The sequence below is a fragment of the Chromobacterium sp. FG22 genome, from assembly GCF_057809415.1.
On the sequence record NZ_JBMDJX010000006.1, the window covers coordinates 112,387 to 167,128 of the forward strand.

Here is a 54,742-nt window from a genome sequence, read left to right on the forward strand (position 1 = left end):
CAGGCTTCCTATCCCTGGCTGGACGGCCGCGGCGGCGGGCTGGACATTCAGCTGATCAAGCATGTGCAGAGCGCCTTGAAGCTGGAGCTGTATTTGCATCCGATGCCGTGGCGGCGCTGCATCAATATGCTGCGCCAAGGCAAGATGGACGGCGCTTTCGCCGCCAGCTTCGTGCCGGAGCGTTCGCAATGGGGGCTGTACCCCATGCTGCCGGACGGCGGACCGGACGCCGGCCAACGGCTGCACAGCGCCAGTTATTCCTTGTATCGGCTCAAGGGCACCACGGTGGATTGGGACGGCGCGCGCCTGTCCAGCGGCATGGCGCCGATAGGCATGCAGACCGATTTCTCCATCGGCCTCTTTTTGCGCAAGCAGCAGGTGGAGATAGACGACAGCAACCGCGATCCGCTGGCCATTCTGCAAAAGCTGCGCCTGCGGCGTTTGAGCGGAGCGGCCTTGCAGACGCCGCGCGCGGAGCAGATCCTGCGCGAGCATCCCGAGCTGACGGAGACGATAGAGCGCTGCCGGCTGCCCTTGGAAGAAAAGCCCTATTTCCTGATGTTGTCGCGCCAATTGGCGCACCGCGAACCCAGCCTGCCGGGCAGGATCTGGGCGGAGCTGGAGCGGCAACGCGAGTCGCCGGCCTTTCTCGCCCAGCTGCGGGCGCTGGGCGCGCACCGCGACGCCGGCGGCGCGGCGCACAAATGATGATGGATTGTTCAGCGACTGCTTGCTATCAAAGTTAAAGCTTTTGCTTTATTATTTTCCGCTCCTTGATTTCCTTAGGAATCCCCATGCATAAGAAAACGCTTTTGGCCGCCGGCTGTCTATGGCTGGCCGCCGGTCCGGCCTTGGCGGAGGCCTGGTCCTATCCCGGTTGGCAGGACGGCCGAGACACCCGCGTCAAGGCGCTGGCCCTGCTGCAGACCTTGAACGCCACCTTGCTGAGCAATAGCAGCGCCACCCGCACCTTGCAGCAATGGTGCGCGGATCACCGGATGGCGTCGCCGGCGCAGATTCGCGCCTTGCGCAATCCGGCGGATCACAAGGAAGCCAGCCCGGAAGTGCGCGCCCAGTTGCAGGCGCGGCCGGACGAGCGCATCGCCTACCGCCGGGTGCGGCTGGCTTGCGGCGAGCATGTGTTGTCCGAGGCCGACAACTGGTATTTGCCGTCCAAGCTGAGCGCGGAGATGAACCGCCAACTGGACGGCAGCGACGTGCCGTTTGGCCGCGCGGTGGCGGCGCTGAACTTCCGCCGGCAAACCGAGGAAGTCAAATTGCTGTGGTCGCCGTTGCCGGCGGGCTGGGAAATGAAGCCCGCCGCCCAGGGCGTCGCCGCCGGCGGCCTGGATATCGCGCCGGAAGTGTTGCAACACCGCGCCGTGCTCTACCGCGGCAGCGACAACGCGCCGTTCAGCGTGGTGGTGGAGACGTATCAGCGAGACGTCTTCGCCTTCCCGCTGGCCTATTGAGGCCGCGTCGAACGAGTCTTGCGAGCAGGGCGCTGGCAGCGTCCGCTGCGCAAACAACAGAAGAAGAAAGCAAGCATGATGAAGAAAACACAGAAACTGGGCGGCCTGCTCTTGGCCGGCCTGATCGCCGGCCAGCCGGCGCTGGCGGACCGCCTGGACGATATCCTGCAACGCGGCAGCGTGCGGGTGGGCACCACCGGCGATTACCGTCCGTTCAGCGAGCGGGACGCGGCCAGCGGCGCCTATCGCGGCCTGGACATCGAGATGGCCGAGAGCCTGGCGCGGGCGCTGGGCGTCAAGCTGGAGCTGGTGGCCACCAGCTGGCCGACCTTGATGCGCGACCACGAGGCCGGCAAGTTCGACATCGCGATGAGCGGGGTGTCGATCAATCTGGAGCGGCAGAAGCGGGCGCTGTATTCGCAGCCCTATCTGAACGACGGCAAGACGCCGATCACCCGCTGCGAAAACGTCCAGCGTTTTCAAACCATCGCCCAGATCAACCAGCCCCGGGTCAAGCTGATCGTCAATCCGGGCGGCACCAATGAAAAGTTCGCGCGCGCCCGCTTGCCGGCGGCCGCGCTGACCGTGCATCCGGACAACGTCACCATTTTCCGGCAGATCATAGACGGCAAGGCCGATCTGATGGTGACCGACGCGGTGGAAACCCGTTATCAGCAGAAGCTGCATCCGGAGCTGTGCGCGGTGCACCCGGAGCAGCCGTTCGACTTTTCGCAAAAAGCCTATCTGCTGCCCAACGACTGGCGCTGGAAAGCCTGGGTGGATCAATGGCTGAGCCAGAGCCTGCAAAACGGCGAATTCGCCGGCCTGTCGGCCAAGTGGCTGGGGAAGTGAGTCTGACCTAGGCTTCGCTGCCTCGCAGTTGCTCGATATAGCAATTGAACAGCTCGGCGTGGCTGGCCACGCCGAGCTTCAGATACAGATTGCGGCGGTGAACCTTGACCGTTTCCGGCGAAATGGCCAGCTGTTGGGCGATGGCCTTGCTGGACAGGCCGCACAGCGTCAGCCGCGCCACCTCGGCCTCGCGCTCGGACAGCCTGCCGTGGCCAAAATGACTCAGCGTCTGCGTCAGTTGATCAGCCAGGCGCTGCGATGGCGGCGTGGGCGCGGAGCTCAGCTGCCAGTGACGCCGCATCGCGGACAGCAGCCAGGGCTGCATCACGCGCAGCTTGCCGATGTCGGCCGGCTCGAATGCGCTGGCCTTGCCCAGCGACAAGGTCAACACCTGGTCCGGAGCCAGGCGCAGCAGCAGCTGGACCTCGTCCACGCCCACCTCGCCGCTCATATAACGCTGAAAATACTCGCTTTGGCGAAAGTGGTCTGGCGCGATGTCGGGCAAGTGGTGGAGGCCGTCGGGAAAAGGCCGCTGCGCGTATTGATAGAAGGGGTCCAGCAGATACAGGCCCTGGCAGTAAAGCGCCATCGGCGACGGCGCGGCCAAGTGCTGAAAATCGCATTCTTCCAGAATCTGCGGCGGCGCGTTCGCGTGGAAACAGGCGGCCAGCGCATTGTCCAGCGGCACGCTGCCGCGCAACAGCAAGACCAGCTGACGCCAAAACCCGGGCAGACCGATGTGCGCCATCAGCTGCGCCAGATGATGGTGCAGCGGCAGTTCCTTCAACAAAGCTTCCATCCGGCAATCCCCGCTCGGGGTAACCCATCACGGTGATTGGGCGCCCTCCCGCGTCAAAATACACTGTCTCCCGCAAGTCTGACTACAAGACCATAGCGATAAGAGGAGAACACTATGAGCCAAGCCGCAAGCCGCCCCGGATTGCGCCGTTCATTGAGCGTGACGGACGTCGTGTTGATAACCGTGTCCGGTGTGACGCCGGCCAGTTCCATTTTCGTGATCGCGCCGTTTGCGCTGCAAGGCGCCGGCAGCGGGGCTTTTCTGGCCTTCGCGCTGGCGGCGGCGCTGGCCGTCGCGTTCGCGCTGTGCTACGCCGAGCTGGGCGCGGCCCACCCCAACGCCGGCGGCGAGTACGTGATCATCGAGCGGGTGTTCGGCCGCGCGCTCAGCCTGCAAATGTATCTGCTGATTCTATGCCTGCTGCTGTTCATCCCGGCGGTGCTGGCCACCGGGGCCGCGCCCTATCTGAACTCCGCTCTGGGCACCCGGCTGGACGGCGCCGAAGTGGCGCTGACCATGATCGTGCTGTGTTTCGGCATCGCGGTGCTGGACATCAAGTTGAACGCCTGGCTGACCGGCTCCTTCCTGCTGCTGGAGCTGGCCGCGCTGGCCTTGATCGCCTGGCTGGGCTTCAGCGAAGCGCAGCAGCCGGCGACGGTGCTGTGGCAGCCGGTGAAGGCGGCGGCGGACGGCGGCCTCGCCGCGGTGCCCGCCGCGGCGATCATCGCCATGGTGGGGACGGCGGTGTTCGCCTACAACGGCTTCGGCGGGGCGGTGTACTTTGCCGAGGACATGCGCGAAAGCGGCCGGCCAGTGGCGAAGGCGGTGCTGGCGGCACTGTCCATCGTGGTGCTGGTGGAACTGATACCGGTGACCGCGCTGATCCTGGGCACGCCCTCGCTGGCGGAAATGAGCCGGCAGGCCGATCCGATCAACTACGTGCTCAGTCATTTGAGCAGCCCGGGGCTGGCGCGGGTGATCAGCGGCGGCATCTTTCTATCGGTGTTCAACGCCATCATCGCCATCGTGGTGCAAAGCGGCCGCTTCTTGTACTCCAGCGGCCGGGACGGCTTGTGGCCGGCGCCGGCGAGCCGGGCGCTGCAACGCATCCATCCGCGCTTCGGCACGCCCTGGGTGGCCACGCTGGCGCTGGCCGTCCCGTCCGCCTTGCTGACCTTTCATTCCAGCCTGGGCGATCTGGCGTCCTTCACCGTGATCATCCTGATGCTGAACTATCTATTGCTGGCGCTGGCGGCCCTGCGCAGCCGCCTGGGCCGGTATCCGCACCCTTACCGCATGCCCGGCTGGCCGTGGCCGCCCTTGTTGGCGGCGGCGGGCAGCCTCTCCCTATTATGGGCGGTGCTGCGAGACGCGCCCGCGCGGGACTGGTGGATTATCGGCGGCATCGCGCTGACCGGGCTTTTGCTGGCGGGCCGTAAGCAGCCCGCCGCCGTATTGATCGTTGAAGAACAGAAAGAGAGGTGAGTATGTTGAAACGAGCCAGAGCATTGGGCATTCGCATCGGCCAGGGCGAGCCCGGCCCCCTGAATGCGATTACGGACGTGCCCGGCGTGAGGGTGGGGCACGCCGCCGCCTGGGCGGATTTCGACGACGGCCGCCGCGCGCGCACCGGGGTCACGGTGATCGAACCGCGGCCGGGTCTGGCGCGGCGCATGCCGTGCTTTGCCGGCGTGCATGTGTTGAACGGCAACGGCGACGCCAGCGGCCTGGAGTGGCTGCGCGAGGCCGGCGTGCTGAGCACGCCGATCGCGCTGACCAATACCCATAGCGTGGGCGTGGTGCGGGACGCCTTGATCGCCGGCGAGCGCGAGGCGGTGGCCGGCGAGCCGCAGCTGTATTGGACCATGCCGGTGGTGCTGGAAACCTTCGACGGCCTGCTCAACGACATCAACGGCTTCCACGTGAAGGCGGAACACGCGCGCGCCGCGCAAGCGGCGGCCAGCGGCGGCCTGCCGGTCGAGGGCAGCGTGGGCGGCGGCAGCGGCATGATCTGCCATGAGTTCAAGGGCGGCATCGGCACCGCTTCGCGACGGCTGCCGGCGGAGGCGGGCGGCTGGACGGTGGGGGCGCTGGTGCAGGCCAATCACGGCAAGCGCGGCTCCTTGCTGGTGGAGGGCTACCCGGTGGGCCGCCATCTGAGCTGCGCGGAGATTCCCTCGCCGTTTGACGCCGGACGGCTGCCGCAGCCGGGCATGGGCTCCATCGTGGCGGTGCTGGCCACCGACGCGCCCTTGCTGCCGGATCAATGCCGGCGGCTGGCGCAGCGCGCCGGCATCGGCATCGCCCGCACCGGCGGCGGCACCGAGGACTCCAGCGGCGACATCTTCGTGGCCTTCGCCACCGGCAACCAAGGCCTGCCGATGACCGATTACGCCGGCAAGGGCGCTTTGACCTGCGCGGTGGAAATGGTGAACGCGGACCATCTCTCGCCCTTGTTCGAGGCGGCGGCGGAAGCGGTGGAAGAAGCCATCGTCAACGCCTTGCTGGCGGCGGGCGATCTGAGCGGCCACCACGGCCACGCGGCGCATGGCCTCAAGGCCGAGCGCTTGCTGGCCGCTTTGCGGGAAAGCGGCTGGCGTCCACGCTGACCGGCGCGTCGGCGCGCGGCCCCGGTGTTTTGTTTGCGTCATGAAATGCTATTATCATGGCATGGGGCCGCATCGGCGGCGGACACACAGCAGGAGGCGGAGATGAAGACACCGGACAGCCCGGCCGACGAACCGCAGCGTTTGGCGACCCTGCGCGCGCTGGGCGTGCTGGACACGGCGGCGGAGGAACGTTTCGACCGCCTGACCCGCATGGCCAAGCGTTTGTTTCGGGTGCCCATCGCCCTGGTCAGCCTGGTGGACGAGAACCGTCAGTGGTTCAAGTCCTGCGTCGGGCTGTCGGCGGCGGAAACCGGACGCGATATTTCTTTTTGCGGCCACGCCATACTGGGCGACGACATCTTCTACATCCCGGACGCGCTGGCGGACGAGCGCTTCGCCGACAACCCGCTGGTGACGGACGCGCCGTATATTCGCTTCTACGCCGGCTGCCCGCTGCACGCGGCCAACGGCGCCAAGGTGGGCACCCTGTGCGTGATCGATGTCCAGCCGCGCGAGTTCGATCACGACGACGCGCAGGCGCTGCACGATCTGGCGCGCATGGTGGAGGCTGAGCTGATCGCCTTCCAGGCCGCCACCACCGATGAGCTGACCGGTCTCTCCAACCGGCGCGGCTTCCGGCTGCTGGCGCAGTACAGCCTCAATTTCTGCGCGCGGCAAAACCTGCCGGTCAGCCTGGCCTTCATGGACCTGGACAAGTTCAAGGCGATCAACGACAGCTTCGGCCACGCCGCCGGGGACCATGCGCTGGCGGCTTTCGCCGAACAGATGCGCGCCTCCTTCCGCTCCGCGGACCTGCTGGCGCGGCTGGGCGGGGACGAGTTCGTGGTCTTGCTGTCCGATGTCGAGCATGAGCGGGCGCAGGCGGCGATGGCCAAATTCGCGCGTCACCTGGAGGCTTACAACGCCGGCGCCGGCCAGCCTTATCGGCTGGCGTTTTCCGACGGCATCGTGGAGCTGGACGCGGAGCGCCACTTCTCCATCGAGGCGCTGCTGGCGGAGGGCGACGAGCTGATGTATTCGATCAAGGCCGCCAAACGCTAGCCGCGGGCGGCTTCCCGGAGCGGCGCGCCCGCTTGTCCACGTGATTTTTACAGCGGAACTTTCACTTTTCATGCCCCTCTAGTCTGAAAACAAACTGCGCAGCATCCTGTGCGCCTAAATAAAAAATCCACACTAGGGAGGCGGCCGCCATGGTCCATGATGTGTCCTTGATTTCCACCATTGCGGCGGGCCTCGGCCTGTCTCTGATTCTGGGCCTGCTCTGCGAGCGGATGCGCATCCCGGCCCTGGTCGGCTATCTGCTGGCCGGCATCGTCATCGGCCCGGCCACGCCGGGCTTCGTCGCCGATATGAAGATCGCCGCGCAGCTGTCCGAAATCGGCGTGATGCTGCTGATGTTCGGCGTCGGCTTGCACTTTTCGATGAAGGACCTGCTGTCGGTCCGGCGCATCGCCGTGCCGGGCGCCATCGTGCAAATGAGCGCCGCCACCGGGCTGGCGCTGTTCATCGCCTGGTGCTGGGGCTGGAGCTGGTCCAGCGGCCTGATCTTCGGCCTGTCGCTGTCCTGCGCCAGCACCGTGGTGCTGCTCAAGGCGCTGGAAGTGCGCGGCATCCTGGACACCATCAACGGCCGCATCGCCGTGGGCTGGCTGGTGGTGGAGGACCTGGCCTGCGTGTTGGTGCTGGTGCTGATGCCGCCGATGGCGGCGTTGTTGAGCGGCGCGCCCGCCGCCGCCAACGCCGCGCCGCTGTGGCAGACCATCATGCTGACCTTGCTGCAAGTGGCCGCCTTCATCGCCCTGATGCTGATCGCCGGCCGGCGCGCCTTGCCGTGGCTGCTGTGGCGGGTGGCCAAGACCGGATCGCGCGAGCTGTTCACGCTGGCCGTGACGGCGGCGGCCATCGGCATCGCCTTCGGCGCCGCCCATCTGTTTAACGTCTCCTTCGCGCTGGGCGCTTTCTTCGCCGGCATGATGATGCGGGAGTCCGAATTCAGCCACCGCGCCGCCCGCGAATCGCTGCCGCTGCGCGACGCCTTCTCCGTATTGTTCTTCGTGTCGGTGGGCATGCTGTTCGATCCGGCGATTCTGCTGGAACAGCCGCTGATGGTGCTGAGCGCGGTGGCCGTCATCATGCTGGGCAAAACCCTGGCGGCGCTGGCCCTGGTCATTCTGTACCGCTATCCCTTGAGCACGGCGCTGACCATTGCCGCCAGCCTGGCGCAGATCGGGGAATTCTCCTTCATCCTGGCCGGGCTGGGCGTGTCCCTGGGCCTGCTGTCGGCGCAGGGCATGAGCCTGGTGCTGGCCAGCGCCTTGATCTCCATTGGCCTCAACCCGCTGTTGTTCGCCTTGCTGGAGCCCTTGCGCGGCTGGCTGCTGGCGCGCTCGGAATGGGCGCGCAGCCTGGAGCGCCGAGCGGACCCCTACGCCGAGCTGCCGATGAGCACCGAACGCAAATATCTGGAAGGCCAGGTGGTGCTGGTGGGCTACGGCCGCATCGGCCGCGGCGTGGCGGCGGAGCTGGAGCGCAACCGGGTGCCCTTTGTGGTGGTGGACCATAATCGCGAGCTGGTGGAAACGCTGCGCAATCAGGGCCGGGCGGCGGTGACCGGCGACGCCGCCGAGGCGGCCGTGTTGATCCAGGCGCATATCGTCAACGCCTCGGTGTTGGCGGTGACCACGGCGGACGCGCTCAATCTGCGACAGATGGTGGAGGTGGCGCGCACCTTGAACCCGGAGTTGCGCATCGCGCTGCGCGCGCGCAACGGGGAGGAAGCCGAACTATTGCGCGGAGAAGGGCTGGGCGCGGTGTTCCTGGCCGATGAGGAGCTGGCCGGCAGCATCGGCCGCCATGTGCTGCACTGCTTCACCGCGGAGTCGCCGCGGGCGGCGCACTGAGCCCTGCGGATTCATCCCGCTCCAGCCAGGCTTTGGCCGCGGCCAGGTCGCGCGCCACCCAGTCGGCGTCGGCCTCGAATTGCGCGTCGTCGACGCCTGCTTGGCGAAACAGGGTCAACAGCAGCTCGCAACCCTCGTCCCGCGCCAGCAGGCGCAAGGGGACGTAGACCTCCGCCTGCCCGGGCGGCGACACCCAGTGATCCAGCACGCCGTAGTCGTTGGCCGGCGAAAAGCGCAAGGGCATCACGCCCTGCGGCGTGTCCGCCAGCCAGCCGTCGCCGTCGCGGCGCAAGGCCCCGGCCAGGCCGGACGCCCAGCGCGGAAAGTTTTCCGGCGGCGCCAGCAAGGCGTAGGCGCGGGCGAAAGGGCAGGCAATACTGACGCTGAGATGGCGCGGCGGCGTGGACATGGGATTCTCCAATACGGCGATGCTACTTGAGTGTAGGCGATGGCGGACCATGTGCCGTTGACATGCTTCGCGCCAACGGGCTATGGTCATTCCCGGTGCTCAAAACACCATACAAACAGCGGCTACCGCACCCGTAAGATTCGCGGTTTTTTTGCGTCCATGGTTTTGGCAAACTCCCACTTGTGGGACAATGCGCGTCCATGGCCGGGTGTGCGGCTAATACAATACCCGCAAGGGGAATACGCCCGCCGTCTGTTTGCGGTTTTGAGCACCCGGCCGCCCTCTCAAAAGGGGCGAAACCCTCAAAAGGTCCAAACAGGAGGCCGCCATGGCCAAGATCGACACCCTCCGCGAGGCGCGTCGCGCCCTCAGGCATATTCGTGCCGCCCAATCCCATTTCAAACAATTGCCCGAGGCGCTGCGCCGGGAGATGTCCCGTCAACCGCCGCGTCAAACGCCGTTCATCGTAGAACTGTCCCCGGAGGTTTTGTGGAGCCTGCTGGAGGCGCGGTATGGCGTGGAGTGCGCGTATGAGCGACTACGCCTGCTGCTGGCGGCGGCGCAGACAGAAACCGTCAAATAGATTGCCGCCGGTGAGAGGGCGGGAATGAGAAAAGCCCGGACGATGCGTCCGGGCTTTTGAGCTGCGCACGAGGCGGAGGCTGCTTATGTCTTGCCATATGGATTTACGTAAACGAGATTCAATCTATATCACTTGTGAACTTTTCTTTTACTTCGCTGCGCCTAACGGTGTTGTCGTGTTTAAATTCACTATCCGTTGGCAGGTTAGGGTTTCTTAAGAAATGTTCAGGGTAATTGTTTTTGCTGGTGTATATTCCTTTTCCATGGTACCCCGTTACTGTTGCATGGTTGAATCCGTTTTCGTGAAGGGCGTACGCTAAATGTTGCGCAGGCGCCATCGTGTTTTTTTCAGACAGTGTAAAGCCAAGCAACGTAACCTTTTCATTGTAACTTGATGAATATTTGTTTAAGTCACTCTCTTTTAAGTTGTTTACTGATTTTGCATCGGCAGAGTCACAACTTGTCAGACGTATATCCCGAATGTCTTTGCTTACTCCAATCTTGTGAAGATTTTGAGCCACTTCATTCATGCTGAACATCTTGCCATCAATCTGCAATTGGTCTGATCCGCTAGTCCCATGTCCAGTAATATATATTTTTTGATTGGACTTGAAGTCAAAATCATCGGCACAGTAAACTGGGACGTGGTGCAACGCATAGACAAAAGCTCTGCCAACATTCTCGTCATTACTACCTCTGGGGGGTGGGGTGTCTGAAATATTGGGTATTTGCTCTCTGATTTTGCAAAACTGATCAAATCCTTCTCTGCTGCTAAAAACTAAAGGATATTGGGCGAGGTCTTTTTCGCCAATGCGGTGAAGATATCCTCCAAAAGCAGATAGGAGGTCTGTCTCGACTATCTTATCTTTTGCCGGTATGCCCAGATATAATGTTACGCGCTCATGCTGGTTGGATGTGGGTTGACTATTGTTTGATCCATTTATCCCCATTATTATTTTTAATGGAGTGGTTGACTCACTTTTGTTGTTGTATGAAAAGAGAGGTTGATTGGCTTGTATGGATGTGTTTTGCATGTGTTGCTCCGTATTGCTTAATTGATGGATGACATTATTTTTTTCAGCTTTTTGATGAAATCAAGAATGATTGACATCAAATCATCACTTGAAGTGATATTTTTTTCTAAGATGGAGGCCTTTAGCTCAAGCCCAATGTCTGTGCGTAGCAGAAAAGTTCCAGATCCATCTGCTCCTTTAAGTTCATCTGTTAATGTGTTGATAATCGCGATGGCTGCTGAACTATCAATTTTACTAATTTCGAATGGCAACGGGCTCCATATCCATAGCCTGTCATCGTCATGTGATAGTAAAACGTCAGGCATATCTTTCAAATGCATTGATATGGATGGGTAGGAGTCTGTACTGTCGATAATTGCTTGTGGGAATCCATATGAAACTAATGCTTCTTTAACTATTTTCCTTCCAGCGGACATTGGTGGCCTCATTCATTTTTTGTGATTGCAATGCATTGTGCATTGTTTGGTTTTGGACGGTAAATAAGACTTTTTGCAGTGGGTTGTAAATTGTTTTTTATTTATGCTTCCGTGGCGTGCAGGCAGTGTTGTTATGAGTATGGATTCTATTGGTGGTCTGTTTTTAATGGAGAAGATGATGTTAATGTAAAGCAATTCATATTCATTGATTTTCAGAGTGGTGGGTAATGGCGCGGCTCAAGAGCTATTAACAAATCCCTAGTCGACGTTGCCCCTCCTCCTTATGCTACTTGTGAAGTTGGGATGCGCGTGTAGATACCAATGTTGGCCACACAGCAAGGCTTGTCTCACTTATTTGGCTTCTCGTATTCTTTGTGCGACATGAGGTTGGGCTAGTTGTGGTGGATGAAGGATCATTGCATCAGCTACCGGACGAGACTTTCAAATTTCGACCCGCGGAGGAATATCTATGGCAGCGTAAGATCCCAGGCCTATCCTTCATGGCAGTGCAGCTGATGATGCCCAAGGCAGGCTCCCGGGCGGTGCGGTTTTTCAGAGGATGGGGGGGCGGCGCAGCTGTAAGATAATTTTGCAGTAGGAACTGGGCAACGGAATTGATGAGGATGCCTGCAGGTTGAATAACTCATGGCGGTCAATGTGTCCCCGGCAGGCCGTAGAGGATTTCCTGCGGGGTGATGTCGGCTTGCTATAAGGGGATGATAGGTAAGGGAGTGGTGATAACGCCTAGATAAATTAAAATGTAAAAGGTTGCCTTGTGATTAAGGCGGTTTCTAATTTTGATGATCTAAACCAATGTTGTAGATTCATGTGCCATGAAAAAATTTACTCGCAATGCAAGCGGTCTCATGTAAATGAGGCAATATAAAGTGGATTGCCTAAATATTGCATAACACAGCATGGTCACTAATCATATTAAGGACTATTGAAACTGCAGGTGAATTTCTGGTGGTAGTTAAGTGAAGTCCAACATTCTCTGGTGCTGGAGTAGGGGGGGTGACGCTTGATCATTGGACAAAAATATTGCAGGACAGTGGCGTGTGGCATTGGAATCAAAACCAGACGCTGCATACGTTCGCGTCGCGGCTGCTGATGGATGGAGAGCCTGAACTGTTGGCGGCCACTTTGCTGGGGCACACGACGGCGGAGATGGTCAGGAGGGCACTATGGGAAGTACATCAAGCAGCCGAACGGCATCGTGCTGCGCGGTGACTATTCCGGATTTGCCACCAGTTGATGAGGGACAGCTTGATCTGCCAAAAATTTGGGGCAGACTTGGGACACGCTAAGCCGTGTAAATCAGCCCTATCCAGCAAGACAACAAAAAATGAAACCGCCTTACATCCGCTCCGCGTCTAAGTTTAACGTTGATTTGTGCGGATCAAGGCGGTTTGAATTTGGCGGAAGCGGTGAGAAATTAAAGGCCCGTTTCCAATCTATTGTAAGTGCTTAATTTTTTTGAAGATTCTCGCCTACTTGAAAGAAGTTGTGAACCCCAAAGTGGATCACCTGAGGAAGGTTGGCCTGCATATACTCTAGCACAAATGGTACCTCGTAGGACAGACCAATTCCAGACCTTCAAAAGAGCCTGCACGGTAATTGAGTGATGCAGAGGAAGTGATCAGCTCTTGAGGTGTTGACTACTGTCCCCATATTGGTACTATCCACCACCACAGGAGACAGCATGGCTACCTTTAGAGTTGAAACCGAGCGTGACCCCATGTTAATCCGTAAAACAAAAAACATCCTAGGGTGTTTTTTTATTATCGATGCCATATTTAAATTCAAGGGTTTGGTAAAAAAATGATTGAAGAAGCAAGAGAAAAACTCAAAATCGAATTAGATAAATCGCTTTCCACTGGTAAGTGCAGCGATTTGTTTTTCGAGGATATATTCAACCTTTGGCAGCGGGATTTCATTTCACCTGAAGTTGTTCTTAGGGAGCTTCGTGTATTGGAAGGTTTGAAAAAACCAATAATGGAAATTGAGGGTGACGAACCGATTCCAATTTGGTTAGGTTCGAGCAATTCTGTCAAGCCAGATACGTACTTGAATAGAAGCCCTTCGGCAACTAAGAATCCAACTCAATTTTCCTCAAAGAATTCCCCTCTTTGTGGGTTGTGCCATAAGCATTACTATGTTCATCAAGCTGACTTCTTGACACCGAACGTTGAGAACGAAAGAAAAAAACATAAGGCTGTTAATTTTAATCCTATGGAGGCAATGATGGTGAGAATTGCAGAAGGGAAAGTTACAGGGGAGTGGGTAATCTACGAAAGAGCAAACGATATAAACACATATCTCTGTTTAGCAAAACATAATGACGGAGATCAAGTCATTGCTGATAGGTTGAAGGCCGCAGGGCGCACAAAATAAAAAGCTCCAATTTGCATTGGGGCTTTATTCTTTTAATTCCCAAAATTTGACAAACCCGAAAATACTTACTTTAGGAATAAGACACTCCACAGTGTATGCGCTAATATAATCGCCAAAACGAAAATATCAAGCCGCACACTGGAAAGTGTGGGGCAATTTTTTATCTGTCGATTAGGTTTCACAGGAGTACCGCTACACATCATTCAAGAGCTCGGTGGCTGGCAGTCTTTTGAAATAGTAAAGCGCTATACGCACCTTGCTCCTAAGCATCTAAGAGATGCACATAGAGAAGGTGGATGGGCTTTTGGATAGCGGTACAAATACGACACACCTACAACGGTGTGAAGTGCACGAAGAAGAAAAGAAAAAGGCACTGCGGTGTGAAGTGCCTTGATTTCTAAGCTATTTTGGCGGAAGCGGTGAGATTCGAACTCACGGTGGGCTCGCACCCACGACGGTTTTCAAGACCGTTGCATTAAACCACTCTGCCACGCTTCCCGATTCGGTAAGAGGGCGCAATTTTAGCGGGTCTTGCCGGGTTTGCCTAGGGTCTGATGACGCTTATTTTGCGGCTGCGTTCGTTCTCAGCCGAATGCTAGGCGCGAAGGTCGCCTCGCCGCAGTGCCTTCACTGCCAGAGGCGGCCGACAAAGCGAAGCGTCGGCTGGGAGCGAACCCGGAGGGTTGACCGGGGAAAGCCCTTTGCTGCGCTGCCAGGAGGGCAGTGTGGGCTGTTCTCGGCCAGCGCAGCTGCAAAACAAGCGTTAACAGACCCTATAGGGCCGGCGCATTTGACGCCAGCATTTCCGCCGCGTGCTCGCGCGTGGTCTGGGTCAGCTCCACGCCGCCCAGCATGCGGGCGATTTCCAGCACCCGTTGTTCGCTGTTCAGCGGCTCGATGCGGCTCTTGACCCGGCCCTTGTGCTCGCTCTTGCTGACTTGCCAGTGATGGCTGCCGCAGGAGGCCACTTGGGGCAGGTGGGTGATGCACAGCACCTGGTAGCGCTGGCCCAGCTGGCGCAGCATGTGGCCGATGACTTCGGCGACGCGGCCGCCGATGCCGACGTCCACTTCGTCGAAGATCAGCGTGGGCACGCTGGCCACCTGGCTGATCACCACTTGCATGGCCAGGCTGATGCGGGACAGTTCGCCGCCGGAGGCCACTTTGGCCAGCGGGCGCAGGCTGGTGCCGGCGTTGGCGGCCACCAGGTATTCGATGGACTCCAGGCCGTGGGCGCCGGGTTCGGACAGGGCGGCCAGTTCGATGGCGAAGCGTGCGCCGCTCATCGCCAGGTGCTGCATTTCCGCGCCGATGCGGGCGGACAGCTCGCTGGCGGCCTGGCGGCGCTTGCCGGACAGGGCCTCGGCCTGCGCGCGGTAGCGCGCCAGCGTGGAGGCTTCGGCCAGCGCCAGCGCTTCGATGTCGGCGGAGGCTTCCAGCGCTTGCAGCTGTTGCTGCCAGTCGTCCAGTTTTTCCTGCAGGTCTTGCGGCTGCACCCGGTATTTGCGCGCGGTGCTCATCAGCGCTTCCAGCCGGCCTTCCACTTCGGCCAGCTGGCCGGGGTTTTCGTCGATGTCGCTGGCGTAGTCGCGCAGGCTGTAGACCACTTCGCGCAACTCAGCGTCCACGGAGTCGAGCAGCGACAGGGTGTCCGCCAGCCGCGGGTCCAGATTGGCCAGCTTGCTGAGCCGGGTTTGCACCTGGGACAGCATGGTCAGGCAGCTATTGTCCATCTCGGACAGGGTGTCCACCGCCAGCTGGGCGCTTTGCGCCAGTTCGGCGGCGTTGGCCAGCCGGGAGTGGCTCTGGTTCAGCGCGCTCCATTCGTCCGGCTGCAGCTTGAGCTCGCTCAGTTCGTTGATCTGCCAGTTCAGCCGTTCGCGCTCGACTTCGGATTCGCGCGACAGCCGTTCGGCGTCGGCGCGGGCGCGGCGGGCGGTCTGCCAGTCTTGCCAGGCCTTGTTCACGTCGCGGGCCAGCGCGACGGAGCCGGCGTAGGCGTCCAGCAGCTGGCGCTGGGCGTCCGCCTTCATCAGCGATTGGTGGGCGTGCTGGCCGTGGATGTCGACCAGGAATTCGCCCAGCTGCTTGAGCTGGCTGAGGGTGGCGGCCTGGCCGTTGACGAAGCTGCGCGAGCGGCCGGATTTGTCCAGCAGCCGGCGCAGCAGGAGCACGTCGTCGTCGCCGTTGAGGCCGTTTTCGTCCAGCCAGGCGTCGATTTCAGGACGGCCGCGGGTGTCGAATTCGGCGGTGATCTCGGCGCGCTCCGCGCCTTCGCGCACTTGCGCGCCTTCGGCGCGGTCGCCCAGCAGCAGGCTCAGGGCGTCCAGCAGAATGGATTTGCCGGCGCCGGTTTCGCCGGTGAGCACGGTGAAGCCGGCTTGGAAGTCCAGCGAGATGCTGTCGACGATGACGAAGTCTTTAACGGTCAGCGATAGGAGCATGGGGTGTTCGCGTCAGGTGTCAGAGCAGGCGCTCGCCCCAGTGGAGCTTGTGGCGCAGCATGTCGTAGTAGTTGTAACCCACCGGGTGCAGGATGCGCAGCGGGTTGCGGTAGCGGCGGATCAGCACGCGGTCCATTTCCATCAGGTCACAATGAGATTGGCCGTCGAAGTGCACGCGCGCGTCCAGGCCGCGGGTGAGCATGAATTCCACTTCGCAGGAGTCGTTGACCGCGATCGGGCGGTTGCTCAGCGATTGCGGGCAGATGGGCACCAGGGCGATGGCCTGCAGCGTGGGGTGCAGGATGGGGCCGCCGGAGGCCAGCGAGTAGGCGGTGGAGCCGGTGGGGGTGGAGACGATCAGGCCGTCCGAACGCTGGCTGTAGACGAACTGGTTATCGATGAAGACTTCGAACTCTATCATCGAGCCCATGGCGCCGCGGCTGAACACCACGTCGTTGAAGGCCAGCGCGTTGGCCACTTCGGCGTCTTCGCGTATCACCGCGGCCTGCAGCAGGATGCGGTCTTCCGGCACGAAGTCGCCGCGCAGGATGGCGTCCACGGAGTCCAGCATCTCGTGCAGCGGGATGTCGGTCATGAAGCCCAGCCGGCCCTGGTTGATGCCGATCAGCGGCACGCGGTAGGGGGCCAGCAGCCGGGCGATGGACAGCATGGTGCCGTCGCCGCCCAGCACGATGACGATGTCGGCCAGCTTGCCCATGTCGTTGCGGTCTATCAGCGCGTGCGGGCCGGCTTCCTGCTGGGTGGCGCTGTCCTTGTCGATCAGCACGGTGGCGCCGGAGGCGGACAGGTGGTCGGCCAGCTGGCGCAGGGATTCAACGATGGCGGGCTTGCTGTGCCGCGCCACCAGGCAGACGTGTTTGAACAGTCGTTCCATGGCGTTGTTTCAGTAAGGGGTGGGCGTATCGTTCAAAAAACTGTCGTCGTTGGGTTTCTTGCCGGTGGCTTCCAGCGCTTTCAGGTAGAAGCGCACCAGGTCCGCCAGAGAGTCTACACCGAGTTTGTTGAACAGGTTGGCCCTATGTACTTCTATGGTGCGCGGGGACAGGTCCAGCACCCGGGCGATTTCCTTGCTGGACATGCCGTCCGCCACCAGTTCCAGCACTTCGCGCTCGCGGCCGCTGATGCGGGCGAGCAGGCCCATCACTTCCTGGGTTTCCTCTTCCTTGCGGTGTTGCAGAATGCTCAGCCGTATGCCTTTGCGCAGGCTTTCTATCAGCCGCGCCTGGTCTATGGGCTTGGTCAGAAAGTCGATGGCGCCGGTCTGGAAGGCGCGGCGGCATTGTTCGATGTCGCCGTGGCCGGTGATGAAGACGATGGGCAGGGTCACGTTTTTGTCGATCAGCTGTTCTTGCAGCGCCAGGCCGGTGATTTGCGGCATGCGGATGTCCAGCACCAGGCAGGCGATGTCGTTGCCGCCGTAGTGGGCGAGAAACTCCATCGCGTTGGGAAAGGTGACGGTGCGCATGCCTTGCGCGGCGATCAGCATGGCCAGCGAGTCCAGCACGGCTGGGTCGTCGTCGACGATATAGACGGTTGGCGTGGTGTTTTGCATTGTGTTTTTGACTCCTGCCGGTTACCCCGTTGACGGCGGCGCGTCCCGTTGCGGCAGTTCAATGATGAATTCCGCGCCGCCGGTTGATTTATTGCGCGCGCTCAGCTTGCCGCCGAACGCTTCTATGGCGGTCTGGCAGATGGCCAGGCCTAATCCCATGCCGCTGGCCTTGGTGCTGAAGAAGGGCGCGAAGATGCGGTCCAGCAATTCCGGCGCGATGCCGGCGCCGTTGTCGCCTATGCTCAGCCGGATCCAGCGGCCGTTCAGGCTGGTGGCGATGCTGAGCCGCCCCCAGGGGGCGACGGTTTCCATGGCGTCCAGCGCGTTGCGCATCAGGTTCAGCACCACTTGTTCCAGTTGTATGTTGTCAGCGTAGACCAATGGCAGGTCGTGGCAAATATTCTGCTCAATATGAATATCGTGGGTTTTCAGTTCGTATTCCAGCAGGTTGAGCGCATTGCCCACCACCTGGTTCAGGTCTATGGGGTTGAATTGCTGGGTTTTCTTGATCACGAACTCGCGCAGGCGCTGGATGATCTGGCCGGCGCGGCTGGCCTGGGTGACGGAGGAGTCCAGCGCGCGGCGCAGCATGGCCATGTCCGGTTCTTCGTCTTCCAGCAGGCTGAGCCCGGCCTGGCAGTAACTCATGATGGCGGACAGCGGCTGGTTGATCTCGTGGGCGATGCCGGAGGCCATTTCGCCCATGGTGTTGATGCGGGCGACGCGGGCCAGCTCCATTTCGTGCTGGCGCAGCCGGGTTTCGCTGGCTTCCAGCGCCGCCAGCATGCGGCGGCGGATGGGGGCGGTGTCGCGGAAGGTCAGCACCGCGCCCATCAGCCGGCCGTCGCGGCCGGGCAGCGGGGACACCGAGCCTTCGATCAGCAGTTTTTCGCCGTCGCTGCGTATCAGGTAGCAGTTTTGCGCCAGCAGCACGGTTTCGCGGCGCTGGATGGCCTTGTGCACCGGGTCTTCTTCCACCTGGCGTGCAAATTCGTAGTTGAGCCTCACCACTTGGTGCAGCTTGCGTTGCGCGGCGTCGAGCGCCTTCAGGCCGAGGAGGGTTTCCGCCGCCGGGTTGAGGTAGCGGATGCTCAGATCGATGTCGATGCTGATCACCGCGTCGCTGATGCCGCTGAGCGCCACCATCGCGTATTCGCGCTCGCGGTGCAGCCGGTCTTGCGCCTGTTCCTGCGCCTGGCGGTTTTGCGCCAGCAGCGCCAGGATGATCAGCAGCAGGTAGGCCGGCACCATGGAGAAGAGGGCGCTGAGCAAGAGCTCCAGCGGCGCGGTGCGGTCGAAGCTGAGCTGGCGGCGCACCGTCAGCTCGTAGGGCAGATAGGGGGTGTCCAGGCTTTTGCGGATTTCCAGCGCCGGCAGCAGCCATTGCGCCAGCCAGCCGGGCCGGTCCTGCTGTTGGTGGCGGTAGATCAGCGGGTCGTAGCCGCTGGGCGCGCTGTCCTTGCGTTGCAGCGCCACGCTGTAGCGCGTCGCCATATTGGGGGTCAGGCTGACCAGTCTGTCCAGGGACAGCACTTGCACCACCATGCCGGCGGTCTGTTCGCTGCGCACCAGCGGCACCGGGGACGGCGCTTCGGTGTTGTAGACGGCGGAGAAGAAGGCCAGGCCCTGTTTGCCGTTGTTGAGGCGTAACACCGGGGACACCGCTTCGCCCTGGCCCATCGCGCGGTGGACGGTGGGCGCCAGCACGCTGTCGGCCAGCAGGTCCAGGCCCATTTCGCGCCAGTCGTCCGAGGCGAGGCCGGGTTCGGCCATGCTCAGCGGCAGGTAGCGCGGCCGTTTGGCCGCCAGCCGCCAGGCTTGCTGCTGGTCCCAGGCGTTGTCCTGCTGGTGCTGGTAGTCGCGGATGCGGTAGGGCTGGCCTTGCAGCTGGCTGCGCATGCGCTCGAACTCGCGGCGGTAGGCGTGGCTGACCAGCGGCTGGTAGCCGATGAAGTAGAGCTGCGGCTGTTCGCGCGCCAGCGATTCCACCAAGAGGCGGATGCGTTGTTCGCGCAGGCTGTTTTCCTGATCGACGATGTCGACCACGCTTTGTTGCAGCATCTCGCTTTCCTGCAGCCGGGTCTGCAGGCTGGAGAGAATCAGGCCGTGCACCTGCTGGTGCTCCTGATGCTGCTGGTTGAGGTCCAGCGCCACCGATTGGCCCAGCAAGAGGGCGAAGGTGAGCAGCCACAACACGGCGCAGGCCAGGCGTCCGCGCGGGGAGGCGGTGCGCAACAGGTCCAGGTGACGGGTGAGGGCGGTGCGGAATGCAGTGATGATGCTGTGCTTGTCTGCCATGGGGAGATTGGGTTCGTCCGGCGCGCAGCCAATCTGGGCATCGCCGCTACTGAGCCGGATTATAGCGGCGATGTCCGGGGCGCGCGAACCAAGCCGGGAGCTGGGCTCGCCCCTGGCAGGGTGTGGCTTATTTCTTCAAGTAAACAGAAAAATATTGCTGAAACTTGGCCAATTTTGGCGCAACCACCATTTGACAATAGGGTTCGTGGCCATGTTGATCAAAGTATTGCTGGTGATAGTCTTCGGCCGGATAAAAGGGCGCGGCGGCTTCCAGCCGGGTGACGATGGGGGCCGGGTAATCGCCGGCCCGCTCCGCCATCATGCGCTCCGCCGCCTGGCGTTGTTCCTCGTCGTGATAGAACAGCACCGACGCGTATTGCGGGCCGACGTCGTTGCCCTGGCGGTTGAGGGTGGTGGGGTCGTGCAGGGCGAAGAAGGCGCGCAGCAGGGTGTCGTAGTCTATCTGGGCGGGATCGTAGCGGATTTGCACGGCTTCCACGTGGCCGCTGCGGCCGGCGCAGACTTCCTTGTAACTGGGGTGGGCGCCGGGGCCGCCGCTATAGCCGGATACGGCGCTGTGGACGCCGGCCAGGCGGTTGTAGGCGCTTTCGATGCACCAGAAGCAGCCGCCGGCGAAGGTTGCGGTTTTCATGTCGGACTCCATTGACGGGGTGGGTGTGTATGAGTCGCGCCGGGGCGGGCGATCTGTCCCTCGGCGCCGAAGATTTGCCAGGCCAGGCGCACGGTTTCGGTCTGGATCGCCACGGTGTCTTCTATGGGCACCGCGTAGCCGCCGCCCATGACCACGGCGACGGCGGCTTTGGACTGGCGACAGGCTTCCAGCACCATGCGGTCGCGCGCGGCCAGGCCGTCCCGGCTCAGCGCCAGCTTGCCCAGGCGGTCGCCGGCGTAGGGATCGGCGCCGGCCAGGTAGAAGACCAGGTCCGGATCGGCGGCGAACAGGCGCGGCAGGTGTTCGGCCAGGGCGGCGAGATAGGTCTGGTCGCCGGTTCCGTCCGGCAGTTCGATGTCCAGATCGCCGGCTTCGCGGCGGAAGGGGAAATTGCCGGCGCCGTGCATGGAGAAGGTGAAGATGCGCGCGTCGCCGCGGGTGATGGCGGCGGTGCCGTCGCCCTGGTGCACGTCCAGGTCCAGCACCAGCGCGCGGCGGGCCAGGCCCTCGTCCAGCATCAGCCGCGCGGCCACGGCGATATCGTTGAACACGCAAAACCCGCTGCCCATCGCGCGGCCGGCGTGGTGGGTGCCGCCGGCCAGGTTGACGCCGCAGCCGCGCGTCAACGCCCAGCGGGCGGCGGCGATGGTGGCGCCCACCGAGCGGCGGCTGCGTTCCAGCAGCTGCGGGCTCCAGGGCAGGCCGATCTCGCGCTGCTCGGCGGCGCTGAGCGCGCCGTTGAACACCTTGTCCAGGTAGGCGTCGTCGTGGGCCAGCGCCAGCTCGTAGCGGCTGGCCGCCGGCGCGGCGTCCATCGCCTCGGCGGCGAAGCCGGCCACCGCCTGCGCCAGCAAGGCGTACTTCTGCGCCGGGAAACGGTGTCCGGGCGGCAGCGGCAGCGGGAACTGATCGGTGCGGAAAATGCGCATCGTGGCGCTCAGAACGCCTTGACCAGGGCGAAGCGCGGCAGGGTCTGGCCCTCGTGCGCGACGCTTTCCTCGAACATGCCGGCCGGGCGCGCCCACAGGCCGAATTCGCCGTAGAGCGCGCGGTACATCACCAGCAGTTCGCCGGTTTCGGAGTGGGTGGCGGTGCCCAGCACTTCATAGAGCGGGCCTTTGTAATGGCGATAAATGCCGGGAGCGATTTTCATGGGGCCTCCTTGGGTTTACGGCAGATGGGAGAGGGCGTCGGCCATCAGCTGGAACAGGCCGTCGGCGTCCACCTCGGTCAGGTAGAGCGCGTTGGGCGCGCGGCCGGATTCGCCGTGCCAGTCCACCACGGTGGCGCCGGTGGTGTAGTGGCCGGCCAGTTCCACCACCACGTTGACTTCGCGGCCGCGGAACAGCTCGGGGCGCAGCAGATAGGCGATCACGCAGGGGTCGTGCACCGGCGCGCCGTCCTGGCCCAGCTTTTGCACGTCGTAGCGCTCCAGCGAAGTCAGCAGCGCGGCCGCCAGCGGGCCGCAGCGGTTGGGCAGGCCGCGCAGCCATTCCACGCGCGCCGGCGTGGTCGTGGCCTGGTGGGTGACGTCCAGCGGCAAGATCACGATGGGCGCGCCGCAGCGCAGCACGATGTCGGCCGCGTGCGGGTCGGTGTGGATGTTGAACTCCGCCGCCGGAGTCATATTGCCGCCGGCGAAATAGCCGCCGCCCATCAGCACGATGCGGCCGATGCGCGCGGCGATGTCCGGCGCGCGGCGCAAGGCCAGCGCGATATTGCTCAGCGGGCCCACCGGGCACAGGGTGACGCTGCCGGCCGGTTCGCGGCGCAGGGTGTCCACGATGAAGTCCACCGCGTGTTCGGCGCGCACCGGCATGGCGGGCTCGTGCAGCGGCGCGCCGTCCAGGCCGCTGGCGCCGTGCACGTGTTCGGCGCCCTGGTAGGGCTGGACCAGCGGCCGGTCGGCGCCGGCGTAGACCGGCACGTCGCCGCGGCCGGCCCATTCGCAGACGATGCGGGCGTTGCGGGTGGTCAGTTCCACGCCCACGTTGCCGGCCACCGTGGTCAGGCCGAGCAGCTCGATGTCGGCGCTTGCGCCCAGCAGGAACAGGATGGCGACCGCGTCGTCGAGGCCAGGGTCCGTGTCGAAGATGACGCGATGCTGTTTCATGTCGGCTCCATTGGGCAATGTCATCAAGGGGGCGAAGGATGCCGCAGCGCTTGGCGGCGCGTCAAGGCGAGCTCCGGCGCGCCCGGCTTATCCGGGGCTCCATTCATAGACCCGGAATTCGCTATCCAGTTTAAATCCGGATTGTTCGTACAGCCGCTGCGCGTTCAGATTGCCGTGCGCGGTTTGCAGCGTGAGGCCGCCGCCCAGCGCGGCGACATGGGCCTGGCAACGCTCCAGCAATACGCGGCCGACGCCGCCGCCGCGGCAGGCCGGCGATACGAACAAGTCGTGCAGCAGCCAGTGCGGGCGCAGGGCGAGCGAGGAGAAGCCGGGATAGAGCAGGGCGAAGCCTTGGACGCCGGCGGCGTCTTCCGCCAGGAAGACCACCGCTTCGCCCGTGCTCAGCCGCTGTTCCAGGAAGGCGGCGCAGGCTTCCGCCGGCTGCGCGACCTGATAGAAATCGAGGTAGGCCAGGAATAAGGGCAGCCAGCAGCGGACGGATTCCGCGCCGGCCTGGCGGATGGCGATTTGCATTGAATGCCTTTCCCCGCTTTGCGGTACAATATTCGCCTTTTTTCCGGCGATGTTTGCAATGAAATTGGTTCTTGCCCCGATGGAGGGCCTGGTGGACGAGGCGATGCGCGATGTGCTGACCCGGGTGGGCGGCATTGATCTGTGTGTGACCGAGTTCGTCCGCGTCACCTCGGCGCTCCTGCCCACCCGCACTTTCATGCGGTTGGCCCCGGAGCTGGCGCGCGGCGGCAAGACCCGCGCCGGCGTCACGGTGCGGGTGCAGTTGCTGGGTTCGGACCCGGCCTGTCTGGCCGAGAACGCCGCCAAGGCCGCCAGCCTGGGCGCGCCGGGCATAGACCTGAATTTCGGCTGTCCGGCGCCCACTGTCAACCGCCATCGCGGCGGTGCCGTCCTGCTCAACGATCCCGAGCTGTTGTTCCAGATCGTCCAGGCGGTGCGCGCGGCGGTGCCGGCCGAAATACCGGTCACCGCCAAAATGCGGCTGGGCTATGAAGACAAAAGCCGGGCCTTGGAATGCGCGCGGGCGCTGGAAGCCGGCGGCGCGCAGGAACTGGCGGTGCACGGCCGCACCAAGGTGGAGGGCTACCGGCCGCCGGCGCATTGGGACTGGATCGCCCGCATCCGCGAGAGCGTGGCGGTGCCGGTGGTGGCCAACGGCGAGGTGTGGACGCTGGACGATTACCGCGCCATCCGCGAGCAAAGCGGCTGCGACACGGTGATGATAGGCCGCGGCCTGGTGGCCTGCCCGGACCTGGCGCTGCGCATCAAGCGCGGGGACGGCGCCGAAGCCATGCCCTGGAGCGAGATGCAGCCCTGGGTGCTGGACCTGTTTCTGCAGTGCCGCGTCCAGTCCGAAGACGGACGCTACCCGGTGGCGCGCACCAAGCAATGGCTGGGGCAGCTCAAGCGCACCTGGCCCGAGGCCGGCGCCTTGTTCGAGCGCATCCGCAGGCTGACCACGCCGGACGATGTGGAACCTGTACTGCGAGACATGCTTGCTAAGTAAATGTACTCATATCTAAATGCTATGGGAATGTGTAGCATTCAATTGCGCGCTGCACTGGTATAGCAGGGCGCTGTGATTCCGGCGGCTCCCCAGCTCCGGCGATTACACTTCCCCGATACCTTGCAGCCCTCCCTACACGGGAGGGATTTTTTTTATCCGCCGCGATGGACTATCAATGAAAAGCGGCCGGCCTGTTGTTTTCCCCTCTTCCCTGCCGCAGCGGCGCCGCCATCGGCGGTTTCCCATCAAAGATTTCATCGCGGAGGCGGCATGGATACGGCCCCGACGGTTAGCTGGCTGGAAAAGCTGATCCCTCAGGCGTGGCACGACAGTCTGACGCTGTTCGTGGCGCTGACGGCCGCCTGCGCCGCCTTGCTCTATCTGCTGCGGCCGGAAGCCCGCAAGTCGACGCTGCGTTCGCTGCTAGCCGCCGCCGTTGCGCTGGTGGTGATCAATCTGGGCCCGCAGGGCGATCAGGCGGTGGCGGAGTGGATCAAGCAGGTGGCCATCATCGTGCTGGGCCTGGCGCTGATCCGGCTGTGGGCGATGATGTTGATGCGCTTGTTCCTGCCCTTGCTGCGCCTGCATCCGCCGCGCATTCTGGAAGACATCCTGCTGGTGCTGGGCTGCGTGGGCTGGGGCCTGGTGCTCTTGCGCCTGGCCGGCCTGGACCTGAGCCACATCGTCACCACCTCGGCGGTGATCACCGGCGTGCTGGCGTTTTCCATGCAGGACACGCTGGGCAATATCCTGGCCGGTCTGTCGCTGCAACTGGATAATTCGGTGGAGGTGGGGGACTGGATCAAGTCCGGCGAGCTGTCCGGCCGGGTGGTGGAAATCAATTGGCGCGCCACCCTGGTGGAAACCCGCAACTGGGAAACCGTGGTGATTCCCAACAGCCAGCTGATGAAGGGGCAGTTCGCCATCCTGGGCAAGCACCAGGGCGGCCCGCTGCAATGGCGGCGCTGGGTGTGGTTCAACATCAACTGGGACACGCTGCCCAATCAGATCATCACCGTGGTGGAGCGCTCCTTGCGCGAGGCGCAACTGCCCGGCGTGGCCTTGTCGCCGGAGCCCAACTGTATTTTGATGGGTTTCGAGAACGGCTACAGCAAGTACGCGGTGCGTTACTGGCTGACGGATCTCGCCGCCGACGATCTGACCGATTCCGTGGTGCGCACCCATATCGACGCCGCCTTGCGCCGCCATAATCTGAAAATGTCCTCGCCGCACTACAATGTGCTGACCATCAAGGACAATGAAAAGTATATGGAAGCGCGGATGAAGAAGCACCTGGAGGAGAGGGTGCAGGCGCTGCGCAAGGTGGAGCTGCTGACCAGCCTCAACGACGAGGAAATGGTGGTGTTGGCCGATCAGCTCAAGTTCACGCCCTTCGTCACCGGCGACATCATCATGCATCAGGGCGCGGTCGCGCATTGGCTCTACATCATGCTCAGCGGCGAGGTAGAGGTGTGGGTGAACCTGCCGGACGGCAGCCGCAAGCTGGTGGACGTGCTGGAAGGCGGCAACTTCTTCGGCGAAATGGGCTTGATGACCGGCGAGGCGCGCAGCGGCACCGTGATCGCGCGTTCCAATGTGGAGTGCCTGCGGCTGGACAAGGAGTCCTTCCAGTCTATTCTGAGTTCGCGCAAGGAGTTGGCCGAGGCGATCTCGTCGATTCTGGCGGAACGCCTGGCCGAGCGCACCCGCAAGCTGCCGCAGGATTGGCAGGAGGGCCACGGCTCGCCGCAGCGGGCGGAGCTGGTGGACAAGATCCGGCGTTTCTTCGGCCTGGCCAAGCATTGACCGTCATTCAGCACCGCCCGGATGGGCTTGCCGCGCCAAATGCGTGGCGGCTGGTCTCCGGAGCCTTGTCAGCGGCCCCAAGGCGGGGCCGCGCGACAGTACTCAATCCAGCGGGTGGAAGTGCTTGAGGATGCTGGAGAAGTCCAGTTTGCCGAAGCCGGCCTGCGCGTGTTCCTCGTACAGATTGCGGGCCAGCGATCCCAGCGGATTGGCCGCGTGGCTGTGCAGCGCGGTTTCCTCGGCCAGACCCAGGTCTTTCAGCATCAGTTCGGTCATGAAGCCGCCGCTGTAGCCGCGGCTGGCCGGCGCGTTCTCCATCACGCCGGGCCAGGGGTTGTACAGCTCGGTGGCCCAGTTGCGGCCGGAGCTCTGGCTGATGATGTCGGACAGCACCTTGGGGTCCAGCCCGTTCTTCACGCCCAGCGCCAGCGCCTCCGCGGTGCCGGCCATCAGGATGCCCAGCAGCATATTGTTGCAGATCTTGGCGGTCTGGCCGGCGCCGGCGGCGCCGGCGTGGAAGATGTTCTTGCCCATGGCTTGCAGCAGAGGCCGCGCCCGTTCCAGCTCGGCGGCGGCGCCGCCGACGATGAAGGTCAAGGTGCCGGCGGCGGCGGCGGCGGTGCCGCCGGATACCGGCGCGTCCAGCATCTTGAGGCCGGCGGCGTCGGCCGCGGCGGCCACCTTGCGCGCGGTGGCGGCGTCTATGGTGCTGCAATCGATGACCAGGGCGCCGGCCGGCAGTTGCGCGAACAGGCCGGACTCGCCCAGGTACAGGCCTTCCACGTGGCGGCCGGCCGGCAGCATGGAAATCACCGCGTCGGCGCCGCGGACGGCGTCGGCGGCGCTGGCGGCCGCGCGCGCGCCGGCGGCGACCAGCTTGGCCAGCGCGTCGGCGGACAGGTCGAACACGTTCAGCTGATAACCCTGCTTCAGCAGGTTGGCGGCCATGGGGCCGCCCATATTGCCCAGGCCGATGAAGGCGATGGTTTGCATCTTCTCTCTCCTCGATTGTTATTGGAGCGCGGCCAGCGGGTGGTCGGCCTCCGTCCATGGCGAATCGAAATGGCTGTCCACCCAGCCCGGCGGAATATCGCCCAGCTCGCGGCAATGCCATTGCGGCGCGCGGTCCTTGTCCACCAGCAGCGCGCGCACGCCTTCGCGGAAGTCCGGCTTGGCGCAGAAGTTGACCGACAGCGCCAGCTCCATGCGCAGGACCTCGGCCAGGGACAGGTGTTTGGCGCGCTGGAAGATTTCCCAGCAGACGGCGGCGGACGTCGGGCAGCCGTGAGCGAAGCTCTTGGCGGCGCCGGCCAGCCACGGGTCTTCAAAGGCGGTGTCGCGCAGCGCGGCGGCCACCGCTTCCAGGCTGCCGCGGTTCATCAGCTGATGCACCGCCAGCAGATTGCGGCCGGCGTTGGCCTCCGGCAGCGCCACGTCGCGCTCCATCTCGTTGAGCAGGGCGCTGACCAGGCCGTGGTGGCGTTCCGCCGGCTGCTCCCAGGCCAGATCGCGCAGCGCGGTCAGCAGCGGGGTCTGGCCGTCGGCCGGCAGCACGTGGTCGGCCAGATTGCACAGCAAGGCGTCGCCGGCGTTCAGCGGCGCGCCGGTCAGGCCCAGGAACAGGCCGAGCTTGGCCGGCATCCGTTGCAGGAACCAGCTGCCGGCCACGTCCGGGTACAGGCCTATGGTGATTTCCGGCATCGCGATGCGGGTGGCCGGGGTGGTCACGCGGTGGCTGGCGCCGGCCATCAGGCCCAGGCCGCCGCCCATGACGATGCCGCCGCCCCATACGATCAGCGGCTTGCGGTAGCGGTGGATGCGGTAGTCGAGCCGGTATTCCTCGCTGAAGAAGGCGACGGCGTGCGGGTTGGGATAGACCTCGCCGTCTTCCAGCAGCGCGGCGCGCAGCGAGCGCACGTCGCCGCCGGCGCAGAAGGCCTTGTCGCCGGCGCCGCGCAGCAGCACGGCCACCACGGCGTCGTCGTTCTCCCAGGCGCTCAAGCGCGCGTCCAGCAGCCGTATCATGTCCAGCGTCAGCGCGTTCAGCGATTTTTCCGCGTTCAGCGTGGCGATGGCGATGCGCTGGCCGCCGCGGACCGGCAGTTCTTCAAACAGTACCAGGTTGGACATGGCGGATTCGTCCTTGGGTGAGGGTCAGGCGTTCTTCCATTGCGGCGCGCGTTTTTCCAGGAAGGCGCGAGTGCCTTCGCCCTGGTCCTGGGTGTCGAACAGCTTGATGAAGCCTTCGCGCTCGTGGATCAGATTGTGCGCCGGCGGCTGCAGCCGCGCGCGCTGCACCAGTTGCTTGCACACCGTCACCGAGGACGGCGACTGGCGCGCGGCTTGTTCCGCCAGCTTGAGCGCGGCGTCCAGCGCCTGGCCCTTGGCCACCACTTCTTCCACCAGGCCGATGCGCTCGGCGGTGCGCGCGTCGATGCGCTCGCCGCACAGAATCATGCGTTTGGCCCAGCCTTCGCCCACCAGCCAGGGCAGGTTCTGGGTGCCGCCGGCGCAGGGCAGCAGGCCGACGCCGGCTTCCGGCAGCGCCATTTGCGCCTGTTCTTCGGCGATGCGGATGTCGCAGGCCAGCGCGCACTCCAGGCCGCCGCCCATCGCATAGCCGTTGACGGCGGCGATGCTGACGCCGCGGAAGGCGGACAAGGCCTCGAAGGCCTCGCCGAACAGCATGGTCATCTCAGTGGCCACCTTTTTGTCGCCGTCGGCGAACAGCTTGAGGTCGGCGCCGGCGGAGAAGAACTTCTCACCCTGGCCGGTGATCACCAGCGCGTAGATGTCGCGGTCGGCGTTCAGGTCCGCCACCAGCCGCTTCAGCGCGCTCAGGCTGTCGCGGTTCCAGGTGTTGGCGGGCGGATTGTCTATGGTGATCACGGCGGTGTGGCCGCGTTTTTCCAGGTTCAGGTGGGCGTAGTGGTTCATAGCGTATGCCTTTATGGATTCGGTGTGGATGAGGGAGGCCGGAAAACCCCGCGGCGAGCCGGCGCAACGCAGCATCAGGGATGTTTCCGGCTTCGCTCAGCGCAGGGTTTCCAGCGCGCCGTCCTGCAACAGCTTGCGCGCCACGATCATCCGCATCACTTCATTGGTGCCTTCCAGAATCTGGTGCACGCGCAGGTCGCGCACATGGCGTTCCAGGGGGAAGTCTTTCAGATAGCCGTAGCCGCCGAACAGTTGCAGCGCGTTGTTGGCCACATTGAAACTCAAATCGGTGGCCAGCCGCTTTGCCATGGCGCAATAAGCGCCTGTGTCCGGGCTGGCCTGGTCCAGTTTCCACGCCGCCAGCCGCACCATCTGCCGCGCGGCCACCAGCTCGGTCAGCATGTCCGCCAGCCGGAACTGCACGCTTTGCAGCTCGGCCAGCGGCTGGCCGAATTGCTGGCGTTCCTGCACATAGCGCTGGGCGGCGGCCAGCGCGGCCTGGGCGGTGCCCACCGCGCAGGTGGCGATATTGATGCGGCCGCCGTCCAGGCCCTTCATCGCGAAGGCGAAGCCCTGGCCTTCCTCGCCCAGCCGGTTGGCGGCCGGGATTTCCACATTGTCGAAGGTGATGGCGCGGGTGGGCTGGCTGTTCCAGCCCATTTTTTTCTCTTTCTTGCCGTATTGCACGCCGGGCGCGTCCGCCGGCACCACGAAGGCGGACACGCCCTTGGGGCCGGGGCCGCCGGTGCGCGCCATTACCACCAGCACCTGGGTGCTGCCGGCGCCGGAGATGAACATCTTGGAGCCGTTGAGCACGTAGTGCTCGCCCTTGCGCTCGGCGCGGGTCTTCAGCGAGGCGGCGTCGGAGCCGGCGCCGGGCTCGGTCAGGCAGTAGCTGCCCAGCAACTCGCCGCTGACCATGCGCGGCACCCAGCGCTCGGCCAGTTCCGGGCTGCCGAAGCTGGCTATCATCCAGGCCACCATATTGTGGATGGTCAGATAGGCGGCGGTGGAGGTGCAGCCAGCGGCCAGCTCTTCGAAGACGATGGCGGAGTCCTGCCGCGACAGGCCCAGGCCGCCGTAGGCTTCCGGCGTGTACAGGCCGAGAAAACCCATCTCGCCGCTGCGGCGGATCACTTCCAGCGGGAAGGTTTCCTCTTCGTCCCATTCGGCGGCGCGCGGCGCGAGCTCGCTGGCGGCGAAGTCGCGGGCGCTGTCCTGAAAGGCGATTTGTTCTTCGGTCAGTGCGAAATCCATGGCGGGCTCCCGGTCAGCGCAGCGAAATGGTGGTGTTGACCTTGCCGCCGCTGGCGGCGTCGTCGAACCAGCGGCTGGTGACGGTCTTGGTCTGGGTGTAGAACAGCACGACCTGTTTGCCGTAAGGACCGAGGTCGCCCAGCTTGGAGCCGCGCGAGCCGGTGAAGCTGAACAGCGGCACCGGCACCGGGATGGGCACGTTGATGCCCACCTGGCCGACGTCGATTTCTTCCTGGAATTTGCGCGCCGCCGCGCCGCTCTGGGTGAACACCGCGGTGCCGTTGCCGTTGGGGTTGGCGTTGACGATGGCGATGGCGTCGTCCAGCGAGTCCGCCGCCATCAGACACAGCACCGGGCCGAAGACTTCCTGGTGGTAGACGCTCATTTCCGGTTTGACGCCGGAGAAGATGGTGGGACCGACGAAGTTGCCGCGCTCGTAGCCGGCCACCTGGATGTCGCGGCCGTCCAGCTCCAGGCGCGCGCCTTCTTCCACGCCGCGGGCGATCAGGCCGGCCACGCGTTCACGGGCGGCGCAGGAGATCAGCGGGCCCAGGTCCGGGTTGTCCTTGCCGGCGCCCACGCTCAGGCCGCGCGCCTTGGCCACCAGCTCCGGAATCCACTGCTGGGCCTCGCCCACCAGCACCGCCACCGATAGCGCCATGCAGCGCTGGCCGGCGGCGCCGAAAGCGGCTCCGGCCAGTTGGTTCAGCGCCTGTTCCTTATTGGCGTCCGGCAGCACGATGGCGTGGTTCTTGGCGCCCATCATGCACTGGGTGCGCTTGCCGTTGAGGCTGGCGCGCTGGTGCACATGGGTGCCCACCTTGGTGGAGCCGACGAAGGACACCGCCTTGATGTCGCGGTGGTCGCACAGCGCGTTGACCACCTGTTCGCCGCCGTGCACCACATTGAGCACGCCGGGCGGGATGCCGGCTTCCAGCGCCAGTTCCACCAGGCGCATGGTCACCATCGGGTCTTGTTCCGACGGTTTGAGCACAAAGGTGTTGCCGGTGGCGATGGCCATCGGGAACATCCACAGCGGAATCATCGCCGGGAAGTTGAACGGGGTGATGCCGGCGCAGACGCCCAGCGGCTGCAGCACGGTATAGGTGTCGACGCCGCCGGCGACGTTCTCCGCGTATTCGCCCAGTTGCAGATTGCCGATGGCGGACGCGTGCTCCACCACTTCCAGACCGCGGAAGATGTCGCCCTCGGCGTCGGCCAGGGTCTTGCCTTGCTCGGCGGTCAGCAGCGCCGCCAGCTCCTTCATGTGCTCGCGGATCAGCTGCTGGTATTTCAGGAAGATGCGCGCGCGCGCGCCGATGGCGGTTTTCTTCCAGCCGGCGAAGGCGGTCTTGGCGGCGCTGACGGCGGCGTCGACTTCGTCCTGGGTGGCCATCGGCACCCGCGCCAGCACTTCCTGGGTGGCCGGGTTGACGATGTCACGCCATTCGGCGCTGCGGGATTCGACGAATTCACCGCCGATCAGCAATTTGATGGTGGGGACTGCCTGGGTCATGGTGCTGCCTCCGTCTGATCTTGAGTAAAGCCCGTTGCCGGCGGCGCCGGCTCAGGCGTAGCTGTAAAAGCCCTTGCCGCTCTTGCGGCCCAGGTGGCCGGCCTGCACCAGTTGGGCCAGCAGCGGGCAGGCGCGGTATTTGCTGTCGCGGAATTCGGTGTAGAGGATGTCCATGATGGACAAGCAGGTGTCCAGGCCGATCAGGTCCGCCAAGGCCAGCGGGCCGATGGGATGGTTCATGCCCAGTTTCATCACGGTGTCGATGTCCTCGGCGCTGGCCAGGTTTTCGTGCAGCGTGAAAGCGGCCTCGTTGATCATCGGCATCAGCACCCGGTTGGAAACGAAGCCGGCGGCGTCCTTGACCGTGACCGGGGTCTTGCCCAGCGCCTGGCTCAATTCGTAGACCAGCCGGTAGGCGGCGTCGCCGGTTTGCAGCGCGCGAATGATTTCCACCAGCTGCATCACCGGCACCGGGTTCATGAAGTGCATGCCCACCACGCGCTCCGGCTGGCTGACCCAGCTGGCGATGCGGGTCAGCGAAATCGACGAGGTGTTGGACGCCAGCACCGCGTCAGGGCGCACCACGGCGGCCAGTTCGCGGAAGATGCTTTCTTTGACCGCGGCGTTCTCGGTGGCGGCTTCCACCACCAGGTCGCGGTCGGCCAGATCGGCCAGGCGGGTGGTGGTCTGGATGCGGGCGAGAATGGCGGGGACGTCGGCCTCGGCCAGCTGATCCTTCTTCACCAGGCGCGCCAGGCTGGAGGCGACGGCGGCCAGGCCCTTGTCCAGCGCGGCCTGGCTGACGTCGGCCAGGCGCACTTCGTAACCGTGGCTGGCGAAGACCTGGGCGATGCCGTTGCCCATGGTGCCGGCGCCCACCACTGCGATTTTGGCTTGCATGTTGTTTCCTCGACTATTTGCTCTATGCTGTATTCAAGATAGCTTGACGTTTACGTTAACGTCAATCAACAATGACAAGCGCAACGGCGAATGTTGCGCGAATGGTCCGGCGGCGCCGGGGAGGCGGGAGAGGAAGATGGCGGAGCAGACCTACAGCATTACCGAATTGGCGCAGGAGTTCGACGTGACCACGCGCACCATCCGCTTTTACGAAGACCAGCAATTGCTGGAGCCGCTGCGGGCGGGGCAGCGCCGCATCTACAGCCGGCGCGACCGGGTGCGGCTGATGCTGATTCTGCGCGGCAAGCGCATCGGCCTGTCCCTGCAGGAAATCCGCGAGCTGTTCGCGCTCTACGACGCGGCCAGCGACGACGCGCCGCAGCTGCACGAATTCATCCGCATCCTGCAACGCAAGGAACAGCAGCTGCTGGAGCAGATGGAAGACATCAAGGTGGTATTGAGCGAAATTTCCCAATTGCGGCATCAGTGCGAGAAAACGCTGGACAAGCGCGGCGCGGATGCCCGGCAATCGACTTGAGGAGTGAGCAATGCAACAGCAAGACATCGTGATCGTGGGCATGGCGCGCACCGCCATGGGCGGCTTCCAGGGCGCTTTGGCGGCCAAGACGGCGGCGGAGCTGGGCGCGGCGGCGATCCAGGCCGCGGTGGAGCGCGCCGGCGTGCCGGCGGCGGACATCGACGAAGCCATCGTCGGCTGCGTGCTGCCGGCCGGTCAGGGCCAGGCGCCGGCGCGTCAGGCGGCGCTGGGCGCGGGCCTGCCGCTGGCGGTGAACTGCACCACGGTCAACAAGATGTGCGGCTCCGGCATGAAGGCGGCGATGCTGGCCCATGATCTCTTGCGCGCCGGCAGCGCGCGGGTGATGGTGGCCGGCGGCATGGAGAGCATGAGCAACGCGCCCTATCTGATGACCAAGGCGCGGGCCGGCCTGCGCCTGGGCCATGGCGAAATCAAGGACCATATGTTCCTGGACGGCCTGGAGGACGCTTACGACAAGGGCAAGCTGATGGGGGTGTTCGCCGAATGGTGCGCGGAGAAGTACGGCTTCAGCCGCGAGGCCCAGGACGCCTTCGCCATCGCCTCGCTGAACCGCGCCCAGGCAGCCATCCGCGACGGCCTGTTCCGCGACGAGATCGCGCCGGTGACGGTTAGCGGCCGCGGCGGCGAGCAGGTGGTGGACACCGACGAGCAGCCCTTGAAGGCCAATGTCGACAAGATTCCAACGCTGAAACCGGCGTTCAAGAAGGACGGCACGGTGACGCCGGCCAACGCCAGCTCCATTTCCGACGGCGCCGCCGCGCTGGTGTTGATGACGGCGGAGGAGGCGGCGCGCCGCGGCCTCCGCCCGCTGGCCCGCATCGTCGGCCACGCCACCCATGCCCAGGAGCCGGGCTGGTTCACCACCGCGCCGGTGGAGGCGATCCGCAAGCTGCTGGCCCAGGCGGGCTGGAGCGCCGGCGACGTCGATCTCTACGAGATCAACGAAGCCTTCGCCGTGGTGACCATGGCGGCGATGCAGGACTTGGGCCTGCCGCACGACAAGGTCAACGTCCACGGCGGCGCCTGCGCGCTGGGCCACCCCATCGGCGCCTCCGGCGCGCGCATCATCATCACCTTGCTGTCGGCGCTGCGTCAGCGCGGCGGCAAGCGCGGCGTGGCCAGCCTGTGCATAGGCGGCGGCGAGGCGACGGCAATGGCGCTGGAGTTGCTGTAAGAGTTTTTCAGGCGGCGAAGCTTGGTTGGGCCTAGCCCTCGGCCCACCAGCCCGGCCGGCCGCCGCGCAGCACGCCGCGCACCGGCTTGCGGCGGGCGATCAGCTCGGCGGAGCAACAGGCGTCCACCAGGGTCAGATCGGCGGCATCGCCGACTTGCGGCCACACGCGGCGGCCGGCGTCGTCCAGCGGCGTCAGGCCGCGGCTGATGTGGCGCAAGGCGCGGCTCAGCGAGTATTCATCGTTCCAGCCGTGGCGCTCGCCCAGACGGCTGGCGCGCTCGACGATGCTGCCGCTGTTGTAGGGCGTCCAGTGGTCGTTGATATTGTCGTTGCCCAGGCTCAGCGGAATGCCGTGCGCGGCCAGGACGCGCGGCGGCGGCATCGGCACGTCGATGGGCGCCGCCGACACGATGGCGATGCCGCTGGCGGCCAGCGCCGCGCACACCTGGTCCAGCCGGGCCGGTTCCAGTTCCCCCAGACAGTAAGCGTGGCTGACGCTGACCCGGCCGGCCAGGCCGGCCGATTCGCTCAGCCGCGCCAGCCGTTCCAGCGTATAGGCGCCCAGCTCGCCGCGCTCGTGCAGATGCAGGTCCACCGGTGCGCCGTGCTTGACCGCCAGCTCCAGCGTGGCGTGGAGCGAGCGTTCGATGTCGCCGTCCACGCTGGCCGGGTCCAGCCCGCCCACCACATTGAAACCGGAGGCCAGCGCCTGGTCCATCAGCTTGAGGGTGCCGCCGGACAGCAGGCCGTGCTGCGGGAAGGCGACCAGCTCGTAATCCAGCCAATGCTTGCGGCTGTCCAGCGCCAGGCGCACTTGCTCCATGGTGGCGAGACCGGCCACCGGGTCCACATTGCAATGCACGCGGGCGAAGGCGACGCCGTCGGCGGCGATCAGGTCCAGCAGCGCTTCGGCGCGGCGCCGGGTGTCAGGCAGGAAATCCAGCAGGAAACCTTGTTCCTCGCGGATGCGTTCCGCCACGCTGACGAAGGGCGTGGCGGCGCGCCAAGGCCCGCCGTAATGGCCTTTGTCCAGGTGGATGTGCATGTCGGCGAAGGCCGGCAGCGCCAGCCAGCCGCGCGCGTCCCGGCGCGGCCGCCCGTCTTCCGGGACGGCGTCGAAGCGCAGTTCGGCGATGCGGCCGTCGGCGATCAGCAAATGGGCGCGGCGGGTGGCGGTGGTGACGATCTGGCCGGCGGCGTCGCGTTCGAAGCCGTCTTCCAGCAATAAGGGGCCAAGCCAGTAGGCGGGTAGGGCGGTCATGCGCGGTGTCCTTGCGGCGGGAGTGGCGGTGTTGCGCGGCGCGCGCGCGACAATGGATTTTTTATCGCTAAGCACAGAAGGGATTGCACTTTATTACGTTCGAATAATTGCGTTAGCATGGTTCGACAAACCAACTCTAAGAGAATTCTGCGATGAAGCTTACCTTGATCTCGCTGGCTTTTGTCGCCGCCAGCCTGGCCTTGCCGGCGCAGGCGGCCTCCGCGCCGGTTGACGGCCACGCCTTGCCGCCCGGCATCGCCTGGCTGCAGGGCGATGTGCCGGCGGCCTTCGCCAAGGCCAAATCGGAAAACAAGCCGCTGTTCCTGTACTGGGGCGCGGTATGGTGCCCGCCGTGCAACCAGGTCAAGGCCACCATTTTCAACCGCCAGGACTTCATCGCCCGCACCCGCCAGTTCGTGCCGGTCTACCTGGACGGGGACAGCCCGGACGCGCAAAAACTGGGCAGCGAGTTCAAGGTGCGCGGCTATCCAACCATGATTCTGTTCCGGCCGGACGGCGCCGAGATCACTCGCCTGCCGGGCGAGGTGGACCCGGAGCGCTATCTGCGCACGCTGGAACTGGGGCTGGCGGCGGCGCGGCCGGTGAAGGCGCTGCTGCAGGCGGCCTTGGCCGGGGACAAGCTGGCGGACGGCGATTGGCAATTGCTGGCGGATTATTCCTGGGACACCGATCAGGCGCAGATCGTGCCGGAGAAACAGGTGGCGGCGACGCTGGCGGGTTTGGCGGACAAGGCGCCGGCGCAGCCGGCGGCCACCGCGCTGCGGCTGAAGCTGAAAGCGCTGGCCGCGGCTGCCGGCGAGGACGCTCCGGCGCCGGACCGCGCAGCGGGGCTGGCCGTCGCGCGCGCCGCCTTGGCGCAGCCGCGCGCCAACGCCGACATCCTGATCAATAGCGCCGCCGACATCGTCAAGGCGCTGAGCGCGGACGGGGCGGAGCGCCAGGCCTTGGCGGCGCAATGGGACGCCGCGCTGGAAAAACTGGCCGCGGACGCGGGTTTGTCCACCGCGGACCGCCTGGGCGCCTTGTCGTCGCGGCTGGCGCTGGCGCGTCTGAACCAGCCCAAGGGCGAGCTGCCGCGATCCTTGCGCGAGGAAGTCAAACAGCGGGTGGCGGCCGCGGACAAGGCCACAGCCAATCCTTACGAACGCCAGGCGGTGATCACCGCCGGCGCCGACCTGCTGACGCAAGCCGGCTGGCTGGACGAATCCGATACGCTGCTGAAGGCGGAACTGAGCCGTTCCCACGCGCCGTACTACCACATGCTGATCCTGGCCTCCAACGCCAAGCAGCGCGGCGACAAGGCCGCGGCGCTGGACTGGTACCGGCAGGCTTACGAAGCGGCCAACGGCCCGGCCACGCGGCTGCAATGGGGCGTCAGCTATCTGAGCGGGGCGATTGAACTGGCGCCGGGAGACGAGAAACGGATAGAGAGCACCGCCAGCGCCATTTTCAAGGAGGCGGGCGGCACGCCCAGCGCCTTCTACGAGCGCAACCGGCGCTCGCTGGAAAAAGCGGTGAACCGGCTCAAGGCCTGGGGCCGGCAGCAACAGCAGGCGGCGGCGCTGGCGCGGCTGGCCGGACAGCTGGACGAGGTGTGCGGCAAATTGCCGGCCGGCGATCCGCAAAAGCCGGTGTGCGAGGGCCTGGCGCAGTCCGCTCGCTCTTGAGTCAACCGGCGGCGGGCAGCGCCGACAGCATCACCTTGTCGCGGCCGTGATGCTTGGCCTGGTAGAGCATGGCGTCGGCCTCGCAGAACAGGCTTTCCAGCGAGGCGTGGCTGCTGTTCAGACAGGCCACGCCCAGGCTGGCGGTGAAACGCAGCCGCGCGCCGGCGTCCGGCAGCGGCAGTTCGATGCGGGCGATGGCGGCGCGCAAGCGCTCCGCCACCTGCGCCGCCTGCTCGCGGCCGGTGTCCGGCAGCAGAATGCAAAACTCCTCGCCGCCGTGGCGGCCGATCAGATCGGTCTGCCGCGCCTGCCGGCGCAGACAGTCCGCCAGCGCGGTCAGCGCCTGGTCGCCGGCCAGGTGGCCGTGGCGGTCGTTGATGCTTTTGAAGTGGTCCAGATCCAGCACGATCAGCGACAAGGCGCGCCGCTCGCGCTGAGCCAGGCGGAAGGCCGTCACCGCCTCCTCGTCGAAGCTGCGCCGGTTCAGCAAGCGGGTCAGGCTGTCGCTGCGCGATTGCTGCAACAACTGATCCATCGCCCGTTCGTACACCAGGTAGAGCTGGCACACCACCACGCCGTAGCCGGACCACTGCGTCATCAGCAGCAAGAGATTCTGTCTTTGGCTGGCCACTTCCATTTCCGGCTGTCCGGAAGACAGGGCCAGCGCCAACTGCGTCAGCTCCAGCAGCAGGGTCAGCACCGCCAGCGCCGAGGCCAGGGATTTGCCGGCGCGCGGGCTGTCTTGTTCCGCCTGCCACAGCCGCCAGGCAATCAGCCCCCACAGCAGGCAGCCGCCCAGCGAGAAGATGGCGTGGCGGGCCAGCGCCGAATGCGCCAGTCCGTCGTGGGCGAACAGCAGCAGCGGAATGAAGATCAAGGCCAGTCCCAAGGGCAGGCTGTATTGGCTGGAATGATTGTAAAAACGCTCGATGCTGATCAGCACCTGCAAGGCGGCCAGCTGGATCAACAGCTTGGCGCCGATGGAGATCAAGGCGGGGTCCAGATCCAGCGGGGCCAGGTAGAGCAGGCCGGCCGCCGCGTCCAGCAGGCCGCCGATGGCGAGCGCCAATACGGCGGGCTGGCGCTGGCTGCGTCGCCAGAACAGGAAGGTGACCAGGGAGATGACCAGGCTGTAGCCGGCGGTGCAAGCCAGCGTTGTCCGTGGGTCGAGGAAAAATGACATCGTGTTCTATGGGCAAGGAGCGTCTGGCAGGGTATCGGCCAGGCAAGCGCACGACAATAGCAGTCTATTGATATTCATACAATTTCACTCTGAAATAAAACGCTGCCCCATGCCATGGGATGCGGCGGGTGCGCTACAATTATCTCTTTTGATTGTTGGTCTGCATCATGGACAAGCCGCGGTATCCGATCAGCGAGCGCGAAGTGGAATTCAGCGCGATGCGCGCGCAAGGCGCGGGCGGGCAAAACGTCAACAAAGTGTCATCGGCGGTGCACCTGCGCTTCGATGTGCGCGCCTCCTCCTTGCCGGAATGGCTGCGCGAGCGGCTGCTGGCTCAGCCGGACCAACGCTTGAACAAGGACGGGGTGCTGGTGATCAAGGCGCAGCAGCACCGCACCCAGGAATTGAACCGCGCCGACGCGCTGCAGCGCCTGCAGGCCTGGGTCGACGCCGCCAGCCACATCCCCAAGGCGCGCCGCGCCACCAAACCCACTTACGGCTCCAAGCAGCGGCGGCTGGCCGGCAAGACGCGGCGCGGCGAGGTCAAGTCCCTGCGCGGTAAAGTGGATCTATAGCCGGCCCAATTGCTTCGGCGGAATCGCGGGAATGTATTAGTGTTAATGCTGTGGGCATTAATATTGAGGCAAAGGGGCCGCGATGAAAGGCTTGACGATTAGGGCGCAGCTGCAGCTGCTGGCTTTCGGCATAGTGGTGTCCTGCCTGCTGATCGGCGCGGTCGGCTACCAAAGCACGGCGCACCTGGCGCGCAGCATCAATGAGTTGTTGGACAGCCAGGGCGCGGTGCGCCGGCAGATGGACGCCGACATGATGCACGACGCGGTGCACGGCGACGTTCTGGCGCTGATGCTGGCGCAGAAGAACGGCGATCGAGCCGCGCTGACGGAAATCCGCAAGGACGTGGACGAGCACCGCAAGCGCTTTCTCGGCGCGATGAAGGAAAACCAGGACAAGATCAACGATCCCGACGCCCGCGCCTTGCTGCAGCAGATCCTGCCTGTGGTGGAGCGCTACACCGCCGCCGCCGCCGCCATCGTCGCGGTCGGCTTCGACCAGCCGGAACAGGCGACGGCCAAGCTGAAGGATTTCCAGCAGGACTTCGCGCTGCTGGAAGACAAGATGGAAAAACTGGCCGACGCCATCGACAACGGTTCGCGGCGGCAGAACGACAGCACGGTGGCGCAGGTGGGCGTGGCCGCCGTGCTCATCATCGTCGCGGCGCTGGCCGCGGCCTTGCTGATGGCCTTGCTGTGCTGGTGGGTGGCGCGTTCGGTGCTGCCGCCGATCGAGCGTTTCAAGGACGCGGCGCAACGCATAGAGCGCAGCGGCGATCTGTCCATCCGCGCGCAGGCGGGGCGGCGCGACGAGCTGGGCGCCGCCATCGGCGAATTCAACACCTTGATGGACACCTTGCAAGGCATTGTCGGCAAGGTGGGCCAGACTTCCGGCGCGCTGGGAGACTCCGTCGACGAGATTTCCCAGCTCACCCAGAGCGTGGAGCAGGCCAGCCGGCTGCAAACCGATTCGGCGCAGTCCATGGCCGGCGCCATCCAGCAATTGGCGGACCACCTGGCCAGCGTGGCCGAGCACGCCGACAGCACCTTGCGGATCGCCGGCGAAGTGGGTCAATGCTCGAGCGAGGGCAGCAAGGCGGTGCAGCAGACCGTGGGCAATATCGGCAACCTGGCCCAGACCATTCATCACAGCGCCAACAGCGTGCAATTGCTGGAGGGCGACATCCGCAAGATAGGCGGCATGGTGGATTCGATCCGCGGCATTGCCGAGCAAACCAATCTCCTGGCCTTGAACGCCGCCATCGAAGCCGCGCGCGCCGGCGAATCCGGCCGCGGTTTCGCCGTGGTGGCCGACGAGGTGCGCGCGCTGGCGGAGCGCACTTCGCAGGCGACGGCGGACATCGTCAACGTCATTTCCCAGCTGCAAGCCACCTCGGAGCAAGTGGTCAGCGGCATGGAAAACGGCGTAGGCCAGGTGGAGCAGGGCGTGGAGCTGGTGAAGCAGCTGGGCGGCATGGTGGACCAGATCGGCCGCCAGGCCGGGGTGGCGGAGGAGCGCATCCGCAACATTTCCCGGCTGCTGGACAATCAAAAAGAGGCCGGCGCGCAAATCCTGGTCAACGTCGACGCGGTGACCCAGCATGCCGGGACCACCAGCCGTTCGGTGGAGCAGGTGCAGGACGAATTGCTGCAGCTGCGCGGCCATTTTGGCGAACTGAGCGAGTCTATCCGCCATATGCGGGTCTGATCCGGTTTGGCCGTCACGGACGGCGCGGGTAGAATGCACGGTTTTTCGACACGCGAAAGCGATGTGAGGATTCGGCCATGGCCAAGAAACAAAAACAAGACGAGTTGGACGAGGAAACCCGCGCGTTGCTGGAATGGTGCGCCGAGGTGGAAACCCATCTGGTGGCGGCCGGCGCCACGGTGGCGGAGGCGCAGGAGCATATCGAGGAACAGGCGGAGTGGTACACCGACCAGTACTACGACGGCCTGAGCCCGGAAGAGGCGGCGCGGGCGGCGCTGAAATGAGTCGACGCATCGCCGTTATCGATTTCGAAACCAACGGCGCGTCCCCGGGACGCGACTGTCGCGCCACCGAAATCGGCGTGGCGCTGCTGGAGGACGGCCGCATCGTCGGCCGTTACCAAAGCCTGATCAACGCCGGGGTGTGGATTCCGCCGATGATTGAGCGGCTGACCGGCATCAGCAACGCGATGCTGCGCGACGCGCCGCCGCCGGCGGTGGCGATGGCCGAAGCGGCGCGCTTCGTCGGCGACACGCCGCTGGCCGCTCACAACGCCAGCTTCGACCGCAAGTTCTGGGATTACGAGCTGGCCCAGCTGGGCCTGTCGCGCAGCCAGGACTTCGCCTGCACCCTGCTGCTGTCGCGCCGGGTGCTGCCGCAGGCGCCGGACCACAAGCTGGGCACTTTGGCGCGCTGGCTGAGCCTGCCGGACACCGGCCGCGCCCACCGCGCGCTGGCCGACGCGGAAATGGCCGCGCATTTGCTATCGCATTTGCAGGGCGAACTGAGCAGCCGCTATGGCGCGCATCTGTGTGAGCACGGCCAGCTGTGCGGCATGCAGAAGATCAGCGCGGCCAAGATAGGCCAGTATCTGCAAGCCCAGGCCGGCTGAACCGCGGTCCGCGTCGTGATGAGGCGGCGCAAATCTCAGCCGCTTTCGTCTGGCGTGCCGACGCCAAACTCCGGTCTGGCCGCGAACCAGGCCAGCGCCCGTTCGCGCAAGGCGGCGACGGCCGGCGTCTCCGCGCGCTCCCGCAGGCAGGCCAGCACGATGCGTTGCGCCGGCAGCGGATCGGCGATGGGCCGCAGCGCCAGCGGCCGGCCGTCATAGCTGTGGTCGCCGCTGGGCCGGGTGTAGGCGATGGCCACGCCCAGGCCGTGAGCCACCATGCCGCGTTGCAGCTCAAGGCTGCGGACCGACTCCAGCCGGGCCGGCCGCAGGCCGTGCATGCGCAGCAAGTCCAGAAAATGCGGGCCGCTGTGCGCCTGCTCGGTCAGCAAGAGCGGCCATTCGCATAATTCCCTCAAGCCCACCTGTTCGTTTCGCGCCAGCGGATGATCGGCCGCCAGCAGCGCGTGGGGCGCCAGTGTGCGTAGTTCGGTCAGCGCCAGCGCGGGCGGCAGCGCCAGATCGTAGCTGATGGCGACGTCCAGCCCGCCTTGCAGCAATTGCGGTCCGATCAGGTCGAAGCCGCACTCCCGCGGTTCCACGCGCAAGGACGGATGCCGCTCGCGCAGCGCGCGCAGCAAGGGCGGCAGGCAGTAGGGCGCCAGATCCTCGAAGCAAGCCAAGGCCAATTCCCCGGCCAAGGCGTCCGCGCCGTCGGCCAGCCCCTCCAGCGCCAGCGCGGCTTCCACGGTCCGCCGCGCCTGCGCCAGCGCTTGCCGGCCAAACGGCGTCGTCGCCATGCCGGAGCCGCGGGTGCGCACGAACAAGGCCTGTCCCAGGATGCCTTCCAGCTCTCCGACGGCGGCGGATACCGCCGGCTGGGAGACGTTCAGCCGTTCGGCCGCGGCGCTGATGCCGCCGTGACGGGCCACGGCCAGCGCGTAGCGCAATTGACGTAAGGTCAGCTTCATCGCTTTTTCCGAGGAGAATGATCAAAACATATTATTTTATTTTGGCATGGACTTGCGCTGATAGTGAGGGCAGTCGCCCGCAGTGGCGGCGTGTATCCATACAAGAGGAGGAGAAGCTCATGTCAGCCTGTCCCGAAATGTCCATCGCCGACATCGCCGCCTTTCAGCGCGACGGCGCCGTCTGCCTGCGCGGCCTGTTCCGCGATTGGGTGGATGTCATCGCCGCCGGCATCGAGCGTAATCTGCATGCGCCCGGCCCCTACGCCGGCAATGTGGTCGCCGCCGGCGAGCCGGGCTCCTTCTTCGAGGATTATTGCAACTGGCGGCGTATTCCCGAGTTCGAGGTGGTGGTGACGGAGTCGCCGGCCGCGGCCGCCGCGGCTACCCTGATGCGCTCGACCCGTGCGCAATTCTTCCACGAGCATGTGCTGGTCAAGGAGCCCGGCACCCACAAGCCCACGCCCTGGCATCAGGACATCCCGTATTACTTCGTCGACGGTGAACAGACCGCCAGTTTCTGGATTCCGGTGGACCCGGTGCGCGAAGCCACTTTGCGGCTGGTCGCCGGCTCGCATCGCTGGGAGGAATGGGTGCGGCCGGTGCGCTGGAAAGACGATTCCGGCTTCTACGAGGGCGACGCGCGCCGCTACCGCGACGCGCCGGATCCGGACAGCGAGCCGGGCATGCGGGTGCTGGAGTGGGCTTTGGAGCCGGGCGACGCGGTGCTGTTCGATTTCCGCACCGTGCACGGCGCGCGCGGCAATCCCGGCGGCGGACGGCGGCGGGCGCTGTCCTTGCGCTGGCTGGGCGACGACGCGCGTTACGCCGAGCGTCCGGGACGCACCTCGCCGCCGTATCCGGAGCACGGCATGAGGCCGGGCCAGCGCCTGCGCGAGGATTGGTTTCCGGTGCTGTGGCCGGCGGCCTGAGGTCTGTCAGGCGGTCCAGCGCATCAGGAATTCGCCGTCGGCGTATTGGATATCGACAAAGCCTAGGCGCAGGTAGAGCCGTCGCACCGGATTACGCTCCAGCACGCTGAGTTCCAAGGCGGCTCCTGCGTGTTCGGCCTCGCGTTGCAGACTGCGGATCAGCTTGCCGCCCAGGCCGCGGCCATGGCAGTCCGGCAGCAGTTGCAACTGGATCAACCGCCAGGCGGGGAGCCGGCGCGCGACTTTGAGCAGACCGATGTCCCGTTCGCCTTCGAGGATGATGGAGGCGTGTTCGAAACCATCGTGGACTCGGCTCAGGAGTGCATCTTCATCACAGGGGCGGCCCGCCGTTTGCAGATGGGGACCCATGCTGGCGCGGCGCAGCGCCAGTAGGAAGGCGAGGTCGCCGCGGACGGCCGGGCGCAAGGCGATGGGTTGGCTCAGCGTTTTTCTCCTGAAGTCGAGCTTGGAGACGCGGTGCTTTGCACCATAGAGAACGGCCCGCCTAGGCGGGCCGTTTGCTCGGATCAGGCGTCCAGTCCTTGCTGGGCCAGCGCCGCGGCGCGCAGAACGGCGCGCGCCTTGTTCTGGGTTTCCTGCCATTCCATGTCCGGCGAGGAGTCGGCGACGATGCCGGCGCCGGCCTGCACATAGAGCATGCGGTTCTTCAACACCGCGGTGCGGATGGCGATGCACAGGTCCATATCGCCGTTGAAGCCCAGATAGCCGACCGCGCCGCCGTAGATGCCGCGCTTGCTGGGTTCGAACTGGTCGATGATCTCCATCGCCCGCACCTTGGGCGCGCCGGACAGGGTGCCGGCCGGAAAAGTGGCCTTGAGCACGTCGATGTTCGACACCTCGGGGCCGACCTTGCCTTCCACGCTGGACACGATGTGCATCACATGGGAATAGCGCTCGATCGCCATATTGTCGGTGACGCGAACGCTGCCGGTGGCGGCGACGCGGCCCACGTCGTTGCGGCCCAGGTCCATCAGCATCACGTGTTCGGCGATTTCCTTGGGGTCGGCCAGCAATTCGGCCGCCAGCGCCTCGTCCTGCTCGCGGGTCTGGCCGCGCGGGCGGGTGCCGGCGATGGGGCGCACGGTGACGGTGTCCTGTTCGCGGCGCACCAGGATTTCCGGCGAGGCGCCCACCACGTGGAAGTCGTCGAAGTGATAGAGGAACATATAGGGCGACGGGTTCAGGCTGCGCAGCGCGCGGTAGAGGCTGAGCGGGGACTCCGCGAACGGCATCTGCATGCGCTGCGACAGCACCACCTGCATGATGTCGCCGTCGTGGATGTAGCGCTTGCAGGCGGACACCGCGTCCTTGAACGCTTGTTCGCCGTATTCCGACGCCGATTGCGTGCCTTGGGCCGGCAAGGACAAGGGCGCTTCCAGCGGCTCGCGCAGGCGGGCGCGCAGTTGCGCCAGCCGCGCCTCGGCTTTCAGCAAGGCGTTGGGCACTTCCGGATCGGCGTAGACGATCAGATAAAGCTTGCCGGACAGATTGTCCACCACGGCCAATTCCTCGGACACCATCAGCAGCATGTCCGGCGTGCCTATGGTGTCGGGCTTGCTGGTTTCGGACAGCCGCTTTTCGATGTGGCGTATGGTGTCGTAGCCGAAATAGCCGACCAGGCCGCCGGCGAAGCGCGGCAGGCCGGGTTGCGGCGGGGTGCGGAAGCGCTGTTGGAAGGCTTCGATGAAGGCCAGCGGATCGCCGCTGTGACGCTCGATCACCTTGTCGCCGTATTCCACCTGCACCTGCTGGCCGTTGACCCGCAAGCGGGTGGTGGACGGCAGGCCGATGAAGGAGTAGCGGCCAAAGCGCTCGCCGCCGACGACGGACTCCAAAAGATAGGAATAGGGCTGGTTGGCCAGCTTCAGGTAGACCGACATCGGAGTGTCGAGATCGGCGAACAATTCCAGGCTGACCGGAATGCGGTTGTAGCCGGCGGCGGCCAGGCGGTTGAATTCTTCATGGGTCATGGCGGGTCCTGCGCTCTTGTGGTCGTGGTGAGGTCGAATGCAGCTTGTCAAACAGGCATTGAGCGGCGCCATCGGCATCCAAGCCGGTATCCTTGCTTCGTCATGAAGTCGTCATCCGTAAAAGAAGTTATCAGCTGATCAGCTATTCTTCATCAAATCGTATAGTTCGGCAATATTGGACACCGTGAGATCGGCGCCCAGCGCGGCGGCGTCGGCATAGCCGTAGCTGACGGCCACGGCGGCGCAGCCGGCATTGCGGGCGGCCAGCACGTCGTTGGTGGAGTCGCCGACCATGGCCATCTGTTCAGGCTGTATGCCCAAAACCTGGCAAACGTGCAGCAAGGGCAGCGCCGACGGTTTCTTTTCCGCCAGGGTGTCGCCGCCGATGATCAGGCTGAAGCAATCGCGCAGCCCCAGTTGTTCCAGCAGCGGCAGCGCCAGCCGTTCGGATTTATTGGTGATCACCGCCAGCGGCAGCTGCAGCGCGCGCAGCAGGCCCAGGCCGTCGGTCACGCCCGGATAGATGGTGGTGTTGTCGCTCAGGTGCTCGCGGTAGTACTGGATGAAGAAGACGTAGCCGCGTTCCCACAGCGCCGGATCGGCCTGGCCGTCGCGCTCATTGGTCAGCGCGCGGTGCACCAGGCTGGCGATGCCGTCGCCGACGTGTTCTTGAATGCGCAGCGCCGGCAGCGGCGGCAGGTCCAGATGTTCGCGCATGGCGTTGGCGGCGGCGGCCAGATCCGGGATGGAATCGACCAGGGTGCCGTCCAGATCGAAGGCGACGGCTTTGATGTGTTTCAGGTTCATAAGCGTTTCAGCGCGGCGGCCTTGGCCGCCACTTGTGACGTGTCGCGCGCGTCCGCGCGCGACAGATTTCGTAAACAGGCGTCAGCCCAGGTTGCGGATGTCCACCACGGTTTGCAGGCCAAAAGCCGGCGACAGCAGATGGTCGACGATGCGGCGCGCGGCGGCGGCCGGGGTGCTCAGTTCGCCGTCCGCCTTCAGCGCGTCGAAACGGGCTTTTTGCGGGAACTGCTCGGCGTCGCTGCCGCGGATGCTGGCCTGCATGTCGGTGTCCACCACGCCGGGATAGAGCGCGACGATGTGCGCGGCGTTGTCCTGGCCGGCCTGTTCCGCGGCCACGCTGCGGCTGAAGTGGTCCAGCCCGGCCTTGGTGGTGCAATACACGCTCCAGCCCGGGTAGGGTTTGGCGGCGGCGCCTGAGGAAATGTTCAGGATGCGGCGGCGGGCCTTGAGGCCGGCGCTGGCGCGCAGCAGCGCGTCCGTGGCCAGCATCGGCGCCGCCAGATTGATCGCCAGCGCGCGGACCAGGTCTTCGGCCGGGTAATGGCCGGCCTGGGCGATGGGCGTCACCACGCCGGCGTTGTTGATCAGGTTGAGGCTGGCGCAGTCGGCCGGCTTCAGCTGTTCCAGCGCGGCGGCGATGGCCGGCGCCACCGCGGCGGCGTCGGAGAGGTCGGCGTCTATGGCGCTCAGGCGTTCCGGGTAACGGCGCGTCAGCGCGGCCAGCGCGTCCACGGCGCCGCGCGCCAGGCCGGCGACGCGGTAGCCGTCGGCGAGCAGGGCTTCGGTCAGCGCCAGGCCAAGGCCGCGGGAGGCGCCGGTCACGATGAAGGCGTGCATATTCTGTGCTCCTGGGGTGAGGGCCGGCTTCAGCGGAGTTGGGCCAGTTCGGCGCGCATCTCGTCGATCACGGTTTTGTAATCGGCCTGGCCGTAGATGGCGGAACCGGCGACGAAGGTGTCGGCGCCGGCTTCGGCCACCGCGCGGATATTGTCGGTCTTGATGCCGCCGTCCACTTCCAGCCAGATTTCGCTGCCGTGCCTGGCGGTGTATTCATCGATGCGGCGGCGCGCCTCGCGCACCTTGTCCAGCGCATGCAGGATGAACTTCTGGCCGCCGAAGCCCGGGTTCACCGACATGATCAGCACCATGTCTATCTTGTCCATCACATGGTCCAGATAGGACAAGGAGGTAGCCGGGTTGAACACCAGGCCGGCCTTGCAGCCGGTGTCCTTGATCAGGCCCAGCGTGCGGTCGACGTGCTCGGAGGCTTCCGGATGGAAGGTGATGATGTCCGCGCCGGCCTTGGCGAAGGCGGCGGCCAGGCTGTCCACCGGTTTCACCATCAGATGCACGTCGATGGGCGTGCCCTCGCAGTGCGGGCGGATGGCTTCGCACACCATAGGCCCTATGGTCAGGTTGGGCACGTAGTGATTGTCCATCACGTCGAAATGGATGATGTCGGCGCCGGCGGAGATCACGTCGCGAACCTCTTGGCCAAGACAGGAAAAATCGGCGGAAAGAATGCTGGGAGCAATACGGAAAGTGCGCATAGGGCGTTGCTTTGGGCAAGGATGAACACGGGATGGCCACATTCTACCGCGCCAAAAGCGTTCCGGCGGGATAAAATGAAGCACAAACAACAAAAGGAGCGCTGAACATGGCGGAAAAAACCTACCGTGTCGAAGTGGAAGCCGAACCGCATTACATCGAAGAACAATCCAATATGGCCAACGACATTTATGTGTTTGGCTACCGCATCCGCATCACCAATACCGGCAGCGAGCCGGCGCAGCTGGTCAGTCGCCACTGGATCATCGCCGACGCCAACGAGCAGGTTCAGGAAGTGCGCGGCATGGGGGTGGTGGGCGAGCAGCCGCGCATCGAGCCGGGCCAGTCTTTCGACTATTCCAGCGCCACCCATCTGAAAACGCCTTACGGCTCAATGAAGGGCAGCTATCAGTTTCTGGCCGACGACGGCAAGCGTTTCGAGGCGGAAATCCCCGAGATGAATCTGGTGGCGCCGCGCGTGCTGCATTGAGAACCCGTTCAAAGTCCGCCGAGCTCTGGCGATACGGCGTTGAAACCGGCTTAGGAATGCTCAATGCGCCGCTTGGCCATTGCGCATTTTCGGCCGCAACGCCTTGTCTCGCCCCCGCTCGCTGGACTTTGAACAGGCTCTGAGACTTCGCAAAGCCGGCGGCGCTATTTTTCCCTGGGCCAGGTCCACCACACGATGAAGGTGGCCAATCCGCCGGCAATCGCCGCTTCCAGCAATAATATCCACATGTCCGCGCCCCCTGGCGAGCGTTGATGATGTTCGCAAGACAACTCAACTCTCACTTTGGAACAGCTTGACGCAACAGGCAATCCCAAATATGCGTTTTACCCATTCCGGCCCGGCTCCGGACCGCCGCAACGATATCGCCACCCTCAAGACGCTTGTGCCCTATTTATGGGTGTTCAAGTGGCGGGTGCTGCTGGCGCTGTCCTGTATGATTTTGGCCAAGGTGGCCGCGGTCAGCACGCCCTTGTACCTGAAAGACATCGTCGATCAACTCTCGGTGCCGGCCACCCTGTTGGCCTTGCCGGTGCTGGCGCTGGCCGGCTACGGCTGCGCCCGCCTGCTGTCCAGCGTGCTGGGCGAGCTGCGCGACGCGGTGTTCGCGCGGGTGATACAGGGCGCGGTGCGCAGCGTGGCCGGCGGCGTGTTCCAGCATCTGCTGCGGCTGTCGCTGCGCTTTCACCTGGAGCGTCAGACCGGGGGCATGAGCCGCGACATCGAGCGCGGCACCAAGGGCATAGGCTTTTTGCTGAACTTCACCGTGTTCAACATCCTGCCCACCTTGCTGGAAATCGGCATGGTCACCGCCATTCTGCTGCACCGCTACGCCTGGCCGTTCGCGCTGGTGACCTTCGGCACCATCGCCGTCTACATCGCCTTCACCCTGGTGGTGACCGAGTGGCGCACCGTCTACCGCCGCAGCATGAACGATCTGGACTCCAAGGCCAACGCCAAGGCGATAGACGCGCTGCTCAATTACGAGACGGTCAAATATTTCAACAACGAAGGCTACGAGGCGGCGCGCTACGACAAGAATCTGGCGGCCTGGGAAGCGTCGGCGATCAAGAACCAGGTGTCGCTGTCCATGCTCAACGCCGGCCAGGGCCTGATCATCGCCAGCGGCGTCACCCTGATCATGGTCTTGTCCGCGCGCGAGGTGGTGGCCGGGCGGATGACGGTGGGCGACGTGGTGCTGGTGGCCACCTTCATTACCCAGTTGTACGCGCCCTTGAACTTCCTCGGCTTCGTCTACCGCGAGATCAAGCATTCGCTGGCCGACATCGAGCGCATGTTCGCGCTGCTGGGCGCCAACGAGGAAGTGGCGGACGCGCCGGGAGCGACGGTGCTGGCCGCGCCGGCGGCCGCGGTGCGCTTTGAACAGGTGGGCTTCGCTTACGAGAGCAAGCGGCGGATTCTGAACGAGGTCAGCTTCGACATCCCGGCCGGCAAGACGCTGGCGGTGGTCGGCGCCAGCGGCGCGGGCAAATCCACGCTGTCGCGGCTGCTGTTTCGCTATTACGACGTCGGCGAGGGCCGCATCCTGGTCAACGGCCGCGATATCCGCGAGCTGAGCCAGGACAGTCTGCGCGCCCATATCGGCATCGTGCCGCAGGACACGGTGCTGTTCAACGACACGGTGTATTACAACATCGCCTACGGCCGGCCCGGCGCCAGCCGCGAGGAAGTGATGGAAGCGGCCAAGTCCGCGCACATCCACGATTTCGTCAGCAGTCTGCCGGACGGTTACGACACGATGGTGGGCGAGCGCGGCCTCAAGCTGTCCGGCGGGGAAAAACAGCGGGTGGCGATTGCGCGCACCATTCTGAAGAATCCGCCCATCCTGATCTTCGACGAGGCCACCAGCGCGCTGGATTCGCGCACCGAGAAGGCGATCCAGCGCGAATTGGCGGAGATCTCAGCCAATCGCACCACGCTGATCATCGCCCACCGGCTGTCCACCATCGTCGACGCCGACCAGATCCTGGTGATGGAGGCCGGGCGCGTGCTGGAGCAGGGCAGCCACCGCGAGCTGTTGGAGCGCGGCGGCCGCTACGCCGAGATGTGGCGTTTGCAGCAGACGGAGCAGTCGGCGACCGACGACGTCTGAGAACCTGTTCCAAGTCTGCCGCGCGGGAGCGCCGCGGTCTTGAACCGGCTCAGGGCTGGCGTCGGCCGGCGGCCTTGAGTTCGCTCATCGCCGCCAGTACGGCGTCGGCCAGCGTCAGCATGCGCTGGCAGTCCGCGCTTTGAGGGTGGCCGGCGAAGTCCAGCGCGGGGGACAGCGCCTGTAAGGCGCGGCGGGCGCTGGCGGCCACGTCGGCGGCCAGATTGAAATCGCCGGGCGACAGCACCCGGCCGTTGCGGATTTTCTTGTAGTACACGGCCGCCATCTGCGCGTACTGCTCCGAGGTTTGCTGAGCGGCCAGGCTGGGCTGCAAAGCCTCCAGCAAGCTCATGATTTCGCGGCAGGCCTGCTCCGCGGCGTTCCAGCGCTTATCCTGTTGCTGGCGTTGCTGCGCCTGGGGCTTGGTCGCGGCTTTCTTGCTCGCCATCTTGGGCTCCTGGGAAAAAGTCAGAGCGCCGCATTCTAGCCATCCCGGCCGCGGCGCGCCACCGTCGCGCTAATCGTGCAGGTGGAAACCGAGCAGGGCGTCGTCTTCGCTGGGCAGCGACAGTTCGACGAAGTCGTTCAGGCAGAACAGGGTCAGTTTGCCGCCGTAGACGGCGCCGGTGTCCAGGTTCAACACATTGTCGAAGCGGGTGGCGCTGGTTTGCGGGGTATGGCCCACCAGCAGCAGGTCCACGCCGCGCACAACGCCGCCGCGGCCGTGGCGCGCGCGTTCCCGCGACCACAGCGCGACGTTGCGGCCGCTTTCCGGCAGCGTGCCGTTGGCGAGGCCGGCGGCCAGCGCGTCCCAGTCGTTGCCGGGGCAATCCGCGTGCACCACGCCGATCTTGCCGCCGTCCGCGTCGCTGACTTCTATCGCGTAGGGCAGGCGCTGAAAAGCGGTCAGGCAGGCTTGTCGCTGAGGCGCGGGCAGGGTCAGCAGCCAGGAGCCGCCGTTGTTGACGTGGCGGATTTCGGCTTGCTTGTCGCCCAGTATCGAATCGATCGCCAATTGTTCGTGATTGCCGCGCACCGCGTAGAACCACGGTTGCGCCAGCCACTCCAGCACCGCCGCGCTGTCGGCGCCGCGGTCTATCATGTCGCCGACTGACAACAGACGGTCGCACTCGGGATTGAAGGCGGCCATTTTCAGCAAACGCGACAATTGGCGGAAGCAGCCGTGAATGTCGCCGACCGCCCAATCGCGGCCTTGGGTATTGCGTTGCAGCTTCAGAATCATGCTCGAACTCGGGGGTGGGGTGCGGCTATTTTGCGCCATGCCAATGGTTTTGTCATTGTGTTGATAGTTTCACAATTAGAATTGTTTTGATTTGACTATCAAAGGCTTACCGAGTTCGATGTCATCCGGGGCTAGGCGGTTCGCCATTCCTGGCAGAATTGCCGGCGGAAGTCCCGCAGCCACTGCAGCCGTTGCTCCGCCATCTTTCGGCCGGCCTCGGTTTGCATCATGGCCGGCAATTTGGCGAGCTTGACCTCGATGTGGTCCAGCGCCCAGCGGCGGTCGTCCAGCTGGCGGGCCTCGCCCAACGGATCTTGCGGATGAGCCAGCGCCGAGTCCATGCGCCCGGCGGTGTAGAACAGCCGCGCCAGGCCGACGGCGCCCAGCGCGTCCATGCGGTCGGCGTCCTGCACGATGCGGGCTTCCAGGCTCTGCGGCGGGATGGCCGCGCTGAAACTGTGCGCCTCGATGGCGTGGGCCACGCCGTCCAGCCGTTCCGCCGGAAAATCGCCGGCGGCCAGCAGCGCGCGGGCGCGGGCTGCGGCCTGGCGCGAGGCCAGATGGCGTTCCGGATGGTTTTTCGGCAGGTTGACCAGGTCGTGCAGATAACAGGCGGCCAGCACGGTCAATGCGTCGGCGTCGGGATGGGCGTCCAGCAACTGCCGGGCGCAGGCCCAGACGCGATGGAAATGATTGAGATCGTGGGCGCCGTCGTCGTCGCCCGGCTGTTGTTGCAGCAGGCCGATCAGGCGGACGCGCCAGTCGTCTAGCGTCGCATCGGAAAGAATGGAGTTCATGGCGGCGGCAAGGATTGGGGCAGGGGATTACAGCCCCAATCCGCGTCGCCGTCAAGCCGGCGATTTAACAGTTCTCAGCCTGCGTTCAGCTCGCAGTAGCGCGCCGCGATCGCCGAGGCCAGGCGGGCGTTGTTCAGCACCAGCTGGATGTTGGCGGCCAGGCTGTTGCCGCCGGTCAGCTCGCAGACGCGAGCCAGCAGGAAGGGCGTGGATTCTTTGCCGGCCACGCCTTGCGCCTCGGCCTCGCCCAGCGCCTGCTCGATGGCGGCGTCGATCTTGTCGCGCGGCATCGCGTATTGCTCCGGAATCGGATTGGCCACCACCACGCCGCCGCGCAGTTGCAGGTTCCACTTGGCCTGCATCGTGGCGGCGATGTCGACGGCCTCGTCCAGACGGTGGTCCAGCTTGAAGGCGCTGTCGCGGGTGAAGAAGGCCGGCAGGTGGTCGCAGCGGTGGCCGATGACCGGCACGCCGTGGGTTTCTAGGTATTCCAGCGTCAGGCCCAGATCCAGGATGGACTTGGCGCCGGCGCAGACCACGGCCACCGGGGTTTGCGCCAGTTCCTGCAGGTCGGCGGACACGTCGAAGCTGCGCTCGGCGCCGCGGTGCACGCCGCCGATGCCGCCGGTGGCGAACACGCGGATGCCCGCCATCGCGGCGATGATCATGGTGGTGGCCACGGTGGTGGCGCCGCTGCGTTTGCCGGCGACGATGAAGGGCAGGTCGCGGCGGCTGACCTTGGCGATGTCGCGGCCGCCCTTGCCCAGGTATTCGATCTCGTCCGCGCTCAGACCGGCCTTCAGACGTCCGTCTATGATGGCGATGGTGGCCGGCACCGCGCCGTGGGCGCGGATTTCCGCTTCCACCTGCAGCGCGGTTTCCACGTTCTGCGGATAAGGCATGCCGTGGGAAATGATGGTGGATTCCAACGCCACCACCGGGCGGTTGGCGGCCAGGGCGGCGGCGACTTCGGGATGGATGTCGAGATGGGCGTTGTGCATTGCGTGCTCCTTAGTTGATGACGAGATCAGGCGTTCAGATAGGCTTCCACCGCCGCGCGGGACAGGGAAGGGTTGTTGGTGGCGGCGGAGGACAACGTCAGCGCGGCGCAGCCGCGAGCAAAACGCACGCTGTCCGCCAGCGACAGCTCATTGAGCCAACCCCAAGTCAGGCCGGCCATCAGCGCGTCGCCGGAGCCGGTGGTGTTGACGATGGCGCAGTCCGGCGCGTCCAGCCAGCCGTCGCCGGCTTCGCCGCTGTAATAGATGCCGGCGCCGGCCATGCTCAGCACTACGCGGCGCACGCCCTGGCCATGGAACCAGCGCGCCGCCTCCGGCGCGTGCTCCGCCCGTTCCAACGGCAGGCCGGACAAGGCTGCGGCTTCCAGGCGGTTGGGTTTCAGCGTGTGGATGCGCGACAGCCAGGGGCGGACGCGCTCGGCCTTGAACGCGGATACCGGATCGACGAACAGCGGCTTGTCGCCGCTTTCGGCGATCAGCCAGGCCAGCGCGTCGGCGCTCAGATTGGTGTCGGCCACCACCGCGCCGGCGTGGCGCACCAGCTCGCTCTGCGCTTGCAGGCGTTCAGGCGTCAGCCGGTTGAGGATGTCCATGTCGTTGATGGCCAGCGCCATGTCGCCGTCGGCCTGCTGGATGGACAGATAAGTGGAGGTGGCGGCGTCCGGCAGCGTCAGACAGCCGCGCACGTCGACGCCGGCGCGCTGGGTGGCTTCCAGCAGCGAGCGGCCGTGGATGTCGTCGCCCACCACCGAGACCAGCCGGCAGTCGGCGCCCAGCCGCGCCAGGTTTTCCGCGACGTTGCGCGCCACGCCGCCGGGCGAGCAGCGCACCTGGCCGGGATTGGAGTCGCCGTGGCGCAGCGCGGCGGCGGCGCTGCCGACGATGTCCATATTGGCGCCGCCGACGGCGGCGACATAGCGCTGTTCGGCCAGGATGTAGCCTTTGCCGCGGATATGCCCCTTTTGCACCAGATTCATGATGTGCCCAGCCACCGCCGAGCGGCTGATGCCCAGTTGATCCGCCAGCTCCTGCTGCGGGATCAGCGGATCCAGGCGCAGCAGAGAGAGGATTTGTTGTTCCCGCTCAGTCATCAAACATTTGTCCGTTTCGCAAACATTTGTTTGATATTACGGCATTGGCATGCCGGAGGTCAAGGGCGGCGCATTTCCCATTGCGACAGCCACAGACGAGCGCCGCAAGACCGCAGCAGGCCGGCGCCGGCTTCGTCGTCGGCGTCTAG

55 protein-coding genes and 1 tRNA gene (2 of these 56 running past the window's edge) are annotated in these 54,742 nt (G+C 64.7%); 22 read left to right on the forward strand and 34 right to left on the reverse strand.

The window, feature by feature from the left end; all coding sequences use genetic code 11:
- The 3 genes from ACODSD_RS08135 to ACODSD_RS08145 form a co-directional block, all read left to right on the forward strand.
- A protein-coding gene (locus ACODSD_RS08135) for a type 2 periplasmic-binding domain-containing protein (RefSeq protein ID WP_227108141.1) crosses the window boundary here: on the forward strand, window positions 1-708 show its 3' portion. Its footprint begins 96 nt before the window's first position; only the last 708 of its 804 coding nucleotides appear in the window; its start codon lies beyond the left edge, outside the window; the stop codon is at window positions 706-708.
- An 86-nt stretch (window positions 709-794) separates the two neighbouring features.
- On the forward strand, window positions 795-1,472 hold the full coding sequence (locus ACODSD_RS08140; protein ID WP_107799281.1) for a hypothetical protein: 678 nt from the start codon (window positions 795-797) through the stop codon (window positions 1,470-1,472).
- Between the two features lie 75 nt (window positions 1,473-1,547).
- Window positions 1,548-2,324, forward strand: coding sequence for a transporter substrate-binding domain-containing protein (locus tag ACODSD_RS08145; protein WP_107799280.1), 777 nt, complete (start codon window positions 1,548-1,550; stop codon window positions 2,322-2,324).
- A 7-nt stretch (window positions 2,325-2,331) separates the two neighbouring features.
- Here ACODSD_RS08145 and ACODSD_RS08150 read toward each other — a convergent pair whose 3' ends face one another.
- On the reverse strand, window positions 2,332-3,123 hold the full coding sequence (locus ACODSD_RS08150) for a helix-turn-helix transcriptional regulator (RefSeq protein WP_107799279.1): 792 nt from the start codon (window positions 3,121-3,123) through the stop codon (window positions 2,332-2,334).
- Window positions 3,124-3,237: 114 nt separating this feature from the next.
- Between ACODSD_RS08150 and ACODSD_RS08155 the strand changes: the two genes are divergently transcribed.
- From ACODSD_RS08155 to ACODSD_RS08170, 4 genes are all read left to right on the forward strand, one after another.
- Window positions 3,238-4,608 carry an APC family permease gene (locus ACODSD_RS08155; protein WP_488877141.1) on the forward strand — a complete coding sequence of 457 codons (1,371 nt, stop codon included), beginning with the start codon at window positions 3,238-3,240 and terminating at the stop codon, window positions 4,606-4,608.
- A 2-nt stretch (window positions 4,609-4,610) separates the two neighbouring features.
- Window positions 4,611-5,732: a P1 family peptidase gene (locus ACODSD_RS08160; protein ID WP_488877142.1), complete on the forward strand. Its 1,122-nt coding sequence runs from the start codon at window positions 4,611-4,613 to the stop codon at window positions 5,730-5,732.
- A gap of 102 nt (window positions 5,733-5,834) precedes the next feature.
- Complete coding sequence (locus ACODSD_RS08165) at window positions 5,835-6,794, forward strand: GGDEF domain-containing protein (RefSeq protein ID WP_107799276.1); 960 nt, start codon at window positions 5,835-5,837, stop codon at window positions 6,792-6,794.
- A gap of 149 nt (window positions 6,795-6,943) precedes the next feature.
- Complete coding sequence (locus ACODSD_RS08170; protein ID WP_107799275.1) at window positions 6,944-8,653, forward strand: cation:proton antiporter domain-containing protein; 1,710 nt, start codon at window positions 6,944-6,946, stop codon at window positions 8,651-8,653.
- On the opposite strand, the gene ACODSD_RS08175 is transcribed toward ACODSD_RS08170, so the two are convergent.
- Window positions 8,622-9,062, reverse strand: coding sequence for a hypothetical protein (locus tag ACODSD_RS08175; protein WP_488877143.1), 441 nt, complete (start codon window positions 9,060-9,062; stop codon window positions 8,622-8,624). The genes ACODSD_RS08170 and ACODSD_RS08175 overlap by 32 nt on opposite strands.
- 328 nt (window positions 9,063-9,390) lie before the next feature.
- Here ACODSD_RS08175 and ACODSD_RS08180 point away from each other — a divergent pair, with 328 nt between their 5' ends.
- Window positions 9,391-9,645 carry a hypothetical protein gene (locus tag ACODSD_RS08180; protein WP_227108147.1) on the forward strand — a complete coding sequence of 85 codons (255 nt, stop codon included), beginning with the start codon at window positions 9,391-9,393 and terminating at the stop codon, window positions 9,643-9,645.
- Window positions 9,646-9,763: 118 nt separating this feature from the next.
- On the opposite strand, the gene ACODSD_RS08185 is transcribed toward ACODSD_RS08180, so the two are convergent.
- Both ACODSD_RS08185 and ACODSD_RS08190 read right to left on the reverse strand, forming a co-directional pair.
- A complete protein-coding gene (locus tag ACODSD_RS08185) occupies window positions 9,764-10,678 on the reverse strand; it encodes a hypothetical protein (protein WP_488877144.1) in 915 nt (304 codons plus the stop codon).
- A 17-nt stretch (window positions 10,679-10,695) separates the two neighbouring features.
- Window positions 10,696-11,094 (reverse strand): InvB/SpaK family type III secretion system chaperone, encoded by a 399-nt coding sequence (locus ACODSD_RS08190; RefSeq protein ID WP_488877145.1) that lies wholly within the window; start codon window positions 11,092-11,094, stop codon window positions 10,696-10,698.
- Window positions 11,095-12,108: 1,014 nt separating this feature from the next.
- Here ACODSD_RS08190 and ACODSD_RS08195 point away from each other — a divergent pair.
- Together ACODSD_RS08195 and ACODSD_RS08200 are read left to right on the forward strand one after the other, a co-directional pair.
- Entirely contained in the window at window positions 12,109-12,324 is a 216-nt protein-coding gene (locus ACODSD_RS08195) for a hypothetical protein (RefSeq protein ID WP_488877146.1), read from the forward strand.
- A gap of 591 nt (window positions 12,325-12,915) precedes the next feature.
- The gene (locus ACODSD_RS08200) at window positions 12,916-13,488 is read left to right on the forward strand and encodes a hypothetical protein (protein WP_488877147.1); all 573 of its coding nucleotides are present in this window, start codon (window positions 12,916-12,918) and stop codon (window positions 13,486-13,488) included.
- Between the two features lie 408 nt (window positions 13,489-13,896).
- Here the strand turns inward: ACODSD_RS08200 and ACODSD_RS08205 are convergent.
- The 10 genes from ACODSD_RS08205 to ACODSD_RS08250 form a co-directional block, all read right to left on the reverse strand.
- Window positions 13,897-13,986: transfer RNA gene (locus tag ACODSD_RS08205), tRNA-Ser, on the reverse strand.
- A 275-nt stretch (window positions 13,987-14,261) separates the two neighbouring features.
- Window positions 14,262-15,932, reverse strand: coding sequence for a DNA repair protein RecN (gene recN / locus ACODSD_RS08210; RefSeq protein WP_235088823.1), 1,671 nt, complete (start codon window positions 15,930-15,932; stop codon window positions 14,262-14,264).
- Window positions 15,933-15,951: 19 nt separating this feature from the next.
- Window positions 15,952-16,827 (reverse strand): NAD kinase, encoded by an 876-nt coding sequence (locus ACODSD_RS08215; RefSeq protein ID WP_107799251.1) that lies wholly within the window; start codon window positions 16,825-16,827, stop codon window positions 15,952-15,954.
- 9 nt (window positions 16,828-16,836) lie between these two features.
- A complete protein-coding gene (locus ACODSD_RS08220) occupies window positions 16,837-17,505 on the reverse strand; it encodes a response regulator transcription factor (RefSeq protein WP_019103053.1) in 669 nt (222 codons plus the stop codon).
- A 21-nt stretch (window positions 17,506-17,526) separates the two neighbouring features.
- The gene (locus tag ACODSD_RS08225; protein WP_227108154.1) at window positions 17,527-19,803 is read right to left on the reverse strand and encodes an ATP-binding protein; all 2,277 of its coding nucleotides are present in this window, start codon (window positions 19,801-19,803) and stop codon (window positions 17,527-17,529) included.
- 127 nt (window positions 19,804-19,930) lie between these two features.
- Window positions 19,931-20,455, reverse strand: coding sequence for a peptide-methionine (S)-S-oxide reductase MsrA (msrA, locus tag ACODSD_RS08230; RefSeq protein ID WP_488877148.1), 525 nt, complete (start codon window positions 20,453-20,455; stop codon window positions 19,931-19,933).
- Entirely contained in the window at window positions 20,452-21,405 is a 954-nt protein-coding gene (locus ACODSD_RS08235) for a histone deacetylase family protein (RefSeq protein ID WP_107799248.1), read from the reverse strand. Before ACODSD_RS08235 ends, msrA begins: the two co-directional genes overlap by 4 nt.
- An 8-nt stretch (window positions 21,406-21,413) precedes the next feature.
- Window positions 21,414-21,629 carry a DUF1653 domain-containing protein gene (locus tag ACODSD_RS08240; RefSeq protein WP_043593565.1) on the reverse strand — a complete coding sequence of 72 codons (216 nt, stop codon included), beginning with the start codon at window positions 21,627-21,629 and terminating at the stop codon, window positions 21,414-21,416.
- A 15-nt stretch (window positions 21,630-21,644) separates the two neighbouring features.
- The gene (locus ACODSD_RS08245) at window positions 21,645-22,589 is read right to left on the reverse strand and encodes a nucleoside hydrolase (protein WP_107799247.1); all 945 of its coding nucleotides are present in this window, start codon (window positions 22,587-22,589) and stop codon (window positions 21,645-21,647) included.
- A gap of 87 nt (window positions 22,590-22,676) precedes the next feature.
- Window positions 22,677-23,123 (reverse strand): GNAT family N-acetyltransferase, encoded by a 447-nt coding sequence (locus tag ACODSD_RS08250; protein ID WP_488877149.1) that lies wholly within the window; start codon window positions 23,121-23,123, stop codon window positions 22,677-22,679.
- A 58-nt stretch (window positions 23,124-23,181) separates the two neighbouring features.
- On the opposite strand from ACODSD_RS08250, the gene ACODSD_RS08255 reads away from it, so the two are divergent.
- Window positions 23,182-24,129, forward strand: coding sequence for a tRNA dihydrouridine synthase (locus tag ACODSD_RS08255; RefSeq protein WP_107799245.1), 948 nt, complete (start codon window positions 23,182-23,184; stop codon window positions 24,127-24,129).
- Window positions 24,130-24,399: 270 nt separating this feature from the next.
- Window positions 24,400-25,935, forward strand: coding sequence for a mechanosensitive ion channel family protein (locus ACODSD_RS08260; RefSeq protein WP_107799244.1), 1,536 nt, complete (start codon window positions 24,400-24,402; stop codon window positions 25,933-25,935).
- A gap of 102 nt (window positions 25,936-26,037) precedes the next feature.
- Here the strand turns inward: ACODSD_RS08260 and mmsB are convergent, their stop codons facing one another.
- The 6 genes from mmsB to ACODSD_RS08290 form a co-directional block, all read right to left on the reverse strand.
- Complete coding sequence (mmsB, locus tag ACODSD_RS08265; protein WP_488877150.1) at window positions 26,038-26,928, reverse strand: 3-hydroxyisobutyrate dehydrogenase; 891 nt, start codon at window positions 26,926-26,928, stop codon at window positions 26,038-26,040.
- Between the two features lie 18 nt (window positions 26,929-26,946).
- Window positions 26,947-28,065 carry an enoyl-CoA hydratase/isomerase family protein gene (locus tag ACODSD_RS08270; protein ID WP_488877151.1) on the reverse strand — a complete coding sequence of 373 codons (1,119 nt, stop codon included), beginning with the start codon at window positions 28,063-28,065 and terminating at the stop codon, window positions 26,947-26,949.
- Window positions 28,066-28,089: 24 nt separating this feature from the next.
- Entirely contained in the window at window positions 28,090-28,872 is a 783-nt protein-coding gene (locus ACODSD_RS08275) for an enoyl-CoA hydratase (protein WP_488877152.1), read from the reverse strand.
- A gap of 96 nt (window positions 28,873-28,968) precedes the next feature.
- Window positions 28,969-30,129, reverse strand: a complete 1,161-nt coding sequence (locus ACODSD_RS08280; RefSeq protein ID WP_488877153.1) for an acyl-CoA dehydrogenase family protein — start codon at window positions 30,127-30,129, stop codon at window positions 28,969-28,971.
- 13 nt (window positions 30,130-30,142) lie between these two features.
- Window positions 30,143-31,645 (reverse strand): CoA-acylating methylmalonate-semialdehyde dehydrogenase, encoded by a 1,503-nt coding sequence (locus ACODSD_RS08285; RefSeq protein WP_488877154.1) that lies wholly within the window; start codon window positions 31,643-31,645, stop codon window positions 30,143-30,145.
- 51 nt (window positions 31,646-31,696) lie between these two features.
- Window positions 31,697-32,545 (reverse strand): 3-hydroxybutyryl-CoA dehydrogenase, encoded by an 849-nt coding sequence (locus tag ACODSD_RS08290; RefSeq protein WP_166450735.1) that lies wholly within the window; start codon window positions 32,543-32,545, stop codon window positions 31,697-31,699.
- A gap of 136 nt (window positions 32,546-32,681) precedes the next feature.
- On the opposite strand from ACODSD_RS08290, the gene ACODSD_RS08295 reads away from it, so the two are divergent.
- A complete protein-coding gene (locus ACODSD_RS08295; RefSeq protein ID WP_019101375.1) occupies window positions 32,682-33,083 on the forward strand; it encodes a MerR family transcriptional regulator in 402 nt (133 codons plus the stop codon).
- A gap of 10 nt (window positions 33,084-33,093) precedes the next feature.
- Window positions 33,094-34,278 carry an acetyl-CoA C-acyltransferase gene (locus ACODSD_RS08300; protein WP_107799237.1) on the forward strand — a complete coding sequence of 395 codons (1,185 nt, stop codon included), beginning with the start codon at window positions 33,094-33,096 and terminating at the stop codon, window positions 34,276-34,278.
- A gap of 31 nt (window positions 34,279-34,309) precedes the next feature.
- Here ACODSD_RS08300 and ACODSD_RS08305 read toward each other — a convergent pair whose 3' ends face one another.
- Window positions 34,310-35,539: an amidohydrolase gene (locus ACODSD_RS08305; RefSeq protein ID WP_488877155.1), complete on the reverse strand. Its 1,230-nt coding sequence runs from the start codon at window positions 35,537-35,539 to the stop codon at window positions 34,310-34,312.
- Window positions 35,540-35,691: 152 nt separating this feature from the next.
- Here ACODSD_RS08305 and ACODSD_RS08310 point away from each other — a divergent pair, with 152 nt between their 5' ends.
- A complete protein-coding gene (locus ACODSD_RS08310; protein ID WP_488877156.1) occupies window positions 35,692-37,227 on the forward strand; it encodes a thioredoxin family protein in 1,536 nt (511 codons plus the stop codon).
- Window position 37,228: 1 nt separating this feature from the next.
- Here the strand turns inward: ACODSD_RS08310 and ACODSD_RS08315 are convergent, their stop codons facing one another.
- The gene (locus ACODSD_RS08315; protein ID WP_235088809.1) at window positions 37,229-38,410 is read right to left on the reverse strand and encodes a GGDEF domain-containing protein; all 1,182 of its coding nucleotides are present in this window, start codon (window positions 38,408-38,410) and stop codon (window positions 37,229-37,231) included.
- Between the two features lie 167 nt (window positions 38,411-38,577).
- Between ACODSD_RS08315 and arfB the strand changes: the two genes are divergently transcribed.
- The 4 genes from arfB (at window position 38,578) to ACODSD_RS08335 (ending at window position 41,582) form a co-directional block, all read left to right on the forward strand.
- Window positions 38,578-38,985 carry an alternative ribosome rescue aminoacyl-tRNA hydrolase ArfB gene (arfB, locus tag ACODSD_RS08320; RefSeq protein ID WP_081544746.1) on the forward strand — a complete coding sequence of 136 codons (408 nt, stop codon included), beginning with the start codon at window positions 38,578-38,580 and terminating at the stop codon, window positions 38,983-38,985.
- An 82-nt stretch (window positions 38,986-39,067) separates the two neighbouring features.
- On the forward strand, window positions 39,068-40,690 hold the full coding sequence (locus ACODSD_RS08325) for a methyl-accepting chemotaxis protein (RefSeq protein WP_107799233.1): 1,623 nt from the start codon (window positions 39,068-39,070) through the stop codon (window positions 40,688-40,690).
- A 77-nt stretch (window positions 40,691-40,767) separates the two neighbouring features.
- Entirely contained in the window at window positions 40,768-40,974 is a 207-nt protein-coding gene (locus tag ACODSD_RS08330; protein ID WP_019101381.1) for a hypothetical protein, read from the forward strand.
- Window positions 40,971-41,582 (forward strand): 3'-5' exonuclease, encoded by a 612-nt coding sequence (locus tag ACODSD_RS08335; RefSeq protein WP_107799232.1) that lies wholly within the window; start codon window positions 40,971-40,973, stop codon window positions 41,580-41,582. Before ACODSD_RS08330 ends, ACODSD_RS08335 begins: the two co-directional genes overlap by 4 nt.
- Window positions 41,583-41,617: 35 nt before the next feature.
- Here the strand turns inward: ACODSD_RS08335 and ACODSD_RS08340 are convergent, their stop codons facing one another.
- Complete coding sequence (locus ACODSD_RS08340; protein WP_488877157.1) at window positions 41,618-42,550, reverse strand: LysR family transcriptional regulator; 933 nt, start codon at window positions 42,548-42,550, stop codon at window positions 41,618-41,620.
- A 119-nt stretch (window positions 42,551-42,669) separates the two neighbouring features.
- Here ACODSD_RS08340 and ACODSD_RS08345 point away from each other — a divergent pair, with 119 nt between their 5' ends.
- Window positions 42,670-43,479: a phytanoyl-CoA dioxygenase family protein gene (locus tag ACODSD_RS08345; protein ID WP_488877158.1), complete on the forward strand. Its 810-nt coding sequence runs from the start codon at window positions 42,670-42,672 to the stop codon at window positions 43,477-43,479.
- Between the two features lie 6 nt (window positions 43,480-43,485).
- Here the strand turns inward: ACODSD_RS08345 and ACODSD_RS08350 are convergent, their stop codons facing one another.
- The 5 genes from ACODSD_RS08350 to rpe all read right to left on the reverse strand — a co-directional run bounded on the left by ACODSD_RS08350 (window position 43,486) and on the right by rpe (window position 47,827).
- Window positions 43,486-43,905 carry a GNAT family N-acetyltransferase gene (locus ACODSD_RS08350; protein ID WP_488877159.1) on the reverse strand — a complete coding sequence of 140 codons (420 nt, stop codon included), beginning with the start codon at window positions 43,903-43,905 and terminating at the stop codon, window positions 43,486-43,488.
- Window positions 43,906-44,006: 101 nt separating this feature from the next.
- A complete protein-coding gene (gene trpE / locus ACODSD_RS08355) occupies window positions 44,007-45,470 on the reverse strand; it encodes an anthranilate synthase component I (RefSeq protein WP_107799228.1) in 1,464 nt (487 codons plus the stop codon).
- 138 nt (window positions 45,471-45,608) lie between these two features.
- Window positions 45,609-46,277, reverse strand: a complete 669-nt coding sequence (locus ACODSD_RS08360) for a phosphoglycolate phosphatase (RefSeq protein ID WP_488877160.1) — start codon at window positions 46,275-46,277, stop codon at window positions 45,609-45,611.
- An 81-nt stretch (window positions 46,278-46,358) separates the two neighbouring features.
- Complete coding sequence (locus ACODSD_RS08365; protein ID WP_107799226.1) at window positions 46,359-47,114, reverse strand: SDR family oxidoreductase; 756 nt, start codon at window positions 47,112-47,114, stop codon at window positions 46,359-46,361.
- A 29-nt stretch (window positions 47,115-47,143) separates the two neighbouring features.
- Window positions 47,144-47,827, reverse strand: a complete 684-nt coding sequence (gene rpe, locus ACODSD_RS08370; protein ID WP_488877161.1) for a ribulose-phosphate 3-epimerase — start codon at window positions 47,825-47,827, stop codon at window positions 47,144-47,146.
- Window positions 47,828-47,934: 107 nt separating this feature from the next.
- Here rpe and apaG point away from each other — a divergent pair, with 107 nt between their 5' ends.
- Window positions 47,935-48,315, forward strand: coding sequence for a Co2+/Mg2+ efflux protein ApaG (apaG, locus tag ACODSD_RS08375; RefSeq protein ID WP_019101389.1), 381 nt, complete (start codon window positions 47,935-47,937; stop codon window positions 48,313-48,315).
- A 337-nt stretch (window positions 48,316-48,652) separates the two neighbouring features.
- Complete coding sequence (locus ACODSD_RS08380; RefSeq protein ID WP_488877162.1) at window positions 48,653-50,446, forward strand: ABCB family ABC transporter ATP-binding protein/permease; 1,794 nt, start codon at window positions 48,653-48,655, stop codon at window positions 50,444-50,446.
- Between the two features lie 49 nt (window positions 50,447-50,495).
- Here the strand turns inward: ACODSD_RS08380 and ACODSD_RS08385 are convergent, their stop codons facing one another.
- The 6 genes from ACODSD_RS08385 to ACODSD_RS08410 form a co-directional block, all read right to left on the reverse strand.
- The gene (locus tag ACODSD_RS08385) at window positions 50,496-50,891 is read right to left on the reverse strand and encodes a hypothetical protein (protein ID WP_253314633.1); all 396 of its coding nucleotides are present in this window, start codon (window positions 50,889-50,891) and stop codon (window positions 50,496-50,498) included.
- A gap of 69 nt (window positions 50,892-50,960) precedes the next feature.
- On the reverse strand, window positions 50,961-51,686 hold the full coding sequence (locus ACODSD_RS08390) for a metallophosphoesterase (protein ID WP_488877163.1): 726 nt from the start codon (window positions 51,684-51,686) through the stop codon (window positions 50,961-50,963).
- A gap of 131 nt (window positions 51,687-51,817) precedes the next feature.
- Window positions 51,818-52,483, reverse strand: a complete 666-nt coding sequence (locus tag ACODSD_RS08395) for an HD domain-containing protein (RefSeq protein WP_486637120.1) — start codon at window positions 52,481-52,483, stop codon at window positions 51,818-51,820.
- Window positions 52,484-52,557: 74 nt separating this feature from the next.
- Window positions 52,558-53,484 carry a pseudouridine-5'-phosphate glycosidase gene (locus ACODSD_RS08400; protein WP_107799220.1) on the reverse strand — a complete coding sequence of 309 codons (927 nt, stop codon included), beginning with the start codon at window positions 53,482-53,484 and terminating at the stop codon, window positions 52,558-52,560.
- A 26-nt stretch (window positions 53,485-53,510) separates the two neighbouring features.
- Complete coding sequence (locus ACODSD_RS08405; protein WP_107799219.1) at window positions 53,511-54,593, reverse strand: PfkB family carbohydrate kinase; 1,083 nt, start codon at window positions 54,591-54,593, stop codon at window positions 53,511-53,513.
- Between the two features lie 59 nt (window positions 54,594-54,652).
- A protein-coding gene (locus tag ACODSD_RS08410; RefSeq protein ID WP_107799218.1) for a GNAT family N-acetyltransferase crosses the window boundary here: on the reverse strand, window positions 54,653-54,742 show its end. It continues 744 nt past the right edge of the window; the window shows 90 of its 834 coding nt (coding positions 745-834); its start codon lies off the right edge, out of view; it ends in the stop codon at window positions 54,653-54,655.

Coding starts and splice junctions, on each gene's coding strand:
- ACODSD_RS08140 (WP_107799281.1), top strand. CDS start 795: ATGCATAAGAAAACGCTTTTGGCCGCCGGCTGTCTATGGCTGGCCGCC.
- ACODSD_RS08145 (WP_107799280.1), top strand. CDS start 1,548: ATGATGAAGAAAACACAGAAACTGGGCGGCCTGCTCTTGGCCGGCCTG.
- ACODSD_RS08150 (WP_107799279.1), bottom strand. CDS start 3,123: ATGGAAGCTTTGTTGAAGGAACTGCCGCTGCACCATCATCTGGCGCAG.
- ACODSD_RS08155 (WP_488877141.1), top strand. CDS start 3,238: ATGAGCCAAGCCGCAAGCCGCCCCGGATTGCGCCGTTCATTGAGCGTG.
- ACODSD_RS08160 (WP_488877142.1), top strand. CDS start 4,611: ATGTTGAAACGAGCCAGAGCATTGGGCATTCGCATCGGCCAGGGCGAG.
- ACODSD_RS08165 (WP_107799276.1), top strand. CDS start 5,835: ATGAAGACACCGGACAGCCCGGCCGACGAACCGCAGCGTTTGGCGACC.
- ACODSD_RS08170 (WP_107799275.1), top strand. CDS start 6,944: ATGGTCCATGATGTGTCCTTGATTTCCACCATTGCGGCGGGCCTCGGC.
- ACODSD_RS08175 (WP_488877143.1), bottom strand. CDS start 9,062: ATGTCCACGCCGCCGCGCCATCTCAGCGTCAGTATTGCCTGCCCTTTC.
- ACODSD_RS08180 (WP_227108147.1), top strand. CDS start 9,391: ATGGCCAAGATCGACACCCTCCGCGAGGCGCGTCGCGCCCTCAGGCAT.
- ACODSD_RS08185 (WP_488877144.1), bottom strand. CDS start 10,678: ATGCAAAACACATCCATACAAGCCAATCAACCTCTCTTTTCATACAAC.
- ACODSD_RS08190 (WP_488877145.1), bottom strand. CDS start 11,094: ATGTCCGCTGGAAGGAAAATAGTTAAAGAAGCATTAGTTTCATATGGA.
- ACODSD_RS08200 (WP_488877147.1), top strand. CDS start 12,916: ATGATTGAAGAAGCAAGAGAAAAACTCAAAATCGAATTAGATAAATCG.
- recN (WP_235088823.1), bottom strand. CDS start 15,932: ATGCTCCTATCGCTGACCGTTAAAGACTTCGTCATCGTCGACAGCATC.
- ACODSD_RS08215 (WP_107799251.1), bottom strand. CDS start 16,827: ATGGAACGACTGTTCAAACACGTCTGCCTGGTGGCGCGGCACAGCAAG.
- ACODSD_RS08220 (WP_019103053.1), bottom strand. CDS start 17,505: ATGCAAAACACCACGCCAACCGTCTATATCGTCGACGACGACCCAGCC.
- ACODSD_RS08225 (WP_227108154.1), bottom strand. CDS start 19,803: ATGGCAGACAAGCACAGCATCATCACTGCATTCCGCACCGCCCTCACC.
- msrA (WP_488877148.1), bottom strand. CDS start 20,455: ATGAAAACCGCAACCTTCGCCGGCGGCTGCTTCTGGTGCATCGAAAGC.
- ACODSD_RS08235 (WP_107799248.1), bottom strand. CDS start 21,405: ATGCGCATTTTCCGCACCGATCAGTTCCCGCTGCCGCTGCCGCCCGGA.
- ACODSD_RS08240 (WP_043593565.1), bottom strand. CDS start 21,629: ATGAAAATCGCTCCCGGCATTTATCGCCATTACAAAGGCCCGCTCTAT.
- ACODSD_RS08245 (WP_107799247.1), bottom strand. CDS start 22,589: ATGAAACAGCATCGCGTCATCTTCGACACGGACCCTGGCCTCGACGAC.
- ACODSD_RS08250 (WP_488877149.1), bottom strand. CDS start 23,123: ATGCAAATCGCCATCCGCCAGGCCGGCGCGGAATCCGTCCGCTGCTGG.
- ACODSD_RS08255 (WP_107799245.1), top strand. CDS start 23,182: ATGAAATTGGTTCTTGCCCCGATGGAGGGCCTGGTGGACGAGGCGATG.
- ACODSD_RS08260 (WP_107799244.1), top strand. CDS start 24,400: ATGGATACGGCCCCGACGGTTAGCTGGCTGGAAAAGCTGATCCCTCAG.
- mmsB (WP_488877150.1), bottom strand. CDS start 26,928: ATGCAAACCATCGCCTTCATCGGCCTGGGCAATATGGGCGGCCCCATG.
- ACODSD_RS08270 (WP_488877151.1), bottom strand. CDS start 28,065: ATGTCCAACCTGGTACTGTTTGAAGAACTGCCGGTCCGCGGCGGCCAG.
- ACODSD_RS08275 (WP_488877152.1), bottom strand. CDS start 28,872: ATGAACCACTACGCCCACCTGAACCTGGAAAAACGCGGCCACACCGCC.
- ACODSD_RS08280 (WP_488877153.1), bottom strand. CDS start 30,129: ATGGATTTCGCACTGACCGAAGAACAAATCGCCTTTCAGGACAGCGCC.
- ACODSD_RS08285 (WP_488877154.1), bottom strand. CDS start 31,645: ATGACCCAGGCAGTCCCCACCATCAAATTGCTGATCGGCGGTGAATTC.
- ACODSD_RS08290 (WP_166450735.1), bottom strand. CDS start 32,545: ATGCAAGCCAAAATCGCAGTGGTGGGCGCCGGCACCATGGGCAACGGC.
- ACODSD_RS08295 (WP_019101375.1), top strand. CDS start 32,682: ATGGCGGAGCAGACCTACAGCATTACCGAATTGGCGCAGGAGTTCGAC.
- ACODSD_RS08300 (WP_107799237.1), top strand. CDS start 33,094: ATGCAACAGCAAGACATCGTGATCGTGGGCATGGCGCGCACCGCCATG.
- ACODSD_RS08305 (WP_488877155.1), bottom strand. CDS start 35,539: ATGACCGCCCTACCCGCCTACTGGCTTGGCCCCTTATTGCTGGAAGAC.
- ACODSD_RS08310 (WP_488877156.1), top strand. CDS start 35,692: ATGAAGCTTACCTTGATCTCGCTGGCTTTTGTCGCCGCCAGCCTGGCC.
- ACODSD_RS08315 (WP_235088809.1), bottom strand. CDS start 38,410: ATGTCATTTTTCCTCGACCCACGGACAACGCTGGCTTGCACCGCCGGC.
- arfB (WP_081544746.1), top strand. CDS start 38,578: ATGGACAAGCCGCGGTATCCGATCAGCGAGCGCGAAGTGGAATTCAGC.
- ACODSD_RS08325 (WP_107799233.1), top strand. CDS start 39,068: ATGAAAGGCTTGACGATTAGGGCGCAGCTGCAGCTGCTGGCTTTCGGC.
- ACODSD_RS08330 (WP_019101381.1), top strand. CDS start 40,768: ATGGCCAAGAAACAAAAACAAGACGAGTTGGACGAGGAAACCCGCGCG.
- ACODSD_RS08335 (WP_107799232.1), top strand. CDS start 40,971: ATGAGTCGACGCATCGCCGTTATCGATTTCGAAACCAACGGCGCGTCC.
- ACODSD_RS08340 (WP_488877157.1), bottom strand. CDS start 42,550: ATGAAGCTGACCTTACGTCAATTGCGCTACGCGCTGGCCGTGGCCCGT.
- ACODSD_RS08345 (WP_488877158.1), top strand. CDS start 42,670: ATGTCAGCCTGTCCCGAAATGTCCATCGCCGACATCGCCGCCTTTCAG.
- trpE (WP_107799228.1), bottom strand. CDS start 45,470: ATGACCCATGAAGAATTCAACCGCCTGGCCGCCGCCGGCTACAACCGC.
- ACODSD_RS08360 (WP_488877160.1), bottom strand. CDS start 46,277: ATGAACCTGAAACACATCAAAGCCGTCGCCTTCGATCTGGACGGCACC.
- ACODSD_RS08365 (WP_107799226.1), bottom strand. CDS start 47,114: ATGCACGCCTTCATCGTGACCGGCGCCTCCCGCGGCCTTGGCCTGGCG.
- rpe (WP_488877161.1), bottom strand. CDS start 47,827: ATGCGCACTTTCCGTATTGCTCCCAGCATTCTTTCCGCCGATTTTTCC.
- apaG (WP_019101389.1), top strand. CDS start 47,935: ATGGCGGAAAAAACCTACCGTGTCGAAGTGGAAGCCGAACCGCATTAC.
- ACODSD_RS08380 (WP_488877162.1), top strand. CDS start 48,653: ATGCGTTTTACCCATTCCGGCCCGGCTCCGGACCGCCGCAACGATATC.
- ACODSD_RS08385 (WP_253314633.1), bottom strand. CDS start 50,891: ATGGCGAGCAAGAAAGCCGCGACCAAGCCCCAGGCGCAGCAACGCCAG.
- ACODSD_RS08390 (WP_488877163.1), bottom strand. CDS start 51,686: ATGATTCTGAAGCTGCAACGCAATACCCAAGGCCGCGATTGGGCGGTC.
- ACODSD_RS08395 (WP_486637120.1), bottom strand. CDS start 52,483: ATGAACTCCATTCTTTCCGATGCGACGCTAGACGACTGGCGCGTCCGC.
- ACODSD_RS08400 (WP_107799220.1), bottom strand. CDS start 53,484: ATGCACAACGCCCATCTCGACATCCATCCCGAAGTCGCCGCCGCCCTG.
- ACODSD_RS08405 (WP_107799219.1), bottom strand. CDS start 54,593: ATGACTGAGCGGGAACAACAAATCCTCTCTCTGCTGCGCCTGGATCCG.